General features: G+C 72.3%; 50 protein-coding genes and 3 pseudogenes (2 of these 53 cut by a window edge). 18 read left to right on the forward strand and 35 right to left on the reverse strand.

Annotation, left to right across the window (positions count from 1 at the left end):
• The 6 genes and pseudogenes from ACQPXS_RS17335 to ACQPXS_RS17360 form a co-directional block, all read left to right on the forward strand.
• Nucleotides 1-179 carry the 3' end of an AMP-binding protein gene (locus ACQPXS_RS17335; protein ID WP_433450211.1) on the forward strand. It extends 1240 nt beyond the left edge of the window, so only the last 179 of its 1419 coding nucleotides appear in the window; the start codon falls outside the window, past its left edge; its stop codon occupies nt 177-179.
• Between the two features lie 133 nt (nt 180-312).
• A pseudogene (locus ACQPXS_RS17340) lies at nt 313-1947 on the forward strand (ABC transporter substrate-binding protein).
• Nucleotides 1948-1951: 4 nt separating this feature from the next.
• Nucleotides 1952-2908, forward strand: a complete 957-nt coding sequence (locus tag ACQPXS_RS17345) for an ABC transporter permease (RefSeq protein ID WP_433450212.1) — start codon at nt 1952-1954, stop codon at nt 2906-2908.
• Nucleotides 2908-4887, forward strand: coding sequence for a dipeptide/oligopeptide/nickel ABC transporter permease/ATP-binding protein (locus tag ACQPXS_RS17350; RefSeq protein ID WP_433450213.1), 1980 nt, complete (start codon nt 2908-2910; stop codon nt 4885-4887). The genes ACQPXS_RS17345 and ACQPXS_RS17350 overlap by 1 nt, the downstream gene beginning before the upstream one ends.
• On the forward strand, nt 4884-5888 hold the full coding sequence (locus ACQPXS_RS17355; protein ID WP_433450214.1) for an oligopeptide/dipeptide ABC transporter ATP-binding protein: 1005 nt from the start codon (nt 4884-4886) through the stop codon (nt 5886-5888). The genes ACQPXS_RS17350 and ACQPXS_RS17355 overlap by 4 nt, the downstream gene beginning before the upstream one ends.
• A 1-nt stretch (nt 5889) precedes the next feature.
• Nucleotides 5890-6816: a dihydrodipicolinate synthase family protein gene (locus ACQPXS_RS17360; protein WP_433450215.1), complete on the forward strand. Its 927-nt coding sequence runs from the start codon at nt 5890-5892 to the stop codon at nt 6814-6816.
• Here ACQPXS_RS17360 and ACQPXS_RS17365 read toward each other — a convergent pair.
• The 7 genes and pseudogenes from ACQPXS_RS17365 to leuA all read right to left on the reverse strand — a co-directional run bounded on the left by ACQPXS_RS17365 (nt 6813) and on the right by leuA (nt 16366).
• Nucleotides 6813-8102, reverse strand: a complete 1290-nt coding sequence (locus ACQPXS_RS17365) for a sialidase family protein (protein ID WP_433450216.1) — start codon at nt 8100-8102, stop codon at nt 6813-6815. The genes ACQPXS_RS17360 and ACQPXS_RS17365 overlap by 4 nt on opposite strands.
• A gap of 722 nt (nt 8103-8824) precedes the next feature.
• Entirely contained in the window at nt 8825-9490 is a 666-nt protein-coding gene (locus ACQPXS_RS17370) for a response regulator transcription factor (protein WP_433450218.1), read from the reverse strand.
• On the reverse strand, nt 9487-10686 hold the full coding sequence (locus tag ACQPXS_RS17375; protein ID WP_433450219.1) for a sensor histidine kinase: 1200 nt from the start codon (nt 10684-10686) through the stop codon (nt 9487-9489). The genes ACQPXS_RS17370 and ACQPXS_RS17375 overlap by 4 nt, the downstream gene beginning before the upstream one ends.
• Before the next feature lie 6 nt (nt 10687-10692).
• Complete coding sequence (locus ACQPXS_RS17380) at nt 10693-12762, reverse strand: MMPL family transporter (protein ID WP_433450220.1); 2070 nt, start codon at nt 12760-12762, stop codon at nt 10693-10695.
• Nucleotides 12763-13614: 852 nt separating this feature from the next.
• A pseudogene (locus ACQPXS_RS17385) lies at nt 13615-13722 on the reverse strand (TerB family tellurite resistance protein); the annotation flags it as partial.
• A 42-nt stretch (nt 13723-13764) separates the two neighbouring features.
• On the reverse strand, nt 13765-14460 hold the full coding sequence (locus ACQPXS_RS17390) for a TerB family tellurite resistance protein (RefSeq protein WP_365325658.1): 696 nt from the start codon (nt 14458-14460) through the stop codon (nt 13765-13767).
• Between the two features lie 184 nt (nt 14461-14644).
• Complete coding sequence (gene leuA / locus ACQPXS_RS17395; RefSeq protein ID WP_365333629.1) at nt 14645-16366, reverse strand: 2-isopropylmalate synthase; 1722 nt, start codon at nt 16364-16366, stop codon at nt 14645-14647.
• Nucleotides 16367-16715: 349 nt separating this feature from the next.
• On the opposite strand from leuA, the gene ACQPXS_RS17400 reads away from it, so the two are divergent.
• The 4 genes from ACQPXS_RS17400 to ACQPXS_RS17415 are packed head-to-tail and all read left to right on the forward strand — an operon-like array spanning nt 16716 to nt 20747.
• Entirely contained in the window at nt 16716-17786 is a 1071-nt protein-coding gene (locus ACQPXS_RS17400) for a M4 family metallopeptidase (RefSeq protein ID WP_351797889.1), read from the forward strand.
• A gap of 33 nt (nt 17787-17819) precedes the next feature.
• A complete protein-coding gene (locus ACQPXS_RS17405; RefSeq protein ID WP_433450222.1) occupies nt 17820-18086 on the forward strand; it encodes a protealysin inhibitor emfourin in 267 nt (88 codons plus the stop codon).
• A 57-nt stretch (nt 18087-18143) separates the two neighbouring features.
• Nucleotides 18144-19457: a GH1 family beta-glucosidase gene (locus ACQPXS_RS17410; protein ID WP_433450223.1), complete on the forward strand. Its 1314-nt coding sequence runs from the start codon at nt 18144-18146 to the stop codon at nt 19455-19457.
• A 9-nt stretch (nt 19458-19466) separates the two neighbouring features.
• On the forward strand, nt 19467-20747 hold the full coding sequence (locus tag ACQPXS_RS17415; RefSeq protein WP_433450225.1) for an MFS transporter: 1281 nt from the start codon (nt 19467-19469) through the stop codon (nt 20745-20747).
• A gap of 23 nt (nt 20748-20770) precedes the next feature.
• Here the strand turns inward: ACQPXS_RS17415 and ACQPXS_RS17420 are convergent, their stop codons facing one another.
• The gene (locus tag ACQPXS_RS17420) at nt 20771-21625 is read right to left on the reverse strand and encodes an NAD-dependent epimerase/dehydratase family protein (RefSeq protein WP_433450227.1); all 855 of its coding nucleotides are present in this window, start codon (nt 21623-21625) and stop codon (nt 20771-20773) included.
• Nucleotides 21626-21748: 123 nt separating this feature from the next.
• Here ACQPXS_RS17420 and ACQPXS_RS17425 point away from each other — a divergent pair, with 123 nt between their 5' ends.
• Nucleotides 21749-22603: a helix-turn-helix transcriptional regulator gene (locus tag ACQPXS_RS17425; RefSeq protein ID WP_433450228.1), complete on the forward strand. Its 855-nt coding sequence runs from the start codon at nt 21749-21751 to the stop codon at nt 22601-22603.
• 313 nt (nt 22604-22916) lie between these two features.
• Here the strand turns inward: ACQPXS_RS17425 and era are convergent, their stop codons facing one another.
• The gene (gene era / locus ACQPXS_RS17430) at nt 22917-23870 is read right to left on the reverse strand and encodes a GTPase Era (protein WP_433450229.1); all 954 of its coding nucleotides are present in this window, start codon (nt 23868-23870) and stop codon (nt 22917-22919) included.
• Nucleotides 23871-24022: 152 nt separating this feature from the next.
• On the opposite strand from era, the gene ACQPXS_RS17435 reads away from it, so the two are divergent.
• The 3 genes from ACQPXS_RS17435 to ACQPXS_RS17445 are packed head-to-tail and all read left to right on the forward strand — an operon-like array spanning nt 24023 to nt 26056.
• On the forward strand, nt 24023-25333 hold the full coding sequence (locus ACQPXS_RS17435) for an ammonium transporter (protein ID WP_433450230.1): 1311 nt from the start codon (nt 24023-24025) through the stop codon (nt 25331-25333).
• Nucleotides 25330-25668, forward strand: a complete 339-nt coding sequence (locus tag ACQPXS_RS17440) for a P-II family nitrogen regulator (RefSeq protein WP_433450231.1) — start codon at nt 25330-25332, stop codon at nt 25666-25668. The genes ACQPXS_RS17435 and ACQPXS_RS17440 overlap by 4 nt, the downstream gene beginning before the upstream one ends.
• A 13-nt stretch (nt 25669-25681) precedes the next feature.
• Complete coding sequence (locus ACQPXS_RS17445) at nt 25682-26056, forward strand: hypothetical protein (protein WP_433450232.1); 375 nt, start codon at nt 25682-25684, stop codon at nt 26054-26056.
• Here the strand turns inward: ACQPXS_RS17445 and ACQPXS_RS17450 are convergent.
• The 5 genes from ACQPXS_RS17450 to ACQPXS_RS17470 form a co-directional block, all read right to left on the reverse strand.
• A complete protein-coding gene (locus ACQPXS_RS17450; protein ID WP_433450233.1) occupies nt 25974-26984 on the reverse strand; it encodes a WxL protein peptidoglycan domain-containing protein in 1011 nt (336 codons plus the stop codon). The two genes, ACQPXS_RS17445 and ACQPXS_RS17450, sit on opposite strands and share 83 nt — an antisense overlap.
• Nucleotides 26985-27055: 71 nt before the next feature.
• On the reverse strand, nt 27056-28393 hold the full coding sequence (locus ACQPXS_RS17455; protein ID WP_433450235.1) for a beta-xylosidase: 1338 nt from the start codon (nt 28391-28393) through the stop codon (nt 27056-27058).
• Between the two features lie 152 nt (nt 28394-28545).
• Complete coding sequence (locus ACQPXS_RS17460; protein WP_433450236.1) at nt 28546-29022, reverse strand: hypothetical protein; 477 nt, start codon at nt 29020-29022, stop codon at nt 28546-28548.
• A 201-nt stretch (nt 29023-29223) separates the two neighbouring features.
• On the reverse strand, nt 29224-29577 hold the full coding sequence (locus ACQPXS_RS17465; protein ID WP_351797866.1) for a cytidine deaminase: 354 nt from the start codon (nt 29575-29577) through the stop codon (nt 29224-29226).
• A 51-nt stretch (nt 29578-29628) separates the two neighbouring features.
• On the reverse strand, nt 29629-30489 hold the full coding sequence (locus ACQPXS_RS17470; protein WP_433455844.1) for a helix-turn-helix transcriptional regulator: 861 nt from the start codon (nt 30487-30489) through the stop codon (nt 29629-29631).
• Nucleotides 30490-30598: 109 nt separating this feature from the next.
• Between ACQPXS_RS17470 and ACQPXS_RS17475 the strand changes: the two genes are divergently transcribed.
• On the forward strand, nt 30599-32179 hold the full coding sequence (locus ACQPXS_RS17475; RefSeq protein WP_433450237.1) for an MFS transporter: 1581 nt from the start codon (nt 30599-30601) through the stop codon (nt 32177-32179).
• Here ACQPXS_RS17475 and ACQPXS_RS17480 read toward each other — a convergent pair.
• From ACQPXS_RS17480 to ACQPXS_RS17515, 8 genes and pseudogenes are all read right to left on the reverse strand, one after another.
• A pseudogene (locus ACQPXS_RS17480) lies at nt 32073-32351 on the reverse strand (LD-carboxypeptidase); the annotation flags it as partial. The gene ACQPXS_RS17475 and the pseudogene ACQPXS_RS17480 overlap by 107 nt on opposite strands.
• A 42-nt stretch (nt 32352-32393) precedes the next feature.
• Nucleotides 32394-32753 carry an MmcQ/YjbR family DNA-binding protein gene (locus ACQPXS_RS17485; RefSeq protein ID WP_351797862.1) on the reverse strand — a complete coding sequence of 120 codons (360 nt, stop codon included), beginning with the start codon at nt 32751-32753 and terminating at the stop codon, nt 32394-32396.
• Entirely contained in the window at nt 32750-34051 is a 1302-nt protein-coding gene (locus ACQPXS_RS17490; protein ID WP_433450239.1) for a hemolysin family protein, read from the reverse strand. Before ACQPXS_RS17490 ends, ACQPXS_RS17485 begins: the two co-directional genes overlap by 4 nt.
• 9 nt (nt 34052-34060) lie before the next feature.
• Nucleotides 34061-34558 carry an rRNA maturation RNase YbeY gene (gene ybeY, locus ACQPXS_RS17495; protein WP_351797859.1) on the reverse strand — a complete coding sequence of 166 codons (498 nt, stop codon included), beginning with the start codon at nt 34556-34558 and terminating at the stop codon, nt 34061-34063.
• Nucleotides 34559-34570: 12 nt separating this feature from the next.
• Nucleotides 34571-35653: a PhoH family protein gene (locus ACQPXS_RS17500; RefSeq protein WP_356302575.1), complete on the reverse strand. Its 1083-nt coding sequence runs from the start codon at nt 35651-35653 to the stop codon at nt 34571-34573.
• Nucleotides 35654-36392: 739 nt separating this feature from the next.
• Nucleotides 36393-37550, reverse strand: a complete 1158-nt coding sequence (locus ACQPXS_RS17505; RefSeq protein WP_433450240.1) for a carbohydrate kinase family protein — start codon at nt 37548-37550, stop codon at nt 36393-36395.
• Nucleotides 37551-37614: 64 nt separating this feature from the next.
• Complete coding sequence (locus tag ACQPXS_RS17510) at nt 37615-38904, reverse strand: glucarate dehydratase family protein (protein WP_351797854.1); 1290 nt, start codon at nt 38902-38904, stop codon at nt 37615-37617.
• Nucleotides 38901-39857, reverse strand: a complete 957-nt coding sequence (locus ACQPXS_RS17515; RefSeq protein ID WP_433450241.1) for a 5-dehydro-4-deoxyglucarate dehydratase — start codon at nt 39855-39857, stop codon at nt 38901-38903. Before ACQPXS_RS17515 ends, ACQPXS_RS17510 begins: the two co-directional genes overlap by 4 nt.
• 217 nt (nt 39858-40074) lie before the next feature.
• On the opposite strand from ACQPXS_RS17515, the gene ACQPXS_RS17520 reads away from it, so the two are divergent.
• Complete coding sequence (locus ACQPXS_RS17520; RefSeq protein WP_433450243.1) at nt 40075-41340, forward strand: MFS transporter; 1266 nt, start codon at nt 40075-40077, stop codon at nt 41338-41340.
• Here the strand turns inward: ACQPXS_RS17520 and ACQPXS_RS17525 are convergent.
• The 10 genes from ACQPXS_RS17525 to hrcA form a co-directional block, all read right to left on the reverse strand.
• Nucleotides 41292-42296, reverse strand: coding sequence for an adenosine deaminase (locus ACQPXS_RS17525; protein WP_433450245.1), 1005 nt, complete (start codon nt 42294-42296; stop codon nt 41292-41294). The two genes, ACQPXS_RS17520 and ACQPXS_RS17525, sit on opposite strands and share 49 nt — an antisense overlap.
• A 20-nt stretch (nt 42297-42316) precedes the next feature.
• Nucleotides 42317-43222, reverse strand: coding sequence for a ribonuclease Z (locus tag ACQPXS_RS17530; protein ID WP_433450247.1), 906 nt, complete (start codon nt 43220-43222; stop codon nt 42317-42319).
• A gap of 15 nt (nt 43223-43237) precedes the next feature.
• Entirely contained in the window at nt 43238-43591 is a 354-nt protein-coding gene (locus ACQPXS_RS17535) for a histidine triad nucleotide-binding protein (protein WP_433450248.1), read from the reverse strand.
• A gap of 49 nt (nt 43592-43640) precedes the next feature.
• Complete coding sequence (locus ACQPXS_RS17540) at nt 43641-46859, reverse strand: S41 family peptidase (RefSeq protein WP_433450249.1); 3219 nt, start codon at nt 46857-46859, stop codon at nt 43641-43643.
• A 60-nt stretch (nt 46860-46919) separates the two neighbouring features.
• Entirely contained in the window at nt 46920-47474 is a 555-nt protein-coding gene (locus tag ACQPXS_RS17545) for a hypothetical protein (protein ID WP_433450250.1), read from the reverse strand.
• 401 nt (nt 47475-47875) lie between these two features.
• Nucleotides 47876-48268, reverse strand: coding sequence for a VOC family protein (locus tag ACQPXS_RS17550; protein WP_351797838.1), 393 nt, complete (start codon nt 48266-48268; stop codon nt 47876-47878).
• A gap of 15 nt (nt 48269-48283) precedes the next feature.
• On the reverse strand, nt 48284-49036 hold the full coding sequence (locus tag ACQPXS_RS17555; RefSeq protein WP_433450251.1) for a 16S rRNA (uracil(1498)-N(3))-methyltransferase: 753 nt from the start codon (nt 49034-49036) through the stop codon (nt 48284-48286).
• Nucleotides 49033-50109, reverse strand: coding sequence for a nitronate monooxygenase (locus tag ACQPXS_RS17560; RefSeq protein ID WP_433450253.1), 1077 nt, complete (start codon nt 50107-50109; stop codon nt 49033-49035). The genes ACQPXS_RS17555 and ACQPXS_RS17560 overlap by 4 nt, the downstream gene beginning before the upstream one ends.
• Before the next feature lie 256 nt (nt 50110-50365).
• A complete protein-coding gene (dnaJ, locus tag ACQPXS_RS17565; RefSeq protein WP_351797832.1) occupies nt 50366-51502 on the reverse strand; it encodes a molecular chaperone DnaJ in 1137 nt (378 codons plus the stop codon).
• A complete protein-coding gene (gene hrcA / locus ACQPXS_RS17570) occupies nt 51503-52519 on the reverse strand; it encodes a heat-inducible transcriptional repressor HrcA (protein ID WP_433450255.1) in 1017 nt (338 codons plus the stop codon). It abuts the gene before it with no gap.
• A gap of 171 nt (nt 52520-52690) precedes the next feature.
• Between hrcA and ACQPXS_RS17575 the strand changes: the two genes are divergently transcribed.
• The gene (locus ACQPXS_RS17575) at nt 52691-53413 is read left to right on the forward strand and encodes an MBL fold metallo-hydrolase (RefSeq protein WP_433450256.1); all 723 of its coding nucleotides are present in this window, start codon (nt 52691-52693) and stop codon (nt 53411-53413) included.
• Between the two features lie 34 nt (nt 53414-53447).
• The gene (locus ACQPXS_RS17580) at nt 53448-54317 is read left to right on the forward strand and encodes a DUF3097 domain-containing protein (protein WP_433450258.1); all 870 of its coding nucleotides are present in this window, start codon (nt 53448-53450) and stop codon (nt 54315-54317) included.
• Here the strand turns inward: ACQPXS_RS17580 and ACQPXS_RS17585 are convergent.
• From ACQPXS_RS17585 to ACQPXS_RS17595, 3 genes are all read right to left on the reverse strand, one after another.
• Complete coding sequence (locus ACQPXS_RS17585) at nt 54295-54873, reverse strand: Uma2 family endonuclease (protein ID WP_433450259.1); 579 nt, start codon at nt 54871-54873, stop codon at nt 54295-54297. The two genes, ACQPXS_RS17580 and ACQPXS_RS17585, sit on opposite strands and share 23 nt — an antisense overlap.
• Nucleotides 54874-54973: 100 nt before the next feature.
• On the reverse strand, nt 54974-56206 hold the full coding sequence (hemW, locus tag ACQPXS_RS17590) for a radical SAM family heme chaperone HemW (protein ID WP_433450260.1): 1233 nt from the start codon (nt 56204-56206) through the stop codon (nt 54974-54976).
• 27 nt (nt 56207-56233) lie between these two features.
• Nucleotides 56234-56382: the end of a SpoIIE family protein phosphatase gene (locus ACQPXS_RS17595; RefSeq protein ID WP_433455846.1), read on the reverse strand. The gene runs 1681 nt beyond the window's last position; only the last 149 of its 1830 coding nucleotides appear in the window; its start codon lies off the right edge, out of view; its stop codon occupies nt 56234-56236.

Consider the following 56382-nt stretch of genomic DNA (forward strand, 5'->3'; position numbering starts at 1 on the left):
TTGAGCCCCAAGCCCAAGCCCCAAGCCAAGCCCCAAGCCCAAGCCCCAGGCCCGAAGCCCAAGCCCCAAGCCAAGCCCCAAGCCCAAGCCCCAGGCCCGAAGCCCAAGCCCCAAGCCCAAGCCCAGGCCAGGACCCACCCCCTTCGCGTCCCGCCATTGGCCCAACCTCTGGCGGCTAGCCCATTCGTGTGCGCCGTCTTGACCACCCCCACGCCCCCTCCTATGGTCGCGCTACCGACCGGACGTAGGACGTAGGACGTCGTATCTCCCACCCCCTCCTCCCCTTCCCCCCAACGACTTGCTGGAGGACCCGTGCGCGACGACGTGAATCCCGACGCACCGGCACCGCGCCGCCGGTCGTTCCTGAAGTACACGGGTGTGCTGGGCGCGGCCGCCGTTCTCCCGCCCGTGCTGACGGGCTGCTCCGCAGGACCGGAGTCCACGAACGACACCGGGAACGGCGGCAGCGGCAAGGACCGGACGCTGACCGCGGTGATCGGCTACGGCAACGACGGCAGCTGGGACCCGACGCAGACGGCGTCGGCGTTCTGCATGGCCGCCAACAACCATATCTACGAGGGGCTGTTGGACACCGACCCGATCAGCCGGGTGCCGTATCCGGCGCTCGCCACCGAGGTGCCCAAGGACGCCAGCGCCACCACCTGGCGGTTCACCCTGCGCTCGGGCGCGACCTTCCACGACGGCAAGCCCGTCACCGCCGACGACGTCGTGTTCGTCTTCGACCGGATCCTCGACCCGAAGACCCAGACGCTCGCCAAGGGGTTCTTCGCCGGCTGGCTCGGCAGCGTCAGGAAGGTGGACTCGCGCACCGTCGAGCTCGTGCTCAAGTTCCCCTTCCCCGACGGGCTTTCCCGGCTCACCCTCGCCAAGATCATGCCGAAGCACGTCTTCTCCAAGCCCGGCGCCTGAGACGACGCCATCAAGGGGCTGGCCGTCGGCTCGGGGCCGTACCGGCAGACCGCGCACCACCCGAAGTCCAACACCACCTTCGAGGCCTTCGCCGCCTACAACGGGCCGCGCCCGCCTGCCTTCAAGCACATGAACTGGCTGACCATCGTGGACGCCGCTCCGCGCGTGGCGAAGATCTCCGGGTCCGACGCCGGGGCGCAGATCGCCGACAACATCCCCTACGCCAACATCGCCAGGCTGGAGCAGGGCGGGCTCAAGGTCGCCGGTGGCGCCGGGATGAACAACCTCTTCCTGATGTTCAACACCCAGCACAAGCCCTTCGACGACGTGCGGGTGCGACAGGCGCTGCACTACGCCATCGACACCGAGAAGATGGTGCAGGTCGCCCTCAAGGGGCACGGGAAGCCGGCCTCCTCGTTCCTGAACGAGGGCAACCCGACCTACCGGCGGGCCAAGACCGTGTACGACTACGACCCCGAGAAGGCGAAGGCGCTGCTGAAGGCCGCCGGGGTCGGCAACCTCAAGGTCAACATCCTCGCCGTGAACGTCAGTTGGATCGTGGACTGTCTGCCGACCATCAAGTCCTCCTGGGACGCGATCGGCGTGGAGACGACTCTGGCGCCGCAGGAGACCACCGCCGTGTTCACCAAGATGGACCAGAAGCAGGACTACCAGGTCGTCGCCGCGGCTTCCAATCCGAACCAGTTCGGGCTCGACGCCGATCTGATCATGCACTACAACTACGGGCCGCAGAACCTGTGGATGCAGTACACCCGGTGGGCCGGCGACCCCGTCGCCAAGCAGCTCTTCAAGGACATGGACCGGGCGACCCGGGAGCCGGATCCGGAGAAGAAGAAGGCGATCATCCAGGACTACATCGACGTCGTCGCCGAGCAGGCGGTGCTGTACCCGGTCGTCCACAACGAGCTGATGACCGCCTGGGACGCCCGGAAGCTCACGGGCATAAGGGCGCAGCCCTACCCCGGCATCAACCTGCTCCAGGCCAAGTGGATCTGACGGCATGACGGCTGTCGTACGGATCCTGCTCCGCCGTATCGCGCTGCTCGTGCCGCTGATGCTCGGGATCGTGCTGTTCGTGTTCCTGGTGATGCGGTTCTCGGACGTCGATCCCGCGTCCGCGTTCTTCCAGGGCGCGAACCCGACCCCGCAGCAGCTGCACGACTTCCGGGAGCGCAACGGCCTGCTCGATCCGCTCCCGGTGCGGTACGTCCACTTCGTCGGCGATCTGCTCCACGGCGACCTCGGCACCAGCGCCCTGACCCGGGCGCCGGTCGTCAAGCAGGTCACCACCGCGCTGCCGCTCACCCTCCAGCTGACCTTCCTGGGGCTCGCCATCGCGGTGGTGCTGGCGCTGCTGGGCGGGGTGACGGCCGCTGTGTACCGGGACCGGTTCCCGGACCAGGCCATCCGGGTGGTCTCGCTGGTCGGGGTGGCCGCGCCCGGCTTCTGGCTGGCGCTGCTGATGATCCAGTACCTGGCGGTGGACCGGGGCTGGTTCCCGACCGGCGGCTACATCAACCCGGCCGACTCGGTCACCGGCTGGCTGAAGACCATGGCGCTGCCCGCCGTCGCCCTGTCCCTGCCGGTGGCCGCGCAGCTGACGAGGATCGTCCGCACCTCGGTGGTGGAGGAACTGGACAAGGACTATGTGCGGACGGCGATCGGGAGCGGGTTGCCGCCCCGGGTCGTCGTCGGCCGGAACGTGCTGCGCAACGCCCTGGTCAATCCGCTGACCGTGCTCGGGCTGCGGGTCGGCTATCTCCTCGGCGGCGCTGTGGTCATCGAGACGATCTTCTCGCTGCCCGGCATGGGCAAGTTGATGATCGACGCCGTGCAGAACGGCGACCCGGCCGTGGTGCAGGGGGTGGTGCTGACGACCGCCACCGGGTTCGTCGTCGTCAACCTCGTGATCGACATTCTGTATCTGCTGGTCAACCCACGTCTGAGGGCGGGCTGATGGTCACGCGCGCGAGTCTTGCCGAGCGGCTCTCCCGGCCCGGCGGCGTACGGCTGCGGGGCTGGCGCCGGCTGCCGCTGCTGTCGAGGGTCGCCGTCTGTTTCCTGGCCCTGGTCGTCCTCGTCGCCGTACTCGCCCCGCTCCTCGCCCCCGACGATCCCCTCGACCAGCAGGAGCCGGTCGGCGGCAGCGGGCATCCGTCCGCCGCGCACTGGTTCGGGCAGGACAGCCTCGGCCGGGACATCCTGAGCCGGCTGATGTACGGCGCCCGGTGGTCGCTGGCGATCGGGCTGGGGGCGACGGCGCTCGCGCTGGTCGTGGGTGCCGTCATCGGGGCGGTGGCCGCCACCTCCCGCAAGGCGGTCGACGAGACGCTGATGCGCTGCCTGGACGTGGTGATGGCGTTCCCGGGGATCGCGCTCGCCGCCGTGCTGGTCGCCGTGTTCGGCGGCGGGATCGGCGTGCTGATCTGTGCCATCGCCTTCCTGTTCACTCCCCCCGTGGCGCGGGTGGTGCGGGCCAACGTCCTCGATCAGTACGGCGAGGACTACGTCACGGCGGAACGGGTGATCGGCGCCCGTACGCCCCACATCGTGGCGCGGCACGTGGCCGTCAACTGCGCCGCGCCGGTGCTGGTGTTCTGCACGGTCCAGGTCGCCGAGGCGATCGTGTTCGAGGCGTCGCTGTCCTTCATCGGCGCCGGGGTGCGGCCGCCGGACCCGTCCTGGGGCAGTGTCATCGCCGACGGCAAGAACATGGTGCTGACCGGCGGCTGGTGGGCGACCGTCTTCCCCGGGCTGCTGATCCTGCTGACCGTGCTGTCGCTGAACATCCTCTCCGAGGGGGTGTCCGACGCGTGGGCGGCACCGGCGGCCCGGGAGGTGGAGGGGCCCGAGGACCGGCTGGAGGCGCCGGAGCCGGGCAGCGGTGAGGTGCTGCGGCTGCCCGGGCTGACCGAGGCCGCCCGGCGGCTGCGGTCCCGGGCCCGGCCGCTGCCCGACCGGAGCGGGCAGCCGGTGCTCGCCGTGGAGAACCTCACCATCGGCTTCCCGGACCGGCACCGGGGTGTCGACATCGTGGCCGGGGTGAGTTTCGAGGTGTACCCCGGGGAAGTGCTCGGTCTGGTCGGTGAGTCGGGCTGCGGGAAGTCGCTGACCGCGCTCACCGTCATGGGGCTCCAGCCGAGTCGGGCGCGCGTCGGAGGGCAGGTGCGGTTCCGGCAGCGGGACCTGCTCGCCGAGCCGATGCGGGCCAGGCGGCGGCTGCTCGGGCACGAGATGGCGATGGTCTACCAGGACGCCCTGTCCTCGCTGAACCCGGCGATGACCATCCGCGCCCAGCTGAAGCAGCTCGTCCGGCGCGAGGGCCGGCGCAGTCCCCGCGAGCTCATGGAGCTGGTCGGCCTGGACCCCGAACGCACCCTGCGCAGCTATCCGCACGAGCTGTCCGGCGGGCAGCGCCAGCGCGTGCTCATCGCCATGGCGCTGTCCCGCGACCCGCGGCTGATCGTCGCCGACGAGCCGACCACCGCCCTGGACGTCACCGTGCAGGCCCAGGTGATGGAGCTGCTGCTGCGGCTGCGCGAGGAGCTGGGGTTCGCGCTGATCCTGGTCTCGCACGATCTGGCGCTGGTCGCCGACGTCACCGACCGGGTGGTGGTGATGTACGGCGGGCAGATCGTGGAGAGCGGGGTGACCGCCGACCTGGTGGCGGCGCCGGCCCACCACTACACGCGCGGCCTGCTCGGCAGCGTGCTGTCGCTGGAGTCGGCCGAGGAACGGATGACACAGATCAAGGGGGTCGTACCGTCCCCTGCCGACTTCCCGGCGGGCTGCCGGTTCGCCGACCGCTGCCCGCTGGCGAGCGAGGTGTGCCACGCGCATGCTCCCGTCCTCGCCGGTACGGGCACCCACACGGCCGCCTGCCATCACCCGGCGGTGGACCTCACGTCGGCGCGGAGCGAGGAGGCACTGCAGTGACCGCTGTGGTCGAGGTCCGAGACGCCCATGTCGTGCACAAGGCCCGCAGCGGCGGGCTGCTGCGCCGTGACCGGGTGTACGCCCTGACCGGCGCCGATCTCACCGTGGCCGCCGGGGAGACGGTGGGGGTGGTCGGCGAGTCGGGGTGCGGGAAGTCGACACTGGCACGGGTGCTGGTGGGCATCCAGCGGCCGGCGTCGGGCTCGGTGGCGTTCCAGGGCCGTGACCTGTGGACGATGCCGCCCGCCGAGCGCCGGGCCACGGTCGGCGCCGGCGTCGGGCTGGTCTTCCAGGACCCGTCGACGGCGCTGAACCGGCGGCTGACGGTACGGCGGATCCTGCGCGACCCGCTGGATGTGCATCAGCGCGGCACCAGGGCCGAACGGGAGGACCGGGTAAGGGAGTTGATGGGCCTGGTCGGCCTCCCCCGGGCCCTGGCCGACGCACTTCCCGGACAGCTCTCCGGCGGGCAGCGGCAGCGCGTCGCCATCGCCCGCGCGCTCGCCCTGGACCCGGCGCTGGTCGTCGCCGACGAGCCGACCAGCGCCCTGGACGTGTCGGTCCGCGCCCAGATCCTCAACCTCCTGCTGGACCTGAAGGAGCGCCTCGGCCTGGCGCTGGTGTTCGTCTCGCACGACATCCAGACGGTACGGCGGATGAGCGACCGGGTGATCACCATGTACCTGGGCCGGATCGTGGAGGAGACCCCGGCCGGCCGGGTCACCGACGCCGCCCGGCACCCGTACACCCGCGCCCTGTTCTCCGCCACGCCGGGCCTGCTGGACCCCCTCGACCCGATCCCGCTGACCGGGCCGGTGCCCTCGGCGACCCGGCCGCCGAGCGGCTGCCCGTTCCGCACCCGCTGCTGGAAGGCGGACGGGTTGTGTGCCGAGGTCATGCCGGACTTCTCGGCCGCGTCGCGCCCCGAACACCGCTACCGGTGCCACCATCCTGTCCAGGAGGAGGAATCGACCCGCGACCTAGCACGCCAGGAGCCCTGACATGCCCTTCCCCACCCCGCTCACCGGTGTCGTCCCGCCCGTCTGCACGCCCCTGACACCGGAGCGCGAGGTGGACGTGCCCTCGCTGCTCGCCCTGGTCGACCACCTGGTGGAGGCCGGGGTGCACGGGCTGTTCCTGCTGGGGTCCACGTCCGAGGCGGCGTTCCTCACGGACCGGCATCGCAGCCAGGTCGTCGAGGCGGTCGTCGCCCATGTGGGCGGTCAGTTGCCGGTCCTCGCCGGCGCCATCGACATGACCACGCCGCGCGTCCTGGACCACGTCACGGCGGTGACGGCGGCCGGAGCGGACGCGGTGGTCGTCACCGCCCCCTTCTACGCCCGCACCCACCGCTCGGAGATCGTCCACCACTACCGCCGGATCGCCGCCGCCTCCGAGGTGCCGGTCATCGCCTACGACATCCCCGTCGCCGTGCACACCAAGCTCCCCGCCGACGTGGTGCTCGGCCTGGCCGCCGACCGGGTGCTGGCCGGGATCAAGGACTCCAGCGGGGACCTGGCCGCCTTCCGCGAGATCGTCACCGGCTCCCGTGTGCACCCCGGGTTCAGCGTGCTGACCGGCTCCGAGCTGATCGTGGACTCCGCGCTGGCCCTGGGCGCCGACGGGGCGGTGCCGGGGCTGGCCAACGTCGACCCGCACGGGTACGTCCGGCTGTACCGGATGTGCCGCGCCGGCGACTGGGAGGGGGCGCGGGCGGAGCAGGAACGGCTGTGCGCGCTGTTCGGGATGGTCACGGTCGGGGATCCGGCGCGGATGGGCGGCAGCTCGTCGGCGCTGGGCGCGTTCAAGGCCGCGCTGCATCTGCGCGGCGTCATCGACTGCGCGGTGACGGCCGAGCCCCAGGTGCCGCTGTCGGGCGAGGAGGTCGAGAGGGTCGGCAAGTTCCTGGCGGCGGCCGGGTTGCTCTAGCCCCGTGACAGGGTCAGTCTGCGGAACTCCACGGTGTCGTAACTGTGGGTCGCGCCCGTCTCGTACAGGACGCCGATCGTGCCGGGGCCGAGCTGGACCAGGTCCGAGTAGGCGGCCGGGCGGTCCGAGAGGGTGAGCAGCTTGGTGAAGGTGCGGCCGGCGTCCGTGCTCGACCAGAGGGCCAGGGCGCGGCGGGCTGAGGGCACGGAGGGGGCGGAGAACAACAACGGGGCGGCTGGGCCCCGGAGTTGGAGGACGCTGCCCTGGACGACGGGGACGGCGTTCAGGGTGGGCTGGACGGCGTAGGGGCGGTCGAGGGTGGTGCCGCCGTCGCCGGAGTAGGTGTCCAGGCGGTTGCCGGGGGCGGTGCCGTACTGGTCGCGGGCGTTGAAGTAGAGCCTGCCGTCCGGGAGTTGAGCGGCGGTCGTCTCGTTGACGTTGGTCACGCCGTCCTGGGTCCGGGTCACGAAACCGAGCTGCCAGGTGCGGCCGCCGTCGTCGCTGTAGAGCGCGTGCCCGCCGTCGTACCGGGATTCGGGGCCGGCGGACGTGGCGGGCGAGGCGACGGAGTGGTTGGCGGGGACGAGCAGGCGGCCGGCGTGCGGGCCCCGGGTGAGGGCGAGGGCGTGGCCGGGACCGGTGGCGTACCAGCGCCAGCCGGGCCGCTTCACCTGAGCCGTGATCTCCGCCGGGGGTGTGAAGTGCCGGCCGTCGTCCCAGCTGCGCTGCACGAACACCCGGCGGTCCACCGCGCCGCGCCGGATCTGGTCCTCCGTCGCCTTCCCGTCGTTGCCGCAGGTCACCAGGACGACGACCCCGGTGCGCGGGTCCACGACCGGCGCCGGGTTGCCCCGGGTGTCCCCGTGTCCGGCGGCCACGACCGTCAGCGGGCCCCAGGTGCAGCCGCCGTCGGCGGATCGGCGCAGTACGACGTCGATGTCACCGGTGTCGGCGGCACCGTCCCGCCGCCCCTCGGCGAAGGCCAGCACGGTGCCGTGCGGGGTCTCCACGACCGCGGGGATGCGGTAGACGGCGTACCCGCCCTGACCGGAGACGTAGGGCACCGACGCCACACACCCCGGGACGCCCCACGCCGAGACGGAGCCGCGGCCTGCCGCGGCGGGGGCGGCGGAGACGCGGCCTGCTTGGGTGGGGGCGGCAGAGACGCGGCCTGCTTGGGTGGGGGCGGCGGAGACGCGGCCTGCCTGAGGGGCGTCGGCGGAGGCATGACCTGCTTGGGTGGGGGCGGCAGAGACGCGGCCCGCCTGAGCGGGGTCGGCGGACATGCGGCCTGCCTGGGCAGGGGTGGCGGAGGCCCGGACCGCCTGGGCGGGGTCGGCAGAGACCCGGACCGCCTGAACGGACGCCACAGAGCCCCGGCCCGCCTGGGCGGAGGTGGCGGAGACGCGGCCTGCTTGGGTGGGGGCGGCGGAGTTGCGACCTGCCTGAGCGGGGTCGGCGGAGGCCCGGCCTGCTTGGGTGGGGGCGGCGGAGACACGACCTGCCTGAGCGAACTCGGCAGAGACCCGGCCCACCTGAACGGGGGCGGCAGCAGCCCAGGCTGCCCGAGCGGACGCGGCAGAGACCCGGCCCGCCTGAGTGAACGCGGCAGAGGCGCGACCTGCCTGGGCGGGGTGGGCAGAGGCGCGTCCTGCCTGAGCGGGGTCGGCAGAGGCGTGGCCCGCCTGGGCAGAGGTGTCGGAAGGGCCGCCCGCCTGGCCGGAGGCGACGGAAGGGCCGCCCGCTCGGGCAGAGGCCGTGGAGGCGGGCGTGGGGTGGGCAGGGGCCGTGTGGCTACGGCCCGCTTGGCCGGGGCCGGCCTGGGCGGGGGGCTTGGGAGCCGGGGCCTCTTGAGGAGGTGCGTGGTGCGCGGCGAGCCGATCGGCGTCGGTTGCCTGATCGGGGGGCGCGTGCGTGGGGCGCGGCCGGGTCGAGGGTGCCGTGGGGTGGCAGGCGGTGAGCGAGGTGAGGAGCGCGAGGGCGGTGAGCAAGGTGCGGCTCTTCGGTGTCACCCGCCCATGCTGCCAGGGACCACCAGCCCCGACTCGTAGCCGACGATCACCAGCTGGGCGCGGTCGCGGGCGCCGAGCTTGCCCATGATCCGGCTGACATGGGTCTTGGCGGTGAGCGGGCTCAGCCCCAACACCTCCGCGATCTCGGCGTTGTTGAGGCCGCGCGCGACCAGCGTCAGCACCTCCCGCTCCCGGTCCGACAGGCACTCGGGACCGCCCGTCACGGGCGCCGAGGGGCTGCGCAGGAACCGCTCGATCAGGCGTGCCGTGGGGCCCGGTGAGAGCAACGCCTCGCCCCCAGCGACCGTGCGGATCGCGTCGAGGAGGTCGGCCGGACGGGTGTCCTTCACCAGGAATCCGGAGGCACCGGCCCGCAGCGCCTCCACCACGTGCTCGTCGGTGTCGTAGGTGGTGAGCACCAGGACCCTGACCCCGGCGAGGTCCTCGTCGGCGGCGATCAGCCGGGTCGCCTCGATGCCGTCGAGGCCGGGCATGCGGATGTCCATGAGGACGACGTCGGCGCGCTCGGCCCGGGCGAGGTCGACGGCCTCGCGGCCGGTGCCGGCCTGCCCGACGACCTCCATGTCCGGCGCCGACTCCACGAGCATCGCGAACGCGGCCCGCACCAGGGTCTGGTCGTCGGCGAGCAGTACCCGGATCATCTCTGGTCCCCCGGTTTCTCCCTCAGCGGCAGTACGGCGCACACCTCGAAGCCCCGGCCGTCGGCGCGCGGTCCGGCGTCGACCGTGCCGCCGACGCTGCGGGCCCGCTCCCGCATCCCGACGAGCCCGTACCCGGGCGGACCGTCGCCGGCACCGCCCACGCCGTCGTCGGTGACGTGGACGCGCAGGCCGCCCTCCTCCTCGTACACGCCCACGCGCACGGTCAGGTCGGCCCGGCCGCCGTGCCGTACCGCGTTGGTGAGCGCCTCCTGCACGATCCGGTAGGCGGCGGCGCCGACGGCCGGCGGCACCCCGTCGGCGCGTACGGCCAGGTCCACCCGGGCACCCGCCGACTTCGCGAGTTCGGCGAGGCCGTCGAGGCCGGGCAGCGGGCCGCGGACGTCCGGGGCACCCGGGTCGCGCAGCACCTCCAGGGTCGTACGGAGTTCGCCGCGGGCCGTGCGGCAGGTCCCGGCGATGTCGTCGAGGGCCTTCGCGACGGCCGTACGGTCCAGACGCTCGGGGTCGGCCTCCAGGACGTGCGCGGCGACCGAGGTCTGCACGCCGATGAGGGTGATGGTGTGGGCGAGCAGGTCGTGCAGGTCGCGGGCGATGCGCAGGCGTTCCTCGGCGACCCGGCGCCGGGCCTCCTCCTCGCGGGTGCGCTCGGCGCGTTCGGCGCGTTCCACGGCCGCGGCGGCGTTCTCCCGGTGGACGCGGATGTAGCCGCCGAGGACCAGCATGGAGACGATCCAGCCGGTGATCTGGAAGCTGACCTGGACCCCGGCCATGCCGTGGCGGATCTTCAGGAGCAGCATCAGCGTGACCACGGAGACCCCGATGAAGGCGGTGCGCCGGGGGCCGTGGGTCACCGCCACCGTGTAGAGGACGACCATCGAGGCGGCGGTGGGCGCCGAGTGGTTGTAGTCCAGCTGGTGGTAGGTCGCGATCACGGTGATCATGACCGCCAGCACGGTGAGCGGGGCCTGCCGGCGCCACACCAGCGGCACGTGCAGGCCGAGCAGCAGGGCCCAGCCGAGCGCGTCCGGGTGCCGGCCGCTGCCGACGGTGACGGCGATGCCGGAGGCGAGCGTGGCGAGCCCGGCGGCCAGGAGCGCGTCCTGCCGCCGGGGATCCAGGGACGCGAGGGTCCGGCCGGGCCGGGACGCGGTGATGGTTGCCTGCACGGGGTTCATCTTCCGCTACGCGCTCACGGGCTCCGGCGTGCGGTCGGCGGCCGGCGCCGGGCGGGACAGCCGGCCCGGCCACCACACCCTGCGCCCGAGCGCGACGCTCGCGCTGGTCACCAGGTAGGTGCGGACGAGGAAGGTGTCCAGCAGGACGCCGACGGCGATGACGAAGCCCAGCTCGACCAGCGGCACCAGGCCCATGTTCGTCAGCACCGCGAAGGTGGCGGCGAGCACCAGCCCGGCGGAGGCGATGACGCCGCCGGTGGTGCGCAGGGCGGTGAGGGCGGCCGCCGCCGGTTCGGCGCCCTTGACCGACTCCTCCCGCATCCGGTGCATCAGGAAGATGCCGTAGTCGACGCCGAGGGCGACGAGGAAGACGAAGGACAGCAGGCCGAGGCCGGGGTCGGTGCCGGGGAAGCCGAACAGGGGCCCGAAGACGAGTCCGCCGAGGCCGAGGGCGGCGCCCCAGACGGCGACCACGGCGGCGACGAGGAGCAGCGGGGCGACCAGGGAGCGCAGCAGGACGACCAGGATCAGCAGCACGGACAGGAGCACGATCGGGACGACCACCAGGCGGTCGCGGGCATTGGTGTCCTTCAGGTCGAGTTGCTGGGCGCTGGGGCCGCCGACGTGGGAGCCGGGCAGCCGGTGCCGGAGCGCCTCGATGGTGGCGGTCTCGGCGGCGGACTGGGGCGGGGCGGACGCGGTCACGGTGATCTCGGTCCAGCCTCCGCCGGTACGGCCCTGCCGCGCGTCGGCCACTCCCCGGGTGCCCTTGACCGCGGCGAGGGTGGCGTCGGCCCGGCCGACCGGGGTGAGCACCTCGATGGGCTGCGCGGACCGCTCCGGGTAGGCCTTGGCCACGGTTTCCATGGCGGTCACGGACTCGGGCCGGTCCACGAAGGTGTCCAGTTGCTTGATCGCGCCGGGCAGGTTCAGGGCGCCCAGCGCGAGCGCGCCGAGCAGGACGGCGCCGGAGGCGAGGACGGTCAGCGGGCGGCGCCCGGCCGAGGAGCCCATCGCCGCGAACAGGGACCGGCGGGCCTTGGGCGTACTGCCGTGGGCGGGTACGAGCGGCCAGAAGACCCGGCGGCCCAGCAGCACCAGGACGGCCGGCAGCAGGGTCAGCATGGCGGCGAGCGCGCACAGCACGCCGACCGTGCCGAGCGGTCCCATGCCCCGGCTGGAGTTGAGGTCGGCGGCGAGCAGGCAGAGCAGTCCGGCGGCGACCGTGCCGGAGGAGGCGAGGACGGCGGGTCCGCAGCCGCGCAGGGCGGCGCGCATCGCGTCGTACGGCGTCTCGTGGCGCCGCAGCTCCTCGCGGTAGCGGGAGACGAGGAGCAGGGCGTAGTCGGTGCCGGCGCCGAAGACGAGGATGGTCATGATGCCGGCGCTCTGGCCGGAGACGGTGGTGCCGAAGGCCTGGTTGAGGCCGTAGGCGGCGGCACGGGCGAGGAAGTCGGAGAGGCCGGCGACGACGAGCGGGACCAGCCACAGCAGGGGGCTGCGGTAGATGAGGATGAGCAGGACCGCGACGACGGCGACGGTGGTGTAGAGCAGGGGGCCGCCGAGCGAGGCGTACACGCCGGAGGCGTCGGTGGCGAGGGCGCCCGGCCCGCCGACGCGCACGGCCAACCCGCCCTGCCCCTGGGCGACTTGGCGGACGTCGTCGACGAACGCGTCCCGCTTCTTCTCGTCCGTGCCGGGCTCGTTGCTGGTGACCGGGTACATGAGGGTGGTGCCGTCGGCGGACGGGATGCCGGGCGGGGTGCCGGTGGCGAGGCGGTGGCGGTCGGCGATCTCGGCGACCTGCGTCCGTGCCGTGGTCCGGTCGGCTGCGGTGAGTCCGGTCGCCCGGTGGTAGACGAGGACGAGCTCGGTGGTCTCGCCGCCGGGCAGCCGGTCCTGCAGCTTGGCGACCTGGGTGGAGTCGGCGGACGCCGGCAGATAGTCGGTGGCCCGGTTGTGCTGCACATCGCCCAGCTTGGCGGCGAACGGGGCGGCTACGGCCAGCAGCACCGCCCACAGCCCGACCACCAGCCAGGGCAGCGCCCGGCTCGTCCGTGTTTTCGCGGCCCCCATGGAAATCGGGCCTCCCCTTCGCAGTGGATGTCTGGACACGGCTTCCAGACTTCCGGCGAAAGGGGCGGCGATCGTCGGGCGCGGGAGCGAGTTCGGCGGTACTGCACGGGGTGACCGGCCGCCCTGATTACTCCCCGGGGAGTACCGACCTGCGCACCCCGGCACCCGCGCGCCGAGGCACCATGGACCCGCACCGCCCGCACACCATGGCCACGCACGCCTTACGGCCCCACGCACCTGGGCCCCGCGCGCCGAAACCCCACTGCCGTCAGGACGATGTGCGCGCCGCCACCGGCAGGCGGGGAACGGCGGGGGCACAGATGGTCACGGCGGCACCGACCATGGTCAGGGCGTCGCATCCGGCGGGGGCGCGGCGGGTCCAGGGCGCCGAACCCTCCCTGCCGTCAGGACGGCGTCCGCGCCGCCACCGGCAGGCGGGGAACGTCGTCCGCACAGATGGCCAGGACCGCACCGACCATGGACAGGGCGCCGCATCCGGCGGGGCGCAGAGACCGCCGCGCGGTATGTCCAGGGCGCCGAAACCCCCCTGCCGTCAGGACGGTGTGCGGGCCGCCGCCGGCAAGCGGGTCACGTCGTCCGCACAGATGGCCAGGACCGCACCGACCATGGACAGGGCGCCGCATCCGACGGGGCGCAGAGACCGCCGCGCGGTATGTCCAGGGCACCGAAACCCCACTGCCGTCAGGACGGCGTCCGCGCCGCCGCCAGCAAGCGGGTCACGTCGTCCGCACAGATGGCCAGGACCGCACCGACCGTGGTGAGGGCGTCGCATCCGGCCGGGGCGCAGAGACCGCCGCGCGGTATGTCCAGGGCACCGAAACCCCACTGCCGTCAGGACGGCGTCCGCGCCGCCGCCGGCAAGCGGGTCACGTCGTCCGCAGAGATGGCCAGGACCGCACCGACCGTGGTGAGGGCGTCGCGTTCGGCGGGGCGCGGAGGCCGCCGGCGCGGCGTGGCCAGGGCGCCGAAACCCCGCTGCCGTCAGGACGGTGTGCGGGCCGCCGCCAGCAGGCGGGTCACGTCGTCCGCGCGGATGGTCAGGGCCGCGCCGACCGTGGTGAGGGCGTCGCGTTCGGCGGGGGTGTAGGGGCCGTCGGCGAGGGCGATGCGGGCGGCCTGGAGGAGGAGGGACTCGCGGCCGGCGGGGGCGAGGTGCGGGGCGAGCGGGTCCAGGGCCTCGTGCAGCTCTATGGTCAGGCTGGTGCCGCACTCGGCGCCGAGGACCCGGCCGGTGTCGGCGGCGAGGGCGTCGACCAGGGCGGCCAGCTGTTCCTCGGTGCAGCCGTCGAAGCCGGCCGCGCGCACGGCACCGGCGGCCGTCTCCAGGGCCGTACGGGAGGAGGTGCCGCCCGCGGCGAGCACGGCGAGGGCGACGGTGTGCACGGCGTCGCGGAGCATCGCGGAGAAGCGGCGGGTGGTGGGATGGTCGAGGACGTCGGTGCCGTAGTGGTGGCGGCAGGCCGCGCACTCCACGACCGGGCCGGCGGTGCCGCGCGGCAGCAGGGGGACGCCGAGCAGGGTGAGCCTGCGGCGGCCGGTGAGCCGCTGGTAGTTGCGGTCGCCTCCGCAGCCGGGGCAGTAGAACTCGCCGTCCCCTACGGGTGTCCACGCGGTGCGGACGCGCAGGATGTGCGCAGCCCTGGTGGCACGGCCGTCTCGTCCCCGTACTGGCAGCACGTCGCACCTCCGTAACGACGCCGCAACATCGCGGCGCTGGCGTGATGTTAGCCACATCAGCGAGGCTGAGTCAGTACCCCGTAGGAGACCTTTCTGTGACCTGATCGGCCCTGTGGCCGGGAACAGCCGGGGCCCCGGCCGCCGTATACAGCGGCCCGGGCCCCGAAACTCCCGGTCAGAAGGGTCAGCGGGCGGCGCGGTTGACGGCCGAGACGACCGCCTTCAGCGACGCACGCGTCGTGTTCGCGTCGATGCCGATCCCCCACAGGACCTTGCCGTCGATCGCGCATTCGATGTAGGAGGCGGCCTGTGCGGAGGCGCCCTCGCTCATCGTGTGCTCCTGGTAGTCCAGCAGGCGTACGTCGATGCCGATGGACTGCAGGGCGTCGAAGAAGGCCGAGATCGGACCGTTGCCGGTACCGGTCAGGACGGTGTCCTCGCCGTCCACCGTCGCCTCGACGGTCAGGGTGTCGATCCCGTCGGTGTCCGTCGTCGACTGGCCCGTGCGGACCTGGATGCGGCCCCAGGGGTTGTCCGGGTTCGGCAGGTACTCGTCCTGGAAGACCGCCCAGATCTCCTTCGGCGTGATCTCGCCGCCCTCGGCGTCCGTCTTCGCCTGGATGAGCTTGGAGAACTCGATCTGCATCCGGCGCGGCAGGTCCAGCTTGTGGTCGTTCTTCAGGACGTAGGAGATACCGCCCTTGCCGGACTGGGAGTTGACGCGGATGACGGCCTCGTAGGAGCGGCCGACGTCCTTGGGGTCGATCGGCAGGTACGGCACCGCCCACTCGATGTCGTCGACGGTGACGCCCTTGGCCTTGGCGTCGGCCTCCATGGCGTCGAAGCCCTTCTTGATGGCGTCCTGGTGGGAGCCGGAGAAGGACGTGTAGACCAGGTCGCCCACGTACGGGTGGCGCGGGTGGACCTCCATCTGGTTGCAGTACTCCCACGTACGACGGATCTCGTCGATGTCGGAGAAGTCGATCTGCGGGTCGACGCCCTGCGAGAACAGGTTCATGCCCAGGGTGACCAGGTCGACGTTGCCGGTGCGCTCGCCCTGCCCGAACAGGCAGCCCTCGACGCGGTCGGCGCCGGCCATCAGGGCCAGCTCGGCCGCCGCCACGGCCGTACCGCGGTCGTTGTGCGGGTGGACGGACAGGCAGACGTACTCGCGGCGGGAGAGGTTGCGGTGCATCCACTCGAAGCGGTCCGCGTGCGTGGACGGGGTCGAACGCTCCACGGTGGCGGGCAGGTTGAGGATGATCTCGCGGCCCGGGCCCGGCTGGTAGACGTCCATCACCGCCTCGCAGACCTCCAGCGCGAAGTCCAGCTCGGTGTCGGTGAAGATCTCGGGGCTGTACTGGTAGCCGAACTCGGTCTCGGGGCCCAGCAGCTTCTCGGCGTACTCCATCACCAGGCGGGTGCCGTCCACCGCGATCTGCTTGATGTCGTCCTTGGAGCCGCGGAAGACCACCCGGCGGAACACGGGAGCCGTCGCGTTGTACAGGTGGACCGTGGCGCGCTTGGCGCCCTTCAGGGACTCCACGGTCCGCTCGATCAGGTCCTCGCGGGCCTGGGTCAGTACGGAGATCGTGACGTCGTCGGGGATCGCGCCCTCTTCCTCGATGATCGAGCGCACGAAGTCGAAGTCGGTCTGGCCGGAGGCGGGGAAGCCGACCTCGATCTCCTTGTAGCCCATCTTCACCAGCTGGTCGAACATCCGGCGCTTGCGCTCGGGCGACATCGGGTCGATCAGGGCCTGGTTGCCGTCGCGCAGGTCGGTGGAGAGCCAGCGGGGGGCGGCGGTGATGCGCTGCTCCGGCCAGGTGCGGTCCGGGATGTCCACCTGCTCGTAGCGGCCGTACTTGTGGATCGGCATGGAACTGGGCTGCTGGCGGTTGGCCATGATGGCGTGGGCTCCTTGGTGTCCGGAGATCCGGATGTCCGGGTGGACGGCCGACGACGCAACGCCAGAGCTCCGCGGGGAGGGAGTCGGCCTTGTGACTACAGGCCCTCGCCGCGGCAGCTAAGGAGAAGCAGCCCGAAACGCATGATGCGTCGCAGCCTATCCGAGCCGCCCCGGACACGGGGACGCGTTTCAGTATGCGGGACCGCCGTCGCAAAAGAGACAAAAAGTGCGCCGCACCACATCGCCCTAGCACACCGTCACGGAGCGTCGCGCTCCTGTCCCGGTATTTCACCAATCATGGTGGCCGCTAGTGACATCGGTGTCACTGAGTGCAATGGTGCGGGGCATGACGACCAACGGGGGCTTCGAGCCCGTCTTCTGCACGATCGTGCCGCCGCACGTCCTCGACAAGCTCGCCCGGGCCGAGGACTCCGCGCTCTCCGGCCCGGCCCGCCGGTCCCTGGAGCACGACGCCTACCAGCGCACCAAGCGCCGCCTGACCACGGTCATCGGTGCGCCCTCCGTCGCCGCGCCCGCGGGCGCCGCCGCGGACCAGCCGCACCGCACGATCTACGACGCCCGGCACACCCAGGACCTGCCCGGCACGCAGGTCCGCGCGGAGGGTTCCGACCCGGTCCCGGACGCCACCGTCAACCGCGCCTACGCGGGCCTCGGCGCCACCTTCGAGCTGTACCTGAAGGCCTACGGCCGGCACTCCATCGACGACGACGGGCTGCCGCTGGACGCCACCGTCCACTACGACCAGAACTACGACAACGCGTTCTGGAACGGCGAGCAGATGGTGTTCGGCGACGGCGACGGCGAGATCTTCCTCGACTTCACCATCCCGGTCGACGTCATCGGCCACGAGCTGACCCACGGCGTCACCCAGCACACCGCGAACCTGGAGTACTTCGGCCAGTCCGGCGCGCTCAACGAGTCGGTCTCGGACGTCTTCGGCTCGCTGATCAAGCAGTACACCCTCGGCCAGACCGCCGACGAGGCCGACTGGCTGATCGGCGCGGGCCTGCTCGCCCCGCAGGTGCACGGCACCGCGCTGCGCTCGATGAAGGCCCCGGGCACGGCGTACGACGACCCGAACCTGGGCAAGGACCCGCAGCCGGCGACCATGGACCACTACGTCCGCACCGGCCGCGACAACGGCGGCGTGCACATCAACTCGGGCATCCCCAACCACGCCTTCTACCTGGTCGCCACGGCCATCGGCGGCAACGCCTGGGAGAAGGCCGGGCAGATCTGGTACGACGTGCTCACCGGCGGCGAGCTCAAGAGCGACGCGCTGTTCGCCGACTTCGCCACGCAGACGGTGAAGGCGGCCCGGGAGCGGTACGGCGCCGGAGACGAGCTCCAGGCCGTGCAGAAGGCGTGGGAACAGGTCGGGGTGCGGACGCTGTAGTACCGCGACGCCGCGGTACTGGAGACTGAGCCCATGCGGATTCAGGTGAGGCGCACAGGCGGGTTCGCGGGCATCGAGCGCCGGGCCGAGGTGGACACCTCGGCCCGGCCCGACGCCGCCATCTGGCACGCCCTGGCCGAACGCGTCCTCGCGTCCGGCCGGGGCACCCCCCCGGACGGCGTCCCGGACGGCTTCCGGTACGAGATCACGGTGGACGGCCGCACGGTGTACGCGGCCGATCCCCGACTCACCGAGGAACAGCGGGAGTTGATCACGAAGGTGCTGAAGGAAGGGGCGTGAGGACGGGTTCCCGCCGGGGCGTTGACTTCCGTTACCGGGGGTAAGGATGATCCGGCCATGGCGACTGACGCAGGCAACCCGATACCTCGGTTCCCGGCCGGCTTCCTGTGGGGTGTGTCGACCTCCGCCCATCAGATCGAGGGGGCGGCGGACGAGCGCGAGGCGTCCGTGTGGGACGTGTTCACGGCCGAGCCGGGGCGGGTGAAGGACGGTTCGACGGCGGCGGTGGCCTGCGACCACTACCACCGCCACCAGGAGGACGTGGCCCTCCTCGCCGGCCTCGGCGTGGACGCGTACCGCTTCTCCGTCTCCTGGCCCCGCGTCGGCTCCCCCGGCGGCCTGGACTTCTACGACCGCCTGGTGGACGAGCTGTGCGCGGCGGGCGTACGGCCCGTGCCCACCCTCTTCCACTGGGACCTGCCCGCCTCGCTGGACTGGCTGGAGCGGGACACGGCGGAACGGTTCGCCGAGTACGTGTCCGTGGTGGCCGACCGGCTCGGCGACCGCGTCACCAAGTGGATCACCCTCAACGAGCCCGCCGAGCACACCCTCCTCGGCCACGCCCTCGGCGCCCACGCCCCCGGCAGGCAACTCCTCTTCGACGCGCTCCCGGTCGCCCACCACCAGCTCCTCGCCCACGGCCTCGCGGTCCGGGCCCTGCGCGCGGCCGGGGCGACGGACATCGGCATCGCCAACTCCCACGGCCCCACCTGGCCCGCCTCCGCGGAACCCGCCGACGTGGAGGCGGCCGGCTTCTACGACGTCCTGCTCAACCGCCTGTTCGCCGAGCCGGTCATCCTCGGGCAGTACCCGGACGGCATGGGCGAGTTGATGCCCGGCGACGTGCACGAGGACCTGAAGGTCATCGCCGAGCCCGTCGACTGGTACGGGATCAACTACTACGCGCCGACCCGGGTGGGTGCGCCCGGCGGCACCGGCAGCGAGTACGGCGGCCTCGCGCTCCCCGCAGAACTGCCCTTCTCGGTGCGGGAGATAGAGGGCCGGCCGGTGACCGACTTCGGCTGGCCGATCGTCCCGGAAGGCCTCACCGAGCTGCTGTGCGGCTTCCGCGAGACCTACGGCGACAAGCTCCCGCCCATCGTCATCACCGAGAACGGCTGCTCCTACGACGGCCTCGACGACCAGGACCGCATCGCCTACCTGGACGCCCACATCCGCGCCCTGCACACCGCCGTGGAGGCCGGCGTGGACGTGCGCGGCTACTTCGTGTGGTCCCTGATGGACAACTTCGAGTGGGCCGAGGGCTATCAGCGCCGCTTCGGCCTGGTGCACGTGGACTACACCTCGCTGAAGCGCACCCCGAAGGCCTCCTACCACTGGTTCCGGGACATGCTCCGGGCGCAGAGCTGACGGCCCGGGATGACCGCGCAGGATGACGGCACGGAGACGGCCACGGCCCGGCCCCCGGCCGCGCTGGCCGAGCCCGTCGTACCGGTCGGCCGGGGCTGGACGGCGGCCCTCTCGCTGGCCAACGGGGCGATCTGGGTCGGCTGGTTCGGCCCGCTGCAGATCCTGCTCGCCTCCCAGGCGGGGGACTTCGCACCCGGCTCCGGGATGTCCAAGGAGACGATGCTGGCCTGGGTGACCGGCGCCGGCGCGGTGGTCTCCCTGTTCGCCAACCCGCTCTTCGGCGCCCTGTCCGACCGTACGACCGCCCGCCCCGGCCGCCGCACGCCGTGGATCGTGGCCGGGGCGGCGGGCGGCGCGCTGTCCTTGCTGCTGCTCGCCCGGGCGGGCGGGGTGTGGTCCATGGCGGTGGGCTGGTGCCTGGTGCAGCTCACGCTGAACGCGGCGTTCGCCGCAGTGACGGCGGCCGTGCCGGACCGGGTGCCCCGGCGCCAGCGCGGCGCGGTGGGCGGGTGGTTGGGGGCGGCGCAGATCCTGGGCGTGGTCGGCGGCACGGGACTGGCGACCGTGGCGGGCGGAGTGGGGGCCGGGTATGCGGCGTGCGCGGTGTTCACGGTGGCGGGTGTGCTGCCGTACGTCCTGCGGCATCCGGATCTGCGGCTGTCGGCCGATGACCGCCCGCCGTGGAACTGGCGCGGCTTCCTCGCCGGCTTCTGGCTGAGCCCGCGCCGCTACCCCGACCTCGGCTGGGCCTGGCTGACCCGCTTTCTGATCAACCTCAGCAACGCGCTGGTGCTGTTGTACCTCCTCTACTACCTGCGGGACCGGCTGCACTACGCCGACCCCGACCGGGGTGTGCTGATCCTGACCGCCGTGAACAGCCTGACGCTGATGGCGACGGTCGTGGCGGGCGGCGTCTGGTCGGACCGGGTGGGCCGGCGCAAGCCGTTCGTCGTCTGGTCGGGCGTGCTGATGGCGGTGGCGACGGCGGCCCTGGCCGGCTGGCAGACCTGGCCCGGCGCGCTCGTGGCGGCGGCCGTCCTCGGCGTCGGCTTCGGCGTGTTCACCTCCGTCGACTTCGCGCTGATGACGGACGTCCTGCCGAAGGCGCTGGACCGGGGCAAGGACCTGGGAGTCGTCAACGTGGCCAACGCCCTGCCCCAGGTGGCGGCCCCCGCCCTGGCGGCGCCGATCGTGACCTACCTGGGCGGCTACCGGGTGCTGTACCTGGTGGCGGCGGTGATCGGGCTGGCGGGGGCGGTGCTGGTGGGGCGGATCAGGGGAGTCGACTAGCCGGCCGGACAGGGCCGGGCGGCTCAGAGGACTCCGGCGTCGCGGGCGGACCAGACCGTCGGGTAGAGGGGCCGGAAGCCGAGGTCACGGCGGATCCGCTCGGTGGACATGACTCCCAGCCACGGGTCGGGGTCGGTCCGGGTGTGCATGTCGGCGGGCGGCTCGACGCCGTTGAGCCGATGCAGCTCGACCGCGGTGACGGGGGCGTCGTCGGCGATGTTGTAGACCGGGCCGCTCACCGCCGGTGCGTACAGCAGGCGCAGCAGCCCCTGGGCGACGTCGGCGTGGTGGCCCATGTGCAGCCGCTGGGTGGACGCCCAGTGCGTGGCCCAGCGCAGGGACTGCGCGAGGTGCGGGTCGCCGTCGCCGTAGACGAAGGGCAGCCGGCCGACGCGCACCTCCATGCCCTCCAGCGCGAGCAGCTCGCGCTCGGCCGCCGCCTTGGACTCGGGATAGGCGCCCCACATCGCGCCGCCGGGCCGGGTCTCGTCGTCCTCGGTCAGCGGCCGGCCCCGCCCGACGCCGTACACGAGACCCGTGCTGACCTGCACGAAGCGCCGCACGCCCGAGGCGAGCGCGGCGCGGCCCAGGGCCACGGCCGCGTCCCGGTTGACGGCCCACGCCTCCTCGTCCGGCACCCCGCGGAAGGACGCCGCGATGTTCACGACCGCGTCCACCCCGGCGAGCGCCTTGCCGAGCGTCTCCTCGTCCCGCAGATCGCCGACGGCGACCTGGGCGCCCAGCTCCGCGAAGGCCTCGCCGCGCGGCGCGTCCCGCACCAGGACCCGTACCTGCTCGTCCGGCTGCCGCTGGGCCAGCAGCCTCGGCACGAAGCGCCGGCCGACCTGTCCCGTGGTGCCCGTCACCAGTGTCAGCATCCTCTGCTCCTCTCGGTCTGGTGCCACCACTGTCGGACGGGGCCGCGAGGGGCGGGAGAGACCTCCCGATCAGGGGACTGGCACTCCCTGGATAACGCCTGCCTTCTGCTCCACCCTGAAGAGGTGAACCGAGCCGAACTCGCCGACTTCCTGCGCCGTGGCCGTGCCCGCCTGGACCCGACCGACGTGGGGCTCGCTCCCGGCGCCCGGCGCCGCACCCCGGGCCTGCGGCGGGAGGAAGTGGCGTCGCTGGCCGGTATGTCGGTCGACTACTACACCCGGCTGGAACAGTGCCGGGGCCCGCGCCCGTCCCGTCAGATGCTCACGGCACTGGCGCGGGCGCTGCGCCTGACCGACGACGAACGGGACCACCTCTTCCACCTGGCGGGCGAGGAGCCGCCCCGCCGGGAGACGGCGTCCGCCCATGTCCGGCCCGGGCTGCTGCTGGTCCTGGACCGGCTGCACGACGCGCCGGCGCTGGTGGTGACGGACTGCGGTCAGGTGCTGGCGCAGAACGCGCTGTCCAGGGCGCTCTCAGGAGACGCGCTGGCCCGCCCGGCGCGCGAACGCAACCTGGTCCGCCGCTTCTTCCTCGACCCGGCGGGACGCGGGCTCTTCCCGCCGGAGGACATGCCGGACCACGCGCGTCAGCACGTGGCGAACCTGCGCGCGGTGGCCGCCGCCCGCCCCGACGACCCGGAACCGGCCGCCCTGGTGGCCGAACTCCGCGCCGCCAGCGAGGAGTTCGCCCGTCTGTGGGACGAGCACGAGGTGGCGGTGCGGCGCGGCGCGACGAAGCGTTTCCGGCACCCGGTCGTGGGTCTCCTGGAACTCGACTGCGAGGTCCTCCTGACCGACGACCACCGCCACCACCTCGTCCTCCACACGGCCCGCCCGGGCACAGAGTCGTACGAACGGCTCCAGCTGCTGAGGGTGGTGGGCCTGCAGGACATGACCCCCCAGGGCGCCGCCGGTTAGAACCTGAGCTTGCGCAGCTGCTTCGGGTCCCGCTGCAGTCCTTGGCCATCTTCACGTGCAGGCCCAGGCCGTATCGATGTACGGCTACCGCCGCGCGGCCCGCGTGCCGAGCAGCGACCGCCGGGACAGACGCCCAGGCGGGCCCGAGCGGAACTCAGAAACCCAGCTTGCGCAACTGCCTCGGGTCGCGCTGGCAGTCCTTGGCGACCTTGACGTGCAGGTCGAGGCCGTACCGATGTGCGGCAACCGCCACGCGGCCGGCGCCCCGAGCAGCGCCCGCCGGGGCAGACGCCCAGGCGGGCCCGAGCGGAACTCAGAAGCCCAGCCTGCGCAGCTGCTTCGGGTCGCGCTGCCAGTCCTTGGCGACCTTCACGTGCAGGTCGAGGAAGACCGGCGTGCCCAGCAGTGCCTCGATGTGCTTGCGGGACTTGATGCCGACCTCCTTCAGGCGCTTGCCCTTGGGGCCGATGATGATGCCCTTCTGGCTGGGGCGCTCGATGTAGACGTTGGCGTGGATGTCCAGGAGGGGACGGTCCGCGGGGCGGTCCTCGCGCGGGAGCATCTCCTCCACGACGACGGCGATGGAGTGCGGCAGCTCGTCGCGCACGCCCTCCAGCGCGGCCTCGCGGATCAGCTCGGCGACCATGACCTGCTCGGGCTCGTCGGTGAGGTCGCCCTCGGGGTAGAGGGCCGGGCCCTCCGGCAGGAGCGGGATCAGGAGGTCGGCCAGGAGGTCCACCTGCTTGGAGCCCACCGCCGACACCGGCACGATCTCCGCCCACTCGAGGCCCAGCTCCTTGCCCAGCTGGTCGATCGCGATGAGCTGCTCGGCGAGGGTCTTGGAGTCGACCAGGTCGGTCTTGGTCACGATCGCGACCTTCGGGGTCTTCTTGATCCCGGCGAGTTCCTTGGCGATGAAGCGGTCGCCCGGGCCGATCTTCTGGTCCGCGGGCAGACAGAAGCCGATCACGTCGACCTCGGCCCAGGTCGTACGGACCACGTCGTTCAGCCGCTCGCCGAGCAGCGTGCGCGGCTTGTGCAGGCCGGGGGTGTCGACCAGGATCAGCTGGGCGTCGGGCCGGTGCACGATGCCCCGCACCGTGTGCCGGGTGGTCTGCGGCCGGTTGGACGTGATCGCCACCTTCTGCCCGACCAGAGCGTTCGTGAGGGTGGACTTGCCCGCGTTGGGACGGCCCACGAAGCAGGCGAAGCCGGCGCGGTGGTGGGCCTCGGCCGGCTGCTCGGATGACTGGGTACGAACGCTCATGCCGTTCATTGTCCCTGATCCACGAGCCCCCGCCGTACCGTGAGGTTTCGGTAACCCTCAGGCAATGAAACGTCACGGAAACACACCTGTACGCAACCGGAAACGCTCACCGGTGACCCTCTGACGAGCCCGCACACCCGTTGGAGACGCCCGTGACTTCCGCCGCCGCGCACGTGAACACCGGCGACACCGCCTGGCTGCTCGCCGCGACCGCCCTCGTCCTGCTGATGACCCCGGGCCTGGCCCTGTTCTACGGCGGCATGGTCCGCACGAAGAGCGTCCTCAACATGCTGATGATGAGCTTCGTGTCGATCGCCCTGGTCACGGTGGTGTGGCTGGCGGCCGGCTACTCCCTCGCCTTCGGGGACGACATCGGCGGCGGACTGATCGGCGGACTCGGCCACGCCGGAATGGCGCACCTCGGCCCGGGCAGCGTGCACGGCACCGTCCCCACCCTCCTCTTCGCCACCTTCCAGCTCACCTTCGCGATCATCACCGCGGCCCTGATCAGCGGTGCGGTCGCGGACCGTACGAGCTTCTCGGCGTGGCTGGTCTTCGTCCCGGTCTGGACCCTCCTGGTATACGTTCCGATCACCCACTGGGTGTGGGGCCCGGGCGGCTGGATCGCCGGCACGCTCGGCGCGCTCGACTTCGCGGGCGGTCTGCCCGTCGAGATCACCTCCGGCGCCTCCGGTCTCGCCCTGTGTCTGGTCCTCGGGCCCCGGCTCGGGTTCAGGAAGGACGCCATGCGCCCGCACAACCTGCCCATGGTGATCCTCGGCGCCGGTCTGCTCTGGTTCGGCTGGTTCGGTTTCAACGCGGGCAGCGCGCTCGGCGCGAACGGCCTCGCCGCGGCCGCCTTCCTGAACACCCTGGCCGCCGGCTGCACCGGCCTGCTGGGCTGGCTCTTCGTCGAGCAGAAGCGCGACGGCCACCCCACCACCCTGGGCGCCGCCTCCGGAGCGGTCGCCGGCCTGGTCGCGATCACGCCGTCCTGCGGCACGGTCTCCCTGCTCGGCGCGCTGATCGTCGGTCTGGCCGCCGGTGTCGTCTGCTCCTACGCGGTGAGCTGGAAGTTCAAGCTGAACTACGACGACTCCCTGGACGTCGTCGGCGTCCACCTGGTCGGCGGCGTCATCGGCACCCTGCTGATCGGCCTGTTCGCCGAGAAGGCGATGACCGGCGGCACACAGGGCCTCTTCTACGGCGGCGGACTCGCCCCGCTCAGCAGGCAGGCGCTCGCCGTGGTGGTCGTGGCCGGCTACGCCTTCGCGGTGACGTACGGCCTCGGCAAGCTGCTCGACAAGGCGATGGGCTTCCGCGCGAGCGAGGAGCAGGAGCACACCGGCCTGGACCTTACGGTGCACGCCGAGACGGCTTACGATCACGGGGTCCTGGGGCACGGCGCCCCGGTCGCCCACTCCGTCCTCCCCTCCACTCAGAAGGTCAAGTCCCAGGCATGAAGCTCATCACCGCGATCGTCAAGCCGTACCGTCTGGACGAGGTCAAGACCGCCCTGCAGGAGCTCGGGGTACACGGTCTGACCGTGACCGAGGCGAGCGGCTACGGCCGGCAGCGCGGCCACACCGAGGTGTACCGGGGGGCCGAGTACCGGGTCGATCTGGTGCCGAAGGTCCGGATCGAGGTCGTGGTCGAGGACGCGGTCGCCGACGACGTGATCGACGCGATCGTCGGGGCCGCGCAGACGGGGAAGATCGGGGACGGGAAGGTGTGGGCCGTGCCCGTGGAGACGGTCGTACGGGTGCGGACCGGCGAGCGCGGTCCGGACGCCCTCTGAGCCGGGGGCTGTCGTGGGGGGCGAATGGTACGTGCTCGTCGAGACGAAGAAGGGGGACGGCGACGGCTGGATCCTGAAGGACAAGGTGCATGTGGAGGGCGGCAGGGAACAGGCCCTGGCGCGTGCCGAGGAGTTGAGCCTCACGTACACGCGTGGGCTCTACCTCAGCCGCTCCGACCACGGCCGCGTCGTGTTCCGCATCTCCGAGACGAGTTGGTTGGCGGAGATCACGGAATCGTTGTGGTCCACCTCCTACGAGGAGGCGTTCACGATAATGCGGTACGCCCGGCTGACCGTCGCGCAGCTCATCTCCTCGAGGGAGCCTCCTCCCGTCGAGCGTCCCGCGCCGAAGAAGGGGAGATTGCGCCGCGCCCTCGGCCGGGACTGACGGCCCGTGCCCGACGCGCCCTGACCAGTAGTGCTCCGGTCACCACTCCGGCCACGAACACGAGCCCGGCGAGCAGCCAGGGCAGGGCGAGGAAGGAGGCGCTCGCCGACTGCCGGGTGCCGGTGGCGCTCGCGGTCAGCGTCACCTCCGCCCGGTCGAGCTGGGGCGCTTTGGACCAGGTCTCGGTGAGCCGGACGCGCTGTCCCGGCAGCAGCTCGGACGGCACCCGGGTCAGCTCGCGGTCGAGCAGCGTACGGCCGAACAGCCCGCGTGCCTTCAGCTCCACCGTGGGGTCGAGGGTGACGTTCCCGGTGTTGCGCAGGGTGTAGGAGACGGTCGCCGTGCCGGTGCCGAGCCCCGGGATCAGGGGCTGGTGGTGGGTGATGCGCAGCTGTCCGACGGAGAGCGCGGGCAGCGTGGGCCCGCCGACCCGGAGGTAGACCCGGGCGCCGACGGCCCGCTGCACGCCGAGCGCGAGCCGCCCGCTGCCGGGATCGACCCGCTCGTCCAGGGCGACGACGGCACCCGGGTGGTCACCGGGCTGGGCACCCGGCGGGACGCGGAGGGTGAAGGGCACGGTGACGGTCGTATGGCCGGGCACGGTGACCCGGGACTTCGCGAGCCGGGCCCAGGCGCCCACCCCGAGCATGCGCTCCTTGACGGTCCGCACGGCGAAACCGCCGTCCCGGGCGGTGTTGTAGGCGTCGGCCGCGTAGAGGCGGAAGGTGAGCGGACGGCCGGTCTTGTTCTGGACGGCGACCTTGTCGGTGAGGGTCTGGCCGGGGTCGGCGGAGAGGTAGAAGTAGGGCCGCGCGGCGATCTTCGAGGCGACCGGGTAGACGGACCAGCTGCCGTTGTCGGCGGCGTGGGCGGGCGTGGCCTGCCATGCCAGCATCAGGCCCAGGAGGAGGACGTACAGCTTGCGCATGGGTGCGGACCCCCACGGACGGAAGACAGGGGCGGGAGACGGGGGACGGGCGGGTGCGGACGCCCGCACGCTCAGGTGAGCGTCAGTGTGAGCACGCCGGAGTACGCGCCCGGAGGCGTGAACGCCGGTACGGCCAGGGAGAGTCCGGCGTCGACGGTGAACTCGCCGCCGGTGAGCGTGCCGTCGGGGGTCGACGCGAGGGTCGCTCCCGAGGCGCCCACGGCGCCCGCCGAGCCGGCCTTGCAGGTGCTGGGGCTGCCCGCCTTGGTCGCGCACGCGGGCGTCCAGCTCAGCTTTCCGGCGTCGATCTTGCCGCCGGGACCGGTGAAGTCGGTGACCTTGCCGGTCAGGGACCAGCCCGCGGGCCCGCCGCGGAAGTCCTGCACGGTGACCGTCTGCAGCTTGCCGGTCGAGGCCCCGCCCTTGCCGAAGTCGACCGCCGACAGCGCGACGGAGTCCCCGGCCTGGGACATGGACAGCGTGCCCGCCTTGACGGTGGTGGTCAGCTTCTGGCTGCCGGGCGGAACGGGGGTGTTGTCGTTGACGACGTAGGCCGCGGGGCCCGCGCCCTTGTCCGCGCTCCAGGCGCCGCCCTCGTAGGCCACGATCCCGGTCGTCGTCCTGTCGTTGACGACGAGGGAACCGCTGAAGGAGCCCTGGGCGTTCGCGGTCACGGTCGCGGTGTCCGCGGTCTGGGTGTTCCCGGACCGCCCGGCCAGGGTGACGGTGGCGCCCGGCGTGAAGTTGCTGCCGGTGACGGTCACGCCTGCCCCCGGGTCACCCGAGGCCGAACTCAGCGAGATGGCCCGGGTGTTGGCGGGGGTCCCGTCGGTGGCCGTCACGGTCTGGGACACCGGGGCGGGCGGATCGGTGACCGTACACGGCGTGTCCAGCTCCAGGATGTAGCTGGTGTGGATGTTGTAGTCGCCGGGCGAGAGGGTGATCTGTCCGGCCTTGGTGACGGTGAACGTGCCGGTCATGGAGAAGGACGGGAAGGTCGCCTTCCCCGGCACCGGCGGGTTCTTCTTCGGCCCGGCGACGGTCACGTCCCCCGTCTGTGCGCCGCCGAGGGTCACCTTTCCGGTCGGGGTCATGATGTCGGCGGGCAGGGCCAGGTCGGTGGGGTTGCCGGCGGCTGCCGTGACAACCGTGTACGTGACGGTGACGGTGTCGCCGACCTTGGGGTTGGCGTTGTCCACCGACACGGCGGCGGTCGTGGTGCCGTCGATCGGCGGGATGCCCGCGACGGCGGGCGGGATGCAGTGCGTGGCGAAGTCCACGTTCGTGCCGGCGGCGCCGGCCGGACAGGCCAGCGCGCCGCCCGCGGTGACCGCGAGGGCGGTCGCCCCGAACAGGGACGCCCAGCGCCACCGTCGGGATCTTCGTGGTGTTGGGGGTGTCGAACCCATGGGGCCCCCTCCTGAGGGTTGCGGGCGCAGCGGCTCATCTGCGCCGACAGGGGGCATTGATGTGGAGCCGGAGTGAGAAGTCAATGGAGATGCCGCAGAAATCTGACGGATCATCAGTTTCTGCGGCATCCGGAACACACCGCTCAGTCCGCTCAGTCGAAGACGAACGGGCCGGGTGACTGCGGGCCGCTTGCCGTGCAGGTCACGGTGACCCCGAAGATCACCATCTTCAGTGAGCCGCCGTAGGCGTCCAGGCTGTCACCGGAGGCGACGGTGCCGGGGAGCGGGCCGACACTGACGGCGTCGCCGGTGTCCATGGCGGGGTTCCTGGTCCCGCTGAAGACCACCGATCCGCCGCCGGCCCTGGCCATGGTGAGGGTGGAGGAGATGGAGTCCTGCGCGACCGCGACCGGCGCGGTGATCGCGGAGGAGGTGAGGGTGATGGTGGCCGAGGTGCCGCTCTGGGTCGCGGTGAGCGTGGCCGTGCCGCCGCCGAAGATGCCGCAGCTCGCGGTGATGGTCGCCGCCTGTGGGGTGACGGCGGCCGCGGAGGGCGCGAAGGCCAGTCCGGTGACCGCGAGGGCCCCGGCGGCCAGTGCCGCACCCGTTGCCGTGCGCTTGCCTCTCATGGGGATCCGCTTCCCTTCCCTGTGGGGGGTGTGGGGGGACACCGACGGGCGGGGAGGCCTGCGCAGGCGGCAGGGCACACTGCGCCGGCGGTGCGGATCTGACGGCCCGTCGGAGACGTACGGTTTTATTGATGCGCAGGGGCAGGGAGCCAACAAGGTTGAATTCCAGCCGACCTTGCGTTCGGCCGGTGCTTCGGTACGTCAGCCGGCGGAAACGGTGACCCGCACGACCCCGTCGAGCCCGGCCAGCAGCACCGGCGTCCCCGCACCCCCCAGGTCGGCCACCGCGGCCAAGTCCTCGTCGGCCACGGACTCGGCGTCACTGACGAGCGCCGCCGCCTCCAGCGAGCCGGCCCCCGACGCCACCGCCATGGCAACGGCGGTACGCAGCGCGCTCAGCCGCAGCGAGGGCAGCGCAACCGACCCGGCGACATAGGTACGCCCCGTCTCGTCCCGTACCGCCGCGCCCTCCGGCACACCGTTACGGACCCGGGCGGAACGGGCCAGGGTCACGATCTTGCGGTCCTCGGGGTCAAGCGCGTTGCTCTCGGTCATGCCCAGAGCATACGAAGCCACGGCCCACCCACCCCGCCACGGGGTACCGCGTCACCCCGCCACCGGGTACATCGCGCCCCGCCGTCCCTCCGGAGAGGCCAGCCACTCCAGCTTCGCCGCGGTGTTCGCCTCGTCCAGCGGAGTGTGCAGCACGATCATCAGATCGGGCCGGGCCGGCACCTTCATCACCGTCGACTCCACGACCAGCAGCCCGGCCAGCGGATGGTCCAGCTCCTTGCGGATCTGCCCCTGGTCCTCGATGTCCCGCTCTTCCCACATCGCCCGGAACTCGGCGCTGGCCTCGCTCACCTCGGCGAGCACCGCCCGGAACCCCTCGTCCTCCGGCCGCGCCGCACACGCCGCCCGGAACTGGGCCACGACCGTGCGCGCGTTCTGCTCCCAGCTGTGGCTGCGCGACCGGTAGAGCGGGTCGGTGAAGAAGTCGACGAGACAGTTCTGCGTGATCTCCGGCCGCATGCCCAGCACGATCGCGGCCGCGTCGTTGTACATCACGCAGTTGTAGTACAGGTCCATGATGTGCGCCGGATACGGCATCCAGGTGTCGATCAGCCGCCGCAGCCCGTCGCACATGTCCCGCTTCTCCGGCGCCACTTCGGGCGCCGGCGGGTTCATCCCGGCCAGCAGATACAGGTGCCGGCGCTCGGCGTCGCTCAGCCGCAGCACGCGGGCGACGGCGTCGAGCACCTGCGGGGAGACGGAGATCTCCCGGCCCTGCTCCAGCCACTGGTACCAGGAGGCGCCCACCCCGGCGAGCACCGCGACCTCCTCCCGGCGCAGTCCGGGCGTACGGCGCCGGCCGCCGCCGACGGGCAGCCCGGCCTCCTCGGGACTGACCCGGGCCCGCCGGCTGATCAGAAACTCGCGCAGTTCGTTGCGCCGTTCGCTCCTCATCGCCCCCGCAGCAGGCACGTACCGCTCCTCCCCCGTCGTGTCTGGTGGTGCCACCACCACCATAAGTTCCGACTCCCCACCGGTATTCCGCCCGCCCGAAGCTCGGTACATGGCGATCGACACCACCACCCAGACCACCACCTCCACGGGCACACCGCTCGACACCCCCCGGCCGCCCCGGTTGTCGACGCGTGACAAGCTCGTCCTGTTCGTGCTGTGCGCGGCCCAGTTCATGGTCGCGCTGGACTTCTCCGTCCTGAACGTGGCCCTGCCGGAACTCGGCACCGACCTCGGCATGAGCCGCTCGGCCCTGCAGTGGGCGGTCACCGCGTTCGCGCTGCCCTCCGGCGGCTTCCTGCTGCTCTTCGGCCGGATGGGCGACCTGTACGGCCGCCGCAAGCTGTTCCTGACCGGCCTGGCCCTGTTCGGCGCGGCCTCGCTGCTGGCGACCCTGGCCTGGGACCCGGCGTCCTTCCTCACCGGACGCGCGCTGCAGGGCCTCGGCGCGGCGGCGATCGTCCCGACCGGGATGTCCCTGCTGACCACCACCTTCCCGGAGGGGCCGGCCCGCGACCGCGCCCTCGGCGTCTCCGGCACCCTGCTGTCGCTCGGCTTCACCGTCGGCATGGTCGCGGGCGGCGTGCTGACGGACGCGCTCGGCTGGCGCTCCACGATGGCCCTGCTGTCGGTGTTCGCGCTCGTCGTGCTGCCGCTGGCCCCGGGCCTGCTGCCGGAGTCGCGCACCCCGGAGCGTCCGTGCCTGGACGTGCCCGGCGCGGTCACCGTCACCACCGGCCTGCTGTCCCTGATCTACGCCCTGTCCACGGCCGCCGACCACGGTTTCGGCCGCCCGGACGTCATCACCACCCTGGTCGCCGGCCTGCTCCTGCTGGCCGCGTTCACGGTCGTGGAGTCCCGTACGGCCACCCCGCTCGTCTCGCTGCCCATGCTGCGCCGCCGCACGGTGGCCTGGGGCAATGTGGGCGGCTTGGTCACCTTCTCGATGATGTCCACCGTCGTCTTCGTCCTGACCCTGTACCTGCAGGAGATCCTGCGCCTGTCGGCCTTCGAGACGGGCCTGGTCTTCGGCGTCCAGGGCGTGCTGTCGGCCGTCGCCGGCTCGCTCGCCCCGAGGGTGATCGGCCGCTTCGGCGCCCGCCGCACCCTGGTCGGCTCACTGACCGGCCAGGGCGCGCTGATCGCGACGCTGCTCCTGCTGAACTCCCACGTCTGGTCGGTGTGGCTCGCCACGGCGGCGGTGTCCCTGGCCAGCATGTGCCACCTGGGCGCGATCATCTCGTACGGCCTGACCGTCACCTCCGGGGTCCCGGACGAGGAGCAGGGCCTGGCCACCGGTCTGGTGACCTCCACCCAGCAGGTCGGCATCACGGTCGGCATCCCGCTGCTGGGCGTCCTGGCCACCACCTCCGGCGATCTGCTGACCGGCGTCCACACCGTCCTGGCCCTGGACGCGGCGATCGTCCTCGCCGCCGCGGTCCTGGTCGCACTGGGCCTGCGCGGGCGTAGCCGACGACCCAGGTCGGCTCGGCCCGCCGGATCGCCTCGAAGTCGAGCAGCGGCAGCAGGTCGATGGCGGTCTCCCCGCCCCACGGGGGCACCACGGCCCGTATCTCCGGGTCGGTCAGCATCCCGGCCAGCTCGGCCGCGCGCTCGGCGGCCGGCGCGCTGAGGTGGGTCGAGCCGTCCATGCACCGGCCGACGACCACCTCGTACCCCCGCGCCTCGATCTCCCGGACCGCGACATCGAGCCGCCCCCGGAGCTCCTTGGCCACTCCGGCAGAGGGAGAGGTCACACCGACGCGGTCACCGGGGCGCAGGGGGCGCGGATATCTGATCGTCATACGGGCATCCCACCGTGCGCCGATCGCCCCGGGCAACCGGATTCACGGCCGGTCCAGCCGCAGCCGCTCCGCCCTCGGCAGTCCCGCGACGACGAGGTCGTACGAGTCCTCGATCAGCTCTTTCACCAGCCGCTCGGGCAGGGCGCCGTCGACGGTCACGGTGTTCCAGTGCCGCTTGTTCATGTGATACCCGGGAATGATCAGGCCCTCGTGCTCACCGCGCAGCCGGATCGCGTCCTCCGGGTCGCACTTGAGGTTGATCGTGAGGGGCCGCGCGCCCAGGTTCGACAGGGCGAACATCTTGCCCAGCACCTTGAAGACCGACGTCTCGGGGTTGAACGGGAAGTCCTCCACGGCCGCGTTGAAGGACAGGCAGAAGGCGCGCAGCTTCTCGGGGGTCACTCGGATGTCGCCTCCTCGGCGGCCGGCACGGGGACGGGTTCCACCAGGACCGTCACGATCTTGTTCCGGCGTCCGGCCGCGGCCTCCGCGGTCAGCTTCAGCCGGCGCTCGTCGGGCAGCTCGACCTCGGCGGACGCGCCCGCGATGGGGACCCGGCCGAGGGCCTTGGCGAGCAGTCCGCCGACGGTCTCCACGTCCTCGTCGTCGTACTCCTCCAGGCCGTACAGCTCGCCGAGGTCGGTGATGTCCAGGCGGGCGGTGACCCGGAAGCGGTCGTCGCCGAGGTCCTCGACCGGCGGGAGTTCCCGGTCGTACTCGTCGGTGATCTCGCCGACGATCTCCTCGAGGATGTCCTCGATGGTGACGATGCCGGCGGTGCCGCCGTACTCGTCGATGACGACGGCGACGTGGTTGCGTTCCTTCTGCATCTCGCGCAGCAGGTCACCGGCGTTCTTGGTGTCCGGCACGAAGGCGGCGGGCCGCATGGCGGTGGAGACCAGGTCGCCCTCCGCCTCCCGGCTGATGTGCGTCTTGCGGACCAGGTCCTTCAGATACACGATCCCGACGATGTCGTCCTCGCTCTCGCCGGTGACCGGGATCCGGGAGAACCCGGAGCGCAGGGCGAGCGTGAGGGCCTGCCGGATGGTCTTGAAGCGCTCGATGGTGACCAGGTCGGTGCGCGGCACCATGACCTCGCGCACCAGTGTGTCGCCCAGCTCGAAGACCGAGTGCACCATGCGGCGCTCCTCGTCCTCGATCAGCGACTCCTTCTCGGCGAGGTCGACCAGCGCGCGCAGCTCGGCCTCGGAGGCGAACGGGCCGCGCCGGAAGCCCTTGCCCGGGGTGAGGGCGTTGCCGATGAGGATGAGCAGGGACGGGATCGGGCCCATGATCCGGGCCAGCGGCAGCAGCACGTACGCCGCCGCGGTCGCGGTGTTGAGGGGGTGCTGACGGCCGATGGTCCGCGGGGACACCCCCACGGCGACGTACGACACCAGGACCATGACCCCGATGGCGATCAGCAGGGCCTGCCAGGTGTCCTTGAACTCCTCCAGGCAGGCGTAGGTCACCAGGGCCGCGGCCGCCATCTCGCAGGCGACGCGGACCAGCAGGGCCACGTTCAGATAGCGGGTGGGGTCGGCGGCGACCTGGGCCAGCCGGGCGCTGCCGCGGCGGCCGGACTTGATGGCCTCCTCGGCCCGGAAGCTGGAGATCCGGGCGAGGCCCGCCTCCGCGCAGGCGGCGAGCCAGGCGACGACGACCAGCGCGATCGCGCCGATCACGATCTGCGGAGACATACGGCCCGCTTATGAGACGGTCGGCGCCGGGGACGGCCCGGTCAGCCCGCGCTCGGCGCGCCATCCGTCCACGATGGCGGCCTGGAGTCCGAACATCTCGGCCTTCTCGTCCGGCTCCTCGTGGTCGTAGCCGAGCAGATGCAGCACGCCATGGACGGTGAGCAGCTGGAGCTCCTCGTCCATGGAGTGCTGCGTCTCGGCTTCCGCCCCCTGCTTGGCAGCGACCTCCGGGCACAGCACGATGTCGCCGAGCAGCCCCTGCGGCGGCTCGTCGTCGTCCTTGGCCGGCGGCCGCAGCTCGTCCATCGGGAACGACATGACATCGGTCGGACCCGGCAGGTCCATCCACTGGATGTGGAGCTGCTCCATGGCGTCGGCGTCCACGACGATCACCGAGAGCTCGGAGAGCGGGTGGATGCGCATCCGCGCGAGCGCGTAGCGGGCGATGTCGAGGATCGCCTGCTCGTCGACCTCGGTGCCGGACTCGTTGTTGACGTCGATCGACATGGTCGTGCTGGTCTACTTCCCCTTGGTGCCCTTGACCCCGGACTTGCCACGGCCGCCCTTGTGGGTGCCGTTCTCGGTGCCGTACTTGCTGTCGTATTGCTCGTACGCGTCGACGATACGGCCCACCAGCTTGTGCCGTACGACATCGTGGGACGACAGCCGGGAGAAGTGGACGTCCTCGACGCCCTCCAGGATCTCCTGCACCTGTCGCAGACCGCTCTTGGTGCCGTTCGGCAGGTCGACCTGGGTCACGTCACCGGTGATCACGATCTTGGAGTCGAATCCGAGGCGGGTGAGGAACATCTTCATCTGCTCGGGGCTCGTGTTCTGCGCCTCGTCCAGGATGATGAAGGCGTCGTTGAGGGTCCGGCCACGCATGTACGCGAGCGGCGCCACCTCGATCGTCCCCGCCGCCATGAGCCGCGGAATGGAATCCGGGTCGATCATGTCGTGCAGCGCGTCGTACAGCGGGCGCAGGTAGGGGTCGATCTTCTCGTACAGCGTGCCCGGCAGGAACCCGAGCCGCTCCCCCGCCTCCACCGCCGGCCGGGTGAGGATGATCCGGTTGACCTGCTTGGACTGCAGGGCCTGCACGGCCTTGGCCATGGCCAGGTAGGTCTTGCCGGTACCGGCGGGTCCGATGCCGAAGACGATCGTGTGCTTGTCGATCGCGTCGACGTACCGCTTCTGGTTGAGGGTCTTCGGGCGGATGGTCCGGCCCCGCGAGGACAGGATGTTCTGCGTCAGCACCTGCGCCGGGGTCTCGGGCCCGTCGCTCGTCCCGTTCTCGCTCGCCTTGAGCATGGCGATCGAGCGTTCCACTGCGTCCTCCGTCATCGGCTGCCCGGTGCGGAGCACCAGCATCATCTCGTCGAACACGCGCGAAATGAGAGCAACGTCGGCGGGATCGCCGACCGCGCTGATCTCATTGCCCCGGACGTGTATGTCGGCCCCCGGGAAGGCCCTCTCGATCACACGCAGAAGGGAGTCGCCGGAACCCAGCACGGTCACCATGGGGTGCTGGGCGGGGACGGTGAACTGCGCTCTCGCCTGCTCCTGCGCGGGGGTGGTGTGAGCTGTGGGTGTCTGTGTCATGGGCCGGCTCTGAAGGCCTGCGCTTCCTCCTCGTCACGGCCGCGTAGCTGAGGGCGGCCTCGCGATTCCAGGGTACGACGGTGCACAGACAAGCCCGTAGGTCTTTTACACGGCCACCTCCTCAGCCGCCCCGACCCCACCGGCCCCACATCTCACCACCCGGGCCGGCCCCACCCCTCCGGGGGCACTCCCCAGACACCCGAGCCGACCTCATCCCGCCCGCCCCGCCAGAGCCACTTCCCAGCCAACCGAGCCGCCCCCAGCGGGGCTCACCCCCCAGCCGGACTCACCCCGCCCACCGGCCGTAGGCCACGTCTCAACCACCCGAGCCCACCCGCCAGGGACGACCCTGTCCCAGCCGCCCACCCCCAGGGAGGTACGACTTCCCAGCCGACCGAAGCGCCCCCACCAGGGGTCACCCCCCAGCCGGACCGAACCGCCCCACCCCCGCCCACCCCGCCGGGAGGCCACGTCTCAACCACGCGAGCCCCACCCGCCGAGGACAACCACTTCCCAGCCCGCCACGCCCCAAAGGGCACCGCCACTTCCCAGCCGACCGAACCGCCCCACCGGAGGCCACCTCCCAACCGGACCGATCCGCCCCCTGCCCGCCCCCCGGGGCACTCCTCAACCACCCGAGCCGAATCCGTCGGGGACGACCGGTTCCCAGCCGACCGAGCCGGAACCCCTTGGGGTCACTTATCGGCCGACCGAGACGGGTGGGTGGGCGAAGTGGGGGTCAGCTGGAGCGGCGGAAGCCGATGGTGGGCACCGCGCGGCGCAACGGCCACGGCCGGTCCAGTTCCTCCGGGACCAGCGCGTCCAGGAAGCCGTACCGGCGAAGCGCAGCCCGCTCCTGCCCCGGCACGGACTGCACCCGCCGCCACCACGCCCCGATCTCCGACCACCCCGGCGCCGACAAGGACCCCCCGAACTCCTGCACCGACAGCGCCGCGGTGAGCCCCGCGAAGGCCAGCCGGTCCGCCAGCGACCACCCCGCGAGCGACCCCGTCACGAACCCGGCGACGAAGACATCCCCCGCCCCCGTCGGATCCAGCGCCTCCACGGCGATCGCCGGCACCTCCGCCGCCTCCCCCGTCCGCCGGTCCACGGCGTACGCCCCCTCCGAGCCCAGGGTCACGACCGCCACCGGCACGTACTCGGTCAAGGCATGCGCGGCGAGCCGCGGACAGTCGGCCCCGGTGTACCGCTTCGCCTCCTCCGCGTTCGGCAGAAACGCCTCGCAGTGCTCCAGATCGGCGAGCCCGGCCAGATCCCACGCCCCGGTCTCGTCCCAGCCGACGTCGGCGAAGATCCGGGTCCCCTCCCGCGCGGCCTGCGCGATCCACGGCGCGCGCGTCCCCGGCGTCAGTGAGGCCACGGCGGCCCGCGCGCGGGGCGGGCAGTCCGCGGCCCGCTCCTGGATGAGCACGGCCTCCGGCGGCGGCTCGTGCCCGTGGGACACCATCGTCCGCTCGCCCTCGTACGCCATGGACACCGTGACCGGCGAGTGCCAGCCGGGCACGGTCCGCGACCTCGACAGATCGATGCCCTCGCCCTGTTCGAGCGCGTCCCAGCAGTACTCGCCGTAGTGGTCGTCCCCGAAGGCCGCCGCCAGGGAGGTCTTCAGACCGAGCCGGGCCAGGGCCGTGGCCATGTTGGCGACCCCGCCGGGGCTGGAGCCCATGCCCCGGGCCCAGGACTCGGTGCCGCGCACGGGCGCCGAGTCCAGGCCGGTGAAGATGATGTCGAGGAAGACCGTGCCCGTCAGATAGACGTCCCAGGGCGGGTCCCCGGGCCGGCGCAGCGCGGCGAGCGGGTCGACCTGGGCCTGACAGCGCGCGGCCGGGGTGAGGTGTTCCGGTTCCTCTCCGGTGATCGTGTGCGACGGGGTCACGGTGCGCTCCCTGGCGTGGTGCGGATCTGGCCAGTGTGCACCAATCAGCCCGCCGCACAGGGGGTTACCAGCGGGGCATCACCGGTTGCCGCCAGCCCGGTTCGGCCACCCGCATCGCGGCCGCGTCGTCGCGGTCGCGCAGCGAGCCGTCGTCCTCGGCCCACCGCCGGTGCAGCCGGGCCAGCTCGTCCCGGTCGAGCTCGACCCCGAGGCCGGGGGCGTCGCAGACCTCGACCCTCCCGTCCCGGAACGCCGGCCGCTCGGTGAGGACGTCCTCGGACTGCCACGGATAGTGGGAGTCGCACGCGTGGTGGAGCCCGGGGACCGTGGCCGCGACCTGGGTCATCGCGGCGAGGCTGATGCCCAGATGGGTGTTGGAGTGCATGGACACCCCGACGCCGAAGGCGGCGCAGATCGCGGCGAGCCGCTGGGTGTTGCGCAGCCCGCCCCAGTAGTGGTGGTCGGAGAGCACGACCTGCACGGCGTCGCGCGTGAACGCCTCCTTGATCTCTCCGAAGGTGGTCACGCACATGTTGGTGGCGAGCGGTACGTCGGTCCCGGCGGACACCTCGGCCATGGCCGGCGTCCCCAGCGTCGGGTCCTCCAGGTACTCCAGGACGTCCCCGAGTTCCTTCGCCACCTTCAGCGAGGTCTCGACCGACCAGGCGCCGTTGGGGTCGAGGCGCAGCGGATGGCCGGGGAAGGCCTCGGCGAGGGCCCGTACGGCCGCGATCTCCTCGTCGGGCGGGAAGACGCCGCCCTTGAGCTTGAAGGACGTGAAGCCGTGCCGCTCCTTGAACGTGCGCGCCTGTTCCACGACCCCGGCCGGATCGAGCGCGGCGCCCCACTCGTCCGGTTCGGCCGGCACGCCCTCCGGATGCCGGGCCCACTTGTAGAACAGGTAGGCGCTGTACTCGACGGTGTCCCGCAGCCTGCCGCCGAGCAGCGCGTGCACGGGCAGCCCGAGTGCCTTGCCCTGGGCGTCCAGACAGGCGACCTCGAAGGCGGACAGCACCGACAGCCGGAGCTTGTCGGCGCTCTGCACGCCGCGCAGCCCGCCGGCGTCCACCTGGCCCTGGACCCGGGACTCGTCCACGCCGAGGTCGATCGCGAAGAGGCCGTTCACATCCATGACCGAGCGTCCGGTGAGCCGTTCGGCCAGCGGGCGGGCCAGTTCCAGGTACTTGGTGTCGCCGTAGGTCTCGCCGAGCCCGGTGATCCCGTCGGCGGTGACGATCTCCACGATCAGCCGCGGGGTGTACGGCTGGTGGACGCCCTGGGTGTTGAGCAGCGGCGGGTCGGCGACCAGGATCGGCGTCAGCCGCACCTCGGCGATGGTCAGGTCACGGGTCACAGGGAGGCTCCTACGAGGTCGAGTCCGGCGGTGAGCAGGGCCTTGAGGTCGGCGAGGTCGGCGGGCGCGGGGTCGGTGAGCGGGGCGCGCACGGGTCCGACGCGCTGTCCGCGCAACCGGGCCGCCGCCTTCACCAGGGACACGGCGTATCCGGGGGCTCGGTCGCGCAGTTCCACGAACGGGACGTAGAAGTCCCGCAGCAGCTTGTCGACGGTTCCGTGGTCGGCGTCCCGCAGGGCGGTGAAGAAGGTGCCGGCGATCTCGGGGGCGAAGGCGTGCACGGCGGAGGAGTAGGCGGGGACGCCGACGGTGGCGTAGGCGCGGGCCTGGATCTCGGCGGTGGCGGCGCCGTTGAAGAAGAGGAAGCCGTCGGGGGCGGCGAGGGTGAGGCGCTGGAGCCGGTCGAGGTCGCTGTGGCCGTCCTTGAGGCCGATGACGTTCGGGATGCGCGCGATGCGCCGCAACGCGTCGGCGGTGTAGGCGACCTGGCCGCGCTGGTAGGCGATCAGTGGCAGCCCGGTGCGCTCGGCGAGCCGCTCCAGCTGGGCGGCGAGGCCGTCCGGCGGGGCGTCGACCAGGTAGTGCGGCAGCACGAGCAGGGCGTCGGCGCCGGCCTCCTCGGCGATCCGCGCGAACCGTGCGGCCTGCGCCCAGCCGTACCCGGTCCCGGCCACGACCGGAACCCTTCCGGCCGCCTCCTCGACGGTGATGGTGACGACGGTCCGGAACTCCTCCTCGTCCAGCGAGAAGAACTCCCCCGTGCCGCAGGCCGGGAAGACGGCGCCGGGCCCGGCGGCGAGCCGGCCGGCGACATGGGCGCGGAAGCCGTCGGGATCGAGGGAGCCGTCGTCGTGGAACGCGGTGAGCGGGAAGGACAGCACCCGGCGCGCCATCCCCTCCCGCAGCCGCCGCGCCGCACCCTCGGGACTCGGATCGCCACCCACCTTGATCATCTCCCCTTATGAATGACGTCTACATATGCGAACGAGCTTAGCGCCTCCTACCCGGGGCCCCACCACACAAACCGAAAAGTGACGCAGATCGCATCCGTTCTCCTTCTTCCTCGAACCGCGTGCTTGGTACAACTTTTTTCGCGCGTTCCTGTCGCTCGACGGGCGTCGCCCCACTCCCCTTCCTGAGCCGCTCCTCTCGCCTGCCCTGGGAACGCCCGTGTCCGCCCGCCGCCTCCTGCCCTGGCCCCTCGTCGCCCTGTTCACCGCCGGGTACCTCGCCTCCTACCTGCTGCCGACCACCGTCGGCCGGCTGGACACCGGGCTTCCGCTCACCGCGACCCAGGCGGGGGCCATCGGCAGTGCGCTGCTGCTGAGTTCGGCGGCGGCGGGTTTCCTGCTGGCCTCCCGGGTCGACCGGTTCGGCCCCCGTACGCTCGCGCGCCTCGGACTCGCGCTCACCTTCCTCGGCTACGGCGCCGCCGCGCTGACCGGGGTGGTACCGGCCGTCGTCGCGGGCGCGGTCGTCGGCGGCTTCGGGTCCGGCACGGTCACGGTGGTCGCCGCGAGCGGCATCGCCGCCCTGGGGGCGCCCCCAGCTCGAGCGGAGTCGAGAGCCTGGGGGAGGGACCCGCACCGGGCCACCACGCTCGGCCTGCTGGCCGTCTCCGCCCTGGCCGGCGCCCTCTATCTGACGATCCCCCACCTCGGCCCGGGCCACGGCCTGCCCCTGGCCGCGCTCGCGCTGACCGCGCTCGCCGTCTGGCCGTTCACCCCCCGCCTGTCCGCCCGGACCGCACCGGCCCGCACCGCCGCCGCCCACGGCCGTCTCCCCCAGCGCCGCGCCGGACTGCTGCTGGCCGCCGCCATGCCCTGCTGGTCCCTCGCGCAGAACGCCCTGTGGGGCGTGAGCGGCCGCATCGGCCTCGCGCAGGCGCACCTCACCGAGGTCACCGTCGGCGCGGTGTTCGCCGTGGCGCTCGGCGCCGGGCTGCTCGGGGTGCTGGGCGCGGGGGCACTCGGCCTGCGGCTGGGCCGGGCCGTGCCCATCGGCGCCGGTACGGCACTGATCGCGGCCTGCATCGCGGTCACCGCGTCCGCGACCGACCTGCCGGCCTTCGCCGCCGGCGAGATCTCCTGGAACCTCTTCTATCCGGTCGTGCTGTCGTACGTCATCGGTCTCGCCGCCTCCCTCGACCGGCGCGGCCGCTGGGCGGTGTTCGTCGGTTCGGCGGCCTCGCTGGGCGGCGCGGCGGGGCCGCTGACCGGGAGCGTGCTGGCGGGATCGGCGGGCTTCCCGTTGATGGGCCAGGTACTGGCCGCCGCGCTGCTGGTGGTCGCGGCGCCGATGACGGCCGTGGCCCTGCGGGCGGGCAGGCGGATCCTGCCGGTCGTGGAAGTGCCACTGGAGTCGCCCGCCATGCCCGCCCGGCCGGCCTACGACACCGCGTCCCCGAACTCGTACGCGTCGACCTCGGCGATGTAGCGGGCCCGCCGCTCCTCGTCGTCCTCAAGGAAGGAGGCGAGGAAGGAGTTGCGGGCCAGCTCGCGCAGCCGGTCCTCGGTCAGGCCCAGGGTCCGGCGCACGGCCGCGAAGTTGTCGCCGGCGTACCCGCCGAAGTACGCGGGGTCGTCGGAGTTCACCGTGCACAGCAGGCCGGCGTCCAGCATGGCCGGCAGCGGGTGGTCGGCCAGCGTGTCGACGGTGCGCAGGCGGACGTTGGACAGCGGGCACAGGGTGAGCGGGATCCGCTCCCGCACCAGGCGCTCGACCAGCGCCGGGTCCTCCATGCAGCGCAGCCCGTGGTCGACGCGCTCGACGCCGAGCACGTCCAGGGCCTCGCCGATGTACTCCGGCGGCCCCTCCTCACCGGCGTGCGCGACCCGGCGCAGCCCGAGCGCGGCGGCCGCCTCGTACACCTCCCGGAACTTCGCCGGCGGATGCCCGACCTCGGCGGAGTCCAGGCCGACCCCGGTGATCCGGTCCAGGTACGGCCTGGCGGCCTGAAGGGTCTCCATGGCCGACTCGGCGGACTCGTCCCGCAGGAAGCAGAGGATGAGCCTGGTGGAGACGCCGTGGTTCCGCTCACTGTCGCCGAGCGCCCGCCACAGCCCTTCCACGACCGTGCCCATGGACACGCCCCGGCCCGTATGGGCCTGCGGGTCGAAGAAGATCTCCGCGTGCCGTACGCCCTGCGCGGCGGCACGGGCCAGATAGGCGTCGGCCAGGTCGGCGAAGTCCTGCTCGGTGCGCAGGACGGCCATCAGCTCGTAGTACAGGTTCAGGAAGGACTGGAGGTCCTCGAACCGGTAGGCCTCGCGGAGCTCGTCCGTGTCCGCGTACGGCAGGGTCACGCCATTGCGGGAGGCCAGCTCGAACGCGAGCTCCGGCTCCAGAGTGCCTTCGATGTGGAGGTGCAGTTCTGCTTTCGGGAGGGGCATCAAAGCATCGTACGGATCTTCTACCGCCGTTTCGGAACCGCCACCCGCTGCAGGTCGTGCGCCACGGTCAGCTCGCACTCGAAGCCGGCCGCCCGCGCCCGCCGCTCGAACTCCTCGGGTTCGGTGTAGCGCTGGCTGAAGTGGGTGAGGACGAGGTGCCGTACGCCGGCCTCCCGGGCGACGGCGCCGGCCTGCCCGGCGGTCAGGTGACCGTGCTCCACGGCCAGTTCGATGTCCTCGTCCAGGAAGGTCGACTCGATGACGAGCAGGTCGCAGCCCTCCGCGAGCGCGTGCACGCCGTCGCACAGCCGGGTGTCCATGACGAACGCGAACCGCTGCCCGCGCCGCACCTCGCTGACGTCCTCCAGCGTGACGTCCCCCAGCCGGCCCTCGCGCTGCAGCCGGCCGACGTCCGGGCCCTCGATCCCGTGTGCGGCGAGCCGGTCGGGCAGCATACGGCGGCCGTCGGGTTCGATCAGCCGGTAGCCGTAGGACTCGACCGGGTGCGACAGCCTGCGGGCCTCCAGGGTGTACGCCGGGGTCACCGCGAGGATGCCGTCGGCGGCGACCGGTGCCTCGGTGATGCCGACCGTCTCCCGGTAGGCCGTGGCATACCGCAGGCGGTCGAAGAAGCGCTGCCCGGAGCGCGGGTAGTGCGCGGTGACCTCGTGCGGCACCTGGTCGAGGTTGATCCGCTGGATGACACCGGCGAGGCCGAGGGAATGGTCGCCGTGGAAGTGGGTGACGCAGACCCGGTTCAGGTCGTGGGCGGCGACCCCGGCGCGCACCATCTGCCGCTGGGTGCCCTCGCCGGGGTCGAACAGGATGCCCTCGCCGTCCCACCTCAGCAGATAGCCGTTGTGGTTGCGGTGCCGGGTCGGGACCTGGCTGGCGGTGCCGAGGACCACCAATTCACGTACGGACACGGTGACTCGGTCGCTTTATCCGGGGGGCCACTGCATGCCGCGGCCGCCGAGGACGTGCGCGTGCGCGTGCCAGACGGTCTGGCCGGCGCCGCTGCCGGTGTTGAAGACGGTCCGGTAGCTCTCGAGCTTCTCCTCGTCGGCGACGGCCTGGGTTTCGGCGAGCACGTCGGCGGCGAGTTGCGGTGCTTCGGCGCCGAGGACGGCGGCGTTCTTGTAGTGCGCCTTGGGGATCACCAGGATGTGGGTGGGAGCCTGGGGGTTTATGTCCCGGAAGGCGACGGTGGTGTCTGTCTCGCGGACGATCGTCGCCGGAATCGTACCCGCGACGATCTTGCAGAACAGGCAGTCGTCCTGCGGCTCTCCCGCCATGCGTGTGCCTCCTCGCGCTGGTGATCAATACCGGTGCATCGTAGTCGTATCAGGTCGGCATTCCCGGCGGAGTCTTCGCGGGCCGTTCCTCCAGCGCCGCCAGCGCGAGCCGGATCGCCTCGTCGAGCTGGGTGTCGCGGTCCTCCGCCCAGTCCTGCGGCCTCTGTACGACCTCCACATCGGGGTCCACCCCGTGGTTCTCCACGTCCCAGCCCACCCCCTCCAGCCACATCGCGTACTTCGGCTGGGTGATCAGGGTGCCGTCGACCAGGTGGTAGCGGCTGTCGATGCCGATGACGCCGCCCCAGGTGCGGGTGCCGACGACCGGGCCGATGCCGAGGGCCTTGATCGCCGCGTTGACGATGTCGCCGTCGGAGCCGGAGAACTCGTTGGCGACGGCGACGACCGGGCCGCGCGGGGCGTCGAGGGGATAGCTGGTGGGGCGCATGCCGCGCGGGAGGTCCCAGCCGATGATGCGGCGGGCCAGCTTCTCGACGACCAGCTGGGAGGTGTGGCCGCCGCGGTTCTCGCGGACGTCGACCACGAGTCCTTCGCGGGCCACCTCCACCCGCAGGTCCCGGTGGATCTGCGCCCAGCCGGGGGCCTGCATGTCGGGGACGTGGAGGTAGCCGAGCCGGCCGTCGGAGGCGGCGTGGACGTGGGCGCGGCGGTCGGCCACCCAGGCGTGGTAGCGCAGGGGTTCCTCGTCGGCGATCGGGACGACGACGGTGTGCCGGGGTTCGCCGCCGCCCGCCGGGGAGACGGTGAGCTCCACCGGGTGGCCCGCCGTGCCGACGAGCAACGGGCCCGGTCCCGTCACCGGGTCGACCGAGTGGCCGGCGACCGCGATGATCGCGTCGCCGGGGCGTACGGCCACGCCGGGTGCGGCGAGCGGGGAGCGGGCGTCCGGGTCGGAGGTCTCCGAGGGCAGGATGCGGTCGATGCGCCAACTGCCGTCCGGATGGCGGGAGATGTCCGCACCGAGCAGCCCGTGCCGGGGGCCGCCGCCACGGCCGCCGGAGGGGATGACGTAGGCGTGCGAGGTGCCCAGTTCGCCGTGCAGCTCCCACAGCAGGTCGACGAGGTCGCTGTGGGTGGCGATACGGGCCAGCAGGGGTCGGTAGCGGGCGAGGACGCCGGTCCAGTCGACGCCGCCGAGGTCGGGCCGCCAGAAGTGGTCGCGCATCAGGCGGCCGGTCTCGTCGTACATCTGCCGCCACTCGGCCGCCGGGTCGAGGGTCTGCCGGACGCGGGCGAGGTCGACGGTGACGCTGGTGTCGCCGTCGTCGTCTGTGCCGGTACGGCGGTCGCTGGGGACGACCCTCAGCCGGTCGTCGCTCCACAGCAGCACGCGTTTGCCGTCGCCGCTGACCTCGAAGTGGTCGGCGTCGGAGGCCAGGTGCTCCAGGCGCCGCTGGGCGAGGTCGTACCGCTCCAGCTCGGTGTGCGGGCCGGGATCCTCGGGGTGGGCGCGGGCGGTGCCGAGGACGCCGTGCACGGGGTGGCGCAGCCAGAGCACGCCGTCCTTGGCGGCGCGCAGGGTGGAGTAGCGGCCGGCCTCGACGGGGAAGGGGACGATCCGGTCGGCGAGGCCTTCGAGGTCGATGCGGGTGGCGGGGGTGCCCTCGCTGTCGGGGGTCTCCTCCTTGTCCGGGGTCTCGAAGGCGCGGCCGTGGCGCTGTGGGCCGAACGGCGAGGGCGTGGTGGCGGCGAGGGTGATCAGGTGCGGGCGGGCGCCGACGACGAAGGCGAGGTCGAAGACGTGCTCGTCGTAGACCGGGTCGAAGGCACGGTTGGAGAGGAAGGCGAGGTGTTTGCCGTCGAGGGTGAAGGCGGGGGCGTAGTCCTGGAAGCGCAGGGGGGTCGCCTCGGTGACCGACAGGTCGGTGGTGTGGGCGATGCGCAGCTGGGACAGCGGGCGCGGGCCGGGGTGGGCCCAGGCGAGCCAGGCGGAGTCGGGTGAGAAGGCGAGGCCGGAGACCTCGCCGTCGTCGCTGCTGTCGACCTCGCGGACCTCGCCGGTCTCGCGTTCGACGAGCAGCAGCCTGCCGTCGTGCGCGGCCACGGCGGCCCGGCTGCCGTCGGGGGCCATGGCCAGCTCCAGGACCCGGCCGAGCTGTCCGGCGGCGAGCCGGCGGGGCGGGGCGCCCGGTACCGTCCCGGTCGCCGGGGCGAACTCCAGGGCGTCGTCGCCCTCCGCGTCCGTCACCCACACCACCCACTCCTCGCCCTCGGCGCGGAAGACGCGCGGCATCCGGGCACGGACGCCGGGGTCGGCGGCGAGGGCGCGGGCGGGCCCGGACCGGTGGGTGACCCAGTGGATGCCGCCGCGCACACAGACGGCGCTGCCGCGCGCGGTGTGGTCCGGGGACGCCTCGCCGAACCAGCGGGCGGCGTTCACCGGACGGGGCCGCAGATCGATCCGGGGTCCGCCGAGGCGCACGTCCAGCCGGCGCGGCTCGGCGCCCTCCAGGTCGTCCAGCAGCCACAGTTCACCGGCGCTGCTGTAGACGACCCGGGTGCCGTCACCGGAGGCGTGGCGGGCGTAGAAGCCGTCGAGGGGGGTGTGGCGGCGCAGGTCGGAGCCGTCGGCGAGGGAGGAGTACAGGGCGCCGGTGCCCTCGTGGTCGGAGAGGAAGGCGATCCGGTCCCCGGCCCACACCGGGCACTCGATGTTTCCGTCGACGTCCTCGTGCAGCCGGACGAACTCCCCGTTCCCCTCCCGGTCGATCCACAACTTGCCCGCCGTGCCGCCCCGGTAGCGCTTCCAGTGGGCGGCCTCGCGGCCCATCGGCGCGGACAGCAGCACGGTGGCGGGGCCGAGGGCCACATCGCCGACCGGGCCGTAGGGCAGGGTCTCGGCGGGTCCGCCGTCCAGCGGGACGGCGTGCGCCCAGCTGTGGCGGAAGCTGTGCCGGCCGTGCGCGCCGAGCGCGAGCACCCGCCCGTCGGCGGTCCAGCCGCGCACCTCGGTGCGGCGGTTGCCCCAGTGGGTCAGCCGGTCGGCGGGGCCGCCGTCGACGGGGGCGACATGGATCTCGGGCGCGCCGTCACGGGTGGAGGTCCAGGCGAGGTGCCGTCCGTCCGGTGATATCCGCGGCATGGTGACCGGCATGTTGTCGGCGCTGACCCGCCAGGCCCGGCCGCCGTCGAGCGGCGCGAGCCAGACGTCGTCCTCGGCGACGAAGGCCACCAAGTCGTCGTGTACATGGGGGAATCGGAGATAGGCGGAGGACGTCGTGGTCACCGTCGAAGCACCCTGGGTCACCCCGTCACTGTACGCAGCGACCGGTGTGCGCCGCTCCCTCTTCCGATCACTTGCACCCGGTCACTTTCCCTCGGCGGGCCAGCAGGTGGGGTCGCCCTTGCACCAGATGGTGCGGGTGACGGTGACGGTCACGGTGGGCCGGCCGCCGGGCCGGTAGGTGGGCGGCTCGTACGTCGGCCCGTGCGTGGCGTCGCAGTCGCCGAGCCCGCTGACGTGGAACACCTGTCTGCCCGCGACCTTGGCGGTCAGATCCCCGCGCACACAGGCGCCGTCGACGGCCTTGGTCACCTTCCCGGTGACGGTGATCCTCTGCCCGTCCTTGGTCTGGCCCTGGCAGTCGACGGAGACGACCGTGGTCTCGGACGGCGAGGGCGTCCCGGCCGCCGCGCCGCCGCCGTCGCCGTAGTTGCCGGTGCAGGTGAGCCAACTGACGTCGACATGCTGCTGGCGGAGCCTGGCCGTCGCGGTGGTGTCGGTGGTGTAGGCGGCGGTCACGGTACTGAGGTCACCCGGCTGACACGCCACGACGGCCGCACCGGCCCCCGCGACCAGCCCCACCACGGCCACCGTCCGCGTCCCGCGCCGCCCACACCGAATCCGTCTCAATACCCCCATGCAGGGCAGACTGCCACCGGTGCGCACGCCGGGGAAGGCCACATACGGCCACTCACTCGTACGGGAACGGGTCTCGTAATCTGGCCGAGTGCGCAGTGAACGCAGGCTCAGGCGGCTCGTCCTGCCGGACGGAACCGTTCACCGCTGGACCGTGCGGCACCGGCACCGGGGCGACGGCCCTTGCGCGGAGGTGCTGACGCTGCACCGGGACGGATCCCGCACCCGGATCGTGTTCCCGGGGACCGGTGGCGCCTACGGGCACTCCGGTCTGGTCGGCGACGGCCGCGGTCACACCGTCAATCTCCATGAGCCCGGCGTCGTACGAGCCTTCGCGGTGGAGGTGCTCCGGAGCGGGGCCTCCGGTGACGTGAACGGGTGGGCCTTGCTGCCCGCGGTCGCCGTCAGCCGCGCAGCAGCAGCCACTGCTGGAGTTCGACCAGGTTGCCCTCCGGGTCCTTGAGGTGGGCGACCCGCATGCGCTCGGTCATGGGGGCCGGGCCGTGCAGCAGTTCCGCACCGCGGGCGGTGATCTCCGACACGTAGGCGTCCAGGTCGTCGACGCGCAGCACCACCAGGGAGCGGTGCCCGGTGGCCGTCTCGCCCAGTTCGTTCAGCACCTCGGCCATCATCGCGCGGTCCTGCAGCGCGATCCCGGCGGAGCCGGCGTGCGGGCTGAACTTCTCGTACGGGCCCTCGGTCGCCCCGGACTGCGGCTTGAGGCCGAGGACGTCGGCGTAGAAGCGGTAGCAGGCGGCGAAGTCGGTGACCAGGAGCCGGACTTGGGCGAGTTCCACGGTGTCCCCCAGGCGTCAGGACCAGCGGCCGGTGCGGCCCAGCAGCAGGGCCACGGCGGCGGTGCCGGCGGTTGATGTACGCAACACGGTAGGACCGAGTACGTACGCCCTCGCACCCGCCTCCTCGAAGAGCGCCAACTCGTCCCGGGCGACGCCTCCTTCGGGGCCGACGACCAGCACGATCTCGCCCTCGGCGGGCAGTTCGGCGGTGGCCAGCCGCCCGCTCTCGTGCTCGAAGTCGGAGTGGAGCACGGCGGCGAAGTCGGCTTTGGCCAGAAGTGCGGCAACCTGCTTGGTACTTGCCGCGTCCGCGACCTGCGGGAAGCGCAGCCGGCGGGACTGCTTGCCGGCCTCGCGCGCGGTGGCCCGCCACTTGGCGAGCGCCTTGTGGCCCCGCTCGCCCTTCCACTGGGTGATGCACCGGGCGGCCTGCCAGGGCACGATCGCGTCGACGCCGGTCTCCGTCATCGTCTCGACGGCGAGTTCGCCCCGGTCGCCCTTCGGGAGCGCCTGGACCACGGTGATACGGGGGCTGGGCTCGGGCTCCACCGGGAACTCGAACGGCTCGACCACCAGGTGGTCCTTGCCCGACACGCTGACGACGACCCCGGCGGCCCCACGCCCCTCGCCGTCCGTCAGCACCACGTTCTCGCCGGGCTGCAGCCGCCGCACGGAGACCGCGTGCCGCCCCTCGGGGCCTGTGACGTCGACGACCGAGCCGGGGCCCACGCCCTCCAGCGAGTCGACGACGAACACCGGCGCGGTCATCGCAGGCCCCCCTTGGCCGACAACGCTGTCCGGGCGGCGTCGAGTTCGGCGGCCAGCACCTCCACGAGCTCCCCGGCGGGCAGCTCGCGGGCCAGCCGGTGCCCCTGCCCGGCCCACAGCGCCATGCCCTGCGCGTCCCCGGCCTTGGCGGCGGCCTTGCGCAGCGGCGCGGTGAGGTGGTGGACGTCCGGGTAGGCGGCGGGGGCGTACGGGCCGTGCTCGCGCAGGAACCGGTTGACCAGTCCGCGCCCCGGCCGCCCGGAGAACGCGCGGGTCAGTTCGGTGTGCGTGAACAGGGGGTTGGTCAGCGCCTGCTTGTGCACGGCATGGGCGCCGGACTCCGGGGTGGCGAGGAAGGCGGTGCCGAGCTGGGCCGCGCTCGCGCCGGCCGCGAGGACGGCGGCGATCTGGCTGCCCCGCATGATGCCGCCGGCGGCGACGACCGGGATGTCCACGGCCTCGCGGATCTGCGCGACGAGCGACAGCAGGCCGATGCCGGCTCCGTCGTTCTCGGGGAGGTCCCGGTGGGTGCCCTGGTGACCGCCGGCCTCCACGCCCTGCGCGATCACCGCGTCCGCGCCGGCCCGCTCGACGGCGCGGGCCTCCTCCGTGGTGGTGGCGGTGACCAGGGTGTAGGTGCCGACGCGGCGCAGGCTGTCGAAGACCTCCCGGCTCGGCACACCGAAGTGGAAGGAGACCACGGGCACCGGGTTGTCGAGGAGCACGGCGAGCTTGGCGTCGTAGCCGTCGTCCCGGCCGCTGTCCGGGTCGCCCAGCTCGGTCTCGTACCAGGCGGCCTCGCCGGCCAGCTGGTGGGCGTAGACCTCCACGGCGCCGGACTCGGCATACTCCTGCTGCGGCATGAACACGTTCACGCCGAAGGGGCGGGCGGTGAGGCTCCGCAGCTGCTTGATCTCCTGGTACATGCCGTCGGCGGTCTTGTATCCGGCGGCGAGAAACCCGAGACCACCGGCCTCGCAGACGGCGGCGGCGAGCTGCGGGACGGAGACACCGCCCGCCATGGGGGCCTGCACGATCGGGTGGGGGAAGAGATCGGTCAGCGCGGAGGACATGACCGCATGTTGTCACGTCCGTCGAACAAGTCCGAATCCGGGCGTCCGATGGCATAAACCATTGGCATACGGGGTGCGGGGGCACCCCGTCAGGCCTCCGTGAGCGGTGGCTCAGCGCCCGTTGAAGCATCCTTCAAACGCGCGCTCAGCGCCCGTTGAACGCATCCTTCAGACGCGAGAACAACCCCTGCTGACCCGGCTGACTGTGTCTGCCCGGGGGACAACCCCCGGACCCCCGGCCACGCCGCAGCGCACGTCAGCGCCCGTTGAACGCATCCTTCAGACGCGAGAACAACCCCTGCTGACCCGGCTGGAACTGTCCCTGCGGGCGCTCCTCGCCGCGCAGCTTGGCCAGCTCGCGCAGCAGGCGCTCCTGCTCGGGGTCCAGCTTGGTCGGGGTCTGCACCTCGACGTGCACGATCAGGTCACCCCGGCCGCCGCCGCGCAGATGCGTGACGCCGCGGTTGTGCAGCGGGATCGACTGGCCGGACTGGGTGCCGGGCCGGATGTCGACCTCCTCCATGCCGTCCAGCGTCTCCAGCGGCACCTTGGTGCCGAGCGCCGCCGCGGTCATCGGGATGGTGACCGTGCAGTGCAGGTCGTCGCCGCGCCGCTGGAAGGTCGGGTGCGGCAGCTCGTGGATCTCCACGTACAGGTCACCGGCCGGACCGCCGCCGGGACCGACCTCGCCCTCACCGGCGAGCTGGATCCGCGTGCCGTTGTCGACACCGGCCGGGATCTTCACGGTCAGGGTGCGGCGGGAGCGGACCCGGCCGTCGCCGGCGCACTCGGGGCACGGGGTCGGTACGACGGTCCCGAAGCCCTGGCACTGCGGGCAGGGACGCGAGGTCATGACCTGGCCGAGGAAGGACCGGGTGACCTGCGAGACCTCACCGCGGCCACGGCACATGTCACACGTCTGGGCGGTCGTACCGGGCGCCGCGCCCTCGCCGTTGCAGGTGTTGCAGACGACCGCGGTGTCGACCTGGATGTCCTTGGTGGTCCCGAAGGCCGCCTCGTCCAGCTCGACCTCGATGCGGATCATCGCGTCCTGGCCGCGCCGGGTGCGCGAGCGCGGGCCGCGCTGCGACGCCGTACCGAAGAACGCGTCCATGATGTCGGAGAAGTTGCCGAAGCCGCCGGCCCCGAAGCCGCCCGCGCCGGCGCCGCCCGCCTGCGAGAGCGGGTCGCCGCCGAGGTCGTAGACCTGCTTCTTCTGCGGGTCCGACAGCACCTCGTAAGCGGCGTTGATCTCCTTGAACCGCTCCTGGGTCTTCGGGTCCGGGTTGACGTCCGGGTGCAGCTCGCGCGCGAGCCGGCGGAACGCCTTCTTGATCTCATCCTGCGACGCGTCGCGGCGCACGCCGAGAACGGCGTAGTAGTCCGTGGCCACTTACGACTCCGCCAGGATCTGTCCGACGTACCGTGCCACTGCGCGTACCGCTCCCATCGTTCCCGGATAGTCCATGCGGGTCGGTCCGACCACGCCGAGCTTGGCAACCGCCTCGCCGCCCGAACCGTAGCCGACCGACACCACGGAGGTGGAGTTGAGTCCCTCGTGGGCGTTCTCGTGCCCGATACGCACCGTCACGCCCGGATCCTTCGCCTCGCCCAGAAGCTTGAGGAGCACGACCTGCTCCTCCAGAGCCTCCAGGACGGGCCGGATCGTGAGGGGAAAGTCATGCCCGAAGCGGGTGAGATTGGCGGTACCGCCGATCATCAGCCGCTCCTCGTTCTCCTCGACCAGCGTCTCCAGAAGAGTGGAGAGCACCGTCGAGACCGTACCGCGGTCCTCGGGATCGAAGGCCTCCGGCAGATCCTCGACCAGCGTCGGCACGTCCGAGAACCGGCGACCCGCGACCCTGCTGTTCAGCCGCGCCCGCAGATCGGCGAGGGAGGTCTCGCCGAAGGGCGCCGGGCAGTCGACCATCCGCTGCTCGACCCGGCCGGTGTCCGTGATCAGCACGAGCATCACGCGCGCGGGGGCGAGCGAGAGCAGTTCCACGTGCCGCACGGTGGACCGGGTCAGGGACGGGTACTGCACGACGGCGACCTGCCGGGTGAGCTGCGCGAGCAGCCGGACCGTGCGCGCCACGACGTCGTCGAGGTCGACGGCGCCCTCCAGGAAGTTCTGGATGGCGCGCCGCTCGGGCCCGGTCATCGGCTTGACGCCCGCCAGCTTGTCCACGAACAGCCGATAGCCCTTGTCCGTGGGGATCCGCCCGGCGCTGGTGTGCGGCTGGGCGATGTACCCCTCGTCCTCCAGGGCCGCCATGTCGTTACGGACCGTCGCCGGGGACACGCCGAGGTTGTGCCGCTCGGTCAGGGCCTTCGACCCGACCGGCTCCTCGGTGCCGACGTAGTCCTGGACGATGGCGCGCAGCACCTGAAGCCTGCGTTCACTCAGCATTCGCGCGCACCTCCAGCATGTCGTCCCTCGGTCCCGGTCGGCCCTGCGGTTCGTCCGCCTGGCACTCTTCGCATGGGAGTGCCAGCGTTCCCGGGCCCAGTGTACGGCTGTCGGGTACACCCGGGGCAAGGTCGGTGCGGTCCCGGCGGCTCGTGCGGCTAGCGTCTCGGTATGACGGTGACTTGGGAAGAGCTGGGGTGGGAACGACTGGCCCCGGGGGTCGGGCGGTGCCGGCTGCCCGGCTGGGACTGCACGGTCGGGCTGGTCCTCGGGGAGGGTACGGCGCTGATGGTGGACGCCGGCTCGAGCCTGGCCGAGGGCGCGCGGCTGCGGACACAGGCCGAGGAACTGGCCGGGGGCCGTGTGACCCATCTCGCGCTGACCCACCCCCACTTCGACCATGTCTTCGGGGCGGCGGCCTTCGCGGGGGCGCAGTTGTACGGGGCGGTGGGCGTCGACGCGGTGCTGGCCCGCGAACGCGACGAGCTGCGCATGGACGCCGTGAGAAACGGACTCGCGGTGGCGGACGCGGACGAGGCTGTGGACGCGCTGGTGCCGCCCGGCCATCCGGTCTCCGGCGAGTGGACGCTGGACCTCGGGGGCGGCCGGCAGGTTCTGCTGGCGAACGTGGGTCCGGGGCATACCGCGCATGATCTGGCGGTGCTGGTTCCAGGAGATCCCGAGGTGGTGTTCTGCGGCGACCTGGTCGAGGAGTCCGGCGAGCCCCAGGCGGGCCCGGACGCTGTCCCGTCCCGCTGGCCGGACGCCCTGGACCGGCTGCTGTCTCTGGGGGGCGAGGACGCGCTGTACGTTCCCGGTCACGGAGCGGTGGTGGACGCGGGGTTCGTGCGACGGCAGCGCGACGAGCTGGCGGCCCGTTTCGGCGTGTCGTGAGCGCGGCCGTACGGCTTCTCCTATCGTCACTCGAATGCGCCCACCCGTCTCCCGCCACCGCCCTTCCAACGAGGGCCCTTCGGGCCCGCGCCCTCGTTTGTACTCCGCCGACCTGACCCCGCCGTGGAAGAAGCCGAAGCCCGTGCCGGAGGTACCGGCGGAGCCGGGCCTGGTGGTGGAGGAGCCCGGCACCGGGTTCTGCGGGGCGGTGATCCGCTGCGAGGCGGGCACGGTGACCCTGGAGGACCGCTTCGGCAGGCACCGGGTGTTCCCGCTGGAGCCGAGGGGCTTCCTGCTGGAGGGGCGCGTGGTGACGCTGGTGAGGCCTTCCGGTGGTCCGGTACGGCCCAGCCGCACGGCCTCCGGCTCGGTCGCCGTCCCCGGCGCCCGCGCCCGCGTGGCCCGCGCCGGCCGTATCTACGTCGAGGGCCGGCACGACGCCGAGCTGGTCGAGAAGGTGTGGGGCGACGACCTGCGCATCGAGGGCGTGGTCGTGGAGTACCTGGAGGGCGTGGACGACCTGCCGTCGATCGTCGCCTCCTTCGCACCGGGTCCGGACGCACGCCTTGGCGTCCTGGTGGACCACCTGGTGCCGGGCACGAAGGAGTGGCGGATCGCCGAGTCGGTGACCAGCGAGCACGCGCTGGTGGTCGGCCACCCGTACATCGACATCTGGCAGGCGGTGAAGCCGGCCGCCCTGGGGATCGAGGCGTGGCCGACGGTGCCGAAGGGGCAGGACTGGAAGACGGGGGTGTGCCGGGCGCTGGGCTGGCCGTCGGAGAACACCGGGGCGGTGTGGCAGGCGATCCTGCGGCGGGTGGGGTCCTACAAGGACCTGGAGCCGGAGCTGCTGGGGCGGGTGGAGGAGCTGATCGACTTCGTCACGGGTAGCGGTGGGGCCTGACGTTGGGGAACGTACGGAACTCGCTCGTGTCGAGTTCGATACCCAGAATGTCCACCGGCAGCGGCTCGCCGAACTTGACGATGTACTGCTGCCGATAGTCGGCTGCCTCGCCCCTACCCACCGGGTTCGTCAACAGTACGCACTGACCCATGATCGGATCGATGACAAGGTAGGCGGGCACCTGGCCTGCGGCATAGATGGAACGCTTGACGCCGTAGTCCCGTTCGACACTGGTCTTGGAGACGACTTCCACGACCATGGTGATCAGCCCGGAAGTCAGCAGCCGCCCCGAGGCGGGCAAGACCTCAGGCGCCACGACCACGAGGTCGGGGACCGGCTCACTGGCCTCATCGACAATGTCGACGTCCTGGGTCTGGAGGGGATACCAATGGTCCAGCGGGATCTGCCTCTCCGTGAGCAGCACGATAAGGTTGTGCACCAGGTCAGGGCTGGCCATCATCACAATTACCCCCCGGAGAAGCTCGACCCTGACGCCCTCCGGAGGCTCGAACTCCTCGAAGAACTTGGTCATCCCACGCTCGTCCACAGCGGTCATCTCCGTGGCCCTCCACATCCGCCGCGTCCTTTTGGCGGCAGCCTACGAACCAGGTTAGGGACCGAACCGGCGCTCCGGGGGGATTCACCCGCCGGAGTGATCAGTCCACCAGGTCCCGCACCACCGCGTCCGCCAGCAACCGCCCCCGCAGCGTCAGCACGGCCCGCCCCTCCTCGTACGGCCCTTCCTGGAGGAGCCCGTCCGCCAGCGCGCGCCGGGACGCCGCGAGTCCCTCCTCCTTCAGCAAGGAAAGCGGCGCCCCCTCCCGCAGCCGCAGCTCCAGCAGGATCCGCTCCACGCGCCGGTCCTCCTCGGACAGCAGCTCACGACCGGCCCCCGGTGAACGGCCGGAGGCGAGCGCCGCCGCGTACGCCCCCGGGTGCTTGACGTTCCACCAGCGCACCCCGCCGACGTGCGAGTGCGCCCCGGGACCCGCGCCCCACCAGTCGGCGCCGCGCCAGTACAGCTCGTTGTGCAGGCAGCGGCCCGCCTCCGAGGTGGCCCAGTTGGAGACCTCGTACCAGTCGAAGCCCGCCTTGCTCAGGGTCTCCTCGGCGATCAGGTACCGGTCCGCGTGCACATCGTCGTCCGTCATGGGGACCTCCCCCCGGCGGATCCGACGGGCCAGCTGCGTGCCCTCCTCCACGATCAGCGCGTACGCGCTGACGTGGTCCGGACCCGCCCCGATCGCCGCGTCCAGCGAGGCCCGCCAGTCGTCGTCGCTCTCGCCGGGGGTGCCGTAGATCAGGTCCAGGTTCACGTGCTCGAAGCCCGCCGCCCGCGCCTCCGCGACACAGGCCTCGGGGCGGCCGGGGGTGTGGGTGCGGTCCAGGATCTTCAGCACATGCTGCCGCGCGCTCTGCATGCCGAAGGAGATCCGGTTGAAGCCGCCCTCCCGGAGCGTGGCGAGGTACGCGGGGTCGACCGACTCCGGGTTCGCCTCCGTCGTGACCTCGGCGTCCGGCGCCAGGCCGAACTCCTCGCGGATGGCGCCCAGCATCCGTACGAGATCGTCGGCGGCCAGCAGCGTGGGCGTGCCGCCGCCGACGAACACCGTGCGGACCTGGCGCGGGTCGTCGCCGAGCACCTTCCGGGCGAGCCGGATCTCGTCGGTCAGCGTGTCCGCGTAGTTGTCGCGGGACGCCAGCACACCGCCGGTGCCGCGCAGCTCGGTCGCGGTGTAGGTGTTGAAGTCGCAGTAGCCGCAGCGGGTCGCGCAGTACGGGACGTGCAGGTAGAAGCCGAGGGGGCGGCCTGTGGCCCCGGCCAGCGCGTGCGCGGGCAGCGCGCCGTCGGCGGGGACGGGCTCGCCGTCGGGGAGTGCGGAAGGCATGCCTTCCATTGTCCAGCACGGCCGCCGTTACTCCGCCTGGAGCACCAGCAGGGCGAGGTCGTCCTCGGGCGGGCCCTCCCCGAAGTCGTCCACCAGGCGGCGGATCCTTTCCGCGATCGGTTCGGCGCCGAGCCCGGCGCAGCCGGACAGGGCGCGGGCGAGGCCGTCGCCGTCGT

The organism is Streptomyces sp. CA-142005 (assembly GCF_050942335.1).
In the GTDB taxonomy this organism is placed as follows: Bacteria; Actinomycetota; Actinomycetes; order Streptomycetales; family Streptomycetaceae; genus Streptomyces.

What these genes read in the sequence shown, in the direction of transcription:
- ACQPXS_RS17345 (WP_433450212.1), top strand. Translation starts at nt 1,952, where the DNA reads ATGACGGCTGTCGTACGGATCCTGCTCCGCCGTATCGCGCTGCTCGTG.
- ACQPXS_RS17350 (WP_433450213.1), top strand. Translation starts at nt 2,908, where the DNA reads ATGGTCACGCGCGCGAGTCTTGCCGAGCGGCTCTCCCGGCCCGGCGGC.
- ACQPXS_RS17360 (WP_433450215.1), top strand. Translation starts at nt 5,890, where the DNA reads ATGCCCTTCCCCACCCCGCTCACCGGTGTCGTCCCGCCCGTCTGCACG.
- ACQPXS_RS17365 (WP_433450216.1), bottom strand. Translation starts at nt 8,102, where the DNA reads ATGTCCGCCGACCCCGCTCAGGCGGGCCGCGTCTCTGCCGCCCCCACC.
- ACQPXS_RS17370 (WP_433450218.1), bottom strand. Translation starts at nt 9,490, where the DNA reads ATGATCCGGGTACTGCTCGCCGACGACCAGACCCTGGTGCGGGCCGCG.
- ACQPXS_RS17375 (WP_433450219.1), bottom strand. Translation starts at nt 10,686, where the DNA reads ATGAACCCCGTGCAGGCAACCATCACCGCGTCCCGGCCCGGCCGGACC.
- ACQPXS_RS17380 (WP_433450220.1), bottom strand. Translation starts at nt 12,762, where the DNA reads ATGGGGGCCGCGAAAACACGGACGAGCCGGGCGCTGCCCTGGCTGGTG.
- leuA (WP_365333629.1), bottom strand. Translation starts at nt 16,366, where the DNA reads ATGGCCAACCGCCAGCAGCCCAGTTCCATGCCGATCCACAAGTACGGC.
- ACQPXS_RS17400 (WP_351797889.1), top strand. Translation starts at nt 16,716, where the DNA reads ATGACGACCAACGGGGGCTTCGAGCCCGTCTTCTGCACGATCGTGCCG.
- ACQPXS_RS17405 (WP_433450222.1), top strand. Translation starts at nt 17,820, where the DNA reads ATGCGGATTCAGGTGAGGCGCACAGGCGGGTTCGCGGGCATCGAGCGC.
- ACQPXS_RS17410 (WP_433450223.1), top strand. Translation starts at nt 18,144, where the DNA reads ATGGCGACTGACGCAGGCAACCCGATACCTCGGTTCCCGGCCGGCTTC.
- ACQPXS_RS17415 (WP_433450225.1), top strand. Translation starts at nt 19,467, where the DNA reads ATGACCGCGCAGGATGACGGCACGGAGACGGCCACGGCCCGGCCCCCG.
- ACQPXS_RS17420 (WP_433450227.1), bottom strand. Translation starts at nt 21,625, where the DNA reads ATGCTGACACTGGTGACGGGCACCACGGGACAGGTCGGCCGGCGCTTC.
- era (WP_433450229.1), bottom strand. Translation starts at nt 23,870, where the DNA reads ATGAGCGTTCGTACCCAGTCATCCGAGCAGCCGGCCGAGGCCCACCAC.
- ACQPXS_RS17440 (WP_433450231.1), top strand. Translation starts at nt 25,330, where the DNA reads ATGAAGCTCATCACCGCGATCGTCAAGCCGTACCGTCTGGACGAGGTC.
- ACQPXS_RS17450 (WP_433450233.1), bottom strand. Translation starts at nt 26,984, where the DNA reads ATGCGCAAGCTGTACGTCCTCCTCCTGGGCCTGATGCTGGCATGGCAG.
- ACQPXS_RS17455 (WP_433450235.1), bottom strand. Translation starts at nt 28,393, where the DNA reads ATGGGTTCGACACCCCCAACACCACGAAGATCCCGACGGTGGCGCTGG.
- ACQPXS_RS17460 (WP_433450236.1), bottom strand. Translation starts at nt 29,022, where the DNA reads ATGAGAGGCAAGCGCACGGCAACGGGTGCGGCACTGGCCGCCGGGGCC.
- ACQPXS_RS17465 (WP_351797866.1), bottom strand. Translation starts at nt 29,577, where the DNA reads ATGACCGAGAGCAACGCGCTTGACCCCGAGGACCGCAAGATCGTGACC.
- ACQPXS_RS17470 (WP_433455844.1), bottom strand. Translation starts at nt 30,489, where the DNA reads ATGAGGAGCGAACGGCGCAACGAACTGCGCGAGTTTCTGATCAGCCGG.
- ACQPXS_RS17475 (WP_433450237.1), top strand. Translation starts at nt 30,599, where the DNA reads ATGGCGATCGACACCACCACCCAGACCACCACCTCCACGGGCACACCG.
- ACQPXS_RS17490 (WP_433450239.1), bottom strand. Translation starts at nt 34,051, where the DNA reads ATGTCTCCGCAGATCGTGATCGGCGCGATCGCGCTGGTCGTCGTCGCC.
- ybeY (WP_351797859.1), bottom strand. Translation starts at nt 34,558, where the DNA reads ATGTCGATCGACGTCAACAACGAGTCCGGCACCGAGGTCGACGAGCAG.
- ACQPXS_RS17500 (WP_356302575.1), bottom strand. Translation starts at nt 35,653, where the DNA reads ATGACACAGACACCCACAGCTCACACCACCCCCGCGCAGGAGCAGGCG.
- ACQPXS_RS17515 (WP_433450241.1), bottom strand. Translation starts at nt 39,857, where the DNA reads ATGATCAAGGTGGGTGGCGATCCGAGTCCCGAGGGTGCGGCGCGGCGG.
- ACQPXS_RS17525 (WP_433450245.1), bottom strand. Translation starts at nt 42,296, where the DNA reads ATGCCCCTCCCGAAAGCAGAACTGCACCTCCACATCGAAGGCACTCTG.
- ACQPXS_RS17535 (WP_433450248.1), bottom strand. Translation starts at nt 43,591, where the DNA reads ATGGCGGGAGAGCCGCAGGACGACTGCCTGTTCTGCAAGATCGTCGCG.
- ACQPXS_RS17545 (WP_433450250.1), bottom strand. Translation starts at nt 47,474, where the DNA reads ATGGGGGTATTGAGACGGATTCGGTGTGGGCGGCGCGGGACGCGGACG.
- ACQPXS_RS17555 (WP_433450251.1), bottom strand. Translation starts at nt 49,036, where the DNA reads ATGACCGCGCCGGTGTTCGTCGTCGACTCGCTGGAGGGCGTGGGCCCC.
- ACQPXS_RS17560 (WP_433450253.1), bottom strand. Translation starts at nt 50,109, where the DNA reads ATGTCCTCCGCGCTGACCGATCTCTTCCCCCACCCGATCGTGCAGGCC.
- hrcA (WP_433450255.1), bottom strand. Translation starts at nt 52,519, where the DNA reads ATGCTGAGTGAACGCAGGCTTCAGGTGCTGCGCGCCATCGTCCAGGAC.
- ACQPXS_RS17575 (WP_433450256.1), top strand. Translation starts at nt 52,691, where the DNA reads ATGACGGTGACTTGGGAAGAGCTGGGGTGGGAACGACTGGCCCCGGGG.
- ACQPXS_RS17580 (WP_433450258.1), top strand. Translation starts at nt 53,448, where the DNA reads ATGCGCCCACCCGTCTCCCGCCACCGCCCTTCCAACGAGGGCCCTTCG.
- ACQPXS_RS17585 (WP_433450259.1), bottom strand. Translation starts at nt 54,873, where the DNA reads ATGACCGCTGTGGACGAGCGTGGGATGACCAAGTTCTTCGAGGAGTTC.
- hemW (WP_433450260.1), bottom strand. Translation starts at nt 56,206, where the DNA reads ATGCCTTCCGCACTCCCCGACGGCGAGCCCGTCCCCGCCGACGGCGCG.